Genomic DNA, 57,671 nt, shown 5'->3' with positions numbered 1-57,671 from the left:
CTCGACGTGGGCGTCGAACGCCTGCGGCGCTTTTTATCGGACCGAGGCGCGAAGTAAGGGCTAAGTGGGTGGTAAGCGAGTGCGAAGTGAGTCGAGCGGGGCGTAATCGATCACCTTTACGCCCCGGTTCTTTTTGCGTAATATGGCGCTCAGTCACGCGCTTTCGCCTAGGAAAGCGCCACCTCGTCCGGCTGGGATGGCCCGGCGATTCGCTCACCGATCGCCCATTGTCGCCTCTCCCCGGTGCGTGCTCCCAATCAATATGACCGATTACAATCGGGCGAGCGCGTCTTGAAACTCCGCGTCCAGCTTTATCGTGCGCACCGCTTCGGTGACGTTCGAACTCGCTCAGGCTCGTTTTGAACCGGATCATTGACCATTAAGGGTTGACCCAAGCTGCATGAATACCCAAGAGGCGAAAATCGTCCTCGAGACTGCTTTGATCTGCGCGCAGGAACCGCTGCGGGTGAGTGAATTGCGCAAGCTCTTCGCCGAGGACATTTCGGCCGATACGGTGCGCACGCTGCTCGAAGGACTACAGGCTGATTGGTCGGGGCGCGGCGTCGAGCTGGTGGCGCTTGCGTCGGGATGGCGCTTTCAGAGCAAGCCCGCCATGCGGACTTATCTCGACCGGCTCAATCCCGAAAAGCCGCCGAAATATTCGCGGGCGGTGCTTGAAACGCTCGCCATTATTGCTTATCGGCAGCCGGTCACGCGCGGCGATATCGAAGAGATTCGCGGCGTGACGGTGAATACGCAGGTGGTGAAGCAACTGGAAGATCGCGGGTGGATCGAGGTCATCGGACATCGCGACGTACCCGGCCGGCCCGCGCTGTACGCGACGACCAAGCAGTTTCTCGACGACCTCGGCCTGACCGCGCTCGACGAACTGCCGGCGCTGGACAATCCGTCGGCGCAGTTCGAGGCCTCGCTGCTCGCGCAGCATTCGATCGACTTTCCGGACGGCGCGGCCGCGCAGGCGTCTGCTGGCGAAAACACGGTGGACGACACGACGGCCGTCGCGGCTCCCGCAGAAGCGAACGTGGCGAACGATGCGCCCGAGGCCGAGATGCCTGCCGTCGCCGACACGCCGGACGCTTCGCCGAGCGAAGCATCGGAGGCCGGAACGCTTCGTGCGAGCGAAGACAAAGACGGGCCCGTATTGACCGAGGTCCGCCTGATGCCCGCGACCGATGCATCCGATTCAGACGAAACGCCTGCGTTGGCCGACGCAGGCGACGCTGGCACACATCGAGAACACGATGCGACCGACGCCCGCCTATCGAGCGGCGTCGAGCGGAACGACGCCGACCTTAACGACGGCGACTCCGACGAAGAACCGAAGGCGCGCCGCGCCTGACGCAATTGCATGGCCCCTGATTCAACCGGCTCTCGATAAAACATCACGTCGAAGACGACGAGCCGGACCGGTCAGCGGAAATTTTTGACGCGCCCGCCAGGGTGCGCAATTCGACATTTGAGGTTGTTTTGACACACTCCCACGACAGCGATTCGCCCGAATCCGCGCGCCCCGTGCATGGCGCGGACGCCCATGAGTCGGCCGATGCCGGCGAACGCACGCGCACCGACGAGAGCGCCGACGGTGACGATCGTCCGCGCCGCGGCCTGCGCCGCGGTCCGCGCAGTCTGATCGCACGCCGCCGGGCTGTCGCCAAGACCAAGGGCGCGGATGGCGCGCCGGACGCCGCGACCGACGCGCCGCCGCCGGAAGGCGCCGCCGCGCAGGCGCGTGCGCCGCGCAAGGAAGCGGGCGCGAAGGCGCCGCGAAAACCGGCAGCGAAGCGCGAGCCCAAGCGCGACACGGCGGAAGGCCAGCAGGACGCCGCGCGGCAAGGTGGCCGCAAGCGTGGGCGTCGCGATGACGGAGAAGTCGCCGTGGAAGCGTCGGGCGAAGTCGCAGCGTCCGCGCCGCGCGAGGGCGTGCAGCGCAAGAATCCGCCGGGAAAGCGTGAACGGCAGCCGCGCAACGCTAAGCGCAACGATGCAGGCCCGGCGACGGTCGAGAGCGCGGCGGCCGCCGCCGTCGACGACGTTTTCGCGTACGTCACGTCCCCGGCATTTGACGCGGACAACGGCTCGGCGGGCGTGCGCGCGCCGATGCTGCGCCGTGGCCGCAACGCGCCCCAGCAGAAGCGCGTGCTGGAACCGGACGACGACGCCCCCAAGCTGCATAAAGTGCTGGCCGACGCCGGCATGGGCTCGCGTCGCGACATGGAGGAATTGATCATCGCGGGGCGCGTGTCGGTGAACGGCGAGCCTGCGCACATCGGCCAGCGCATCATGCCGACCGACCAGGTGCGCATCAACGGCAAGCCGCTCAAGCGCAAGCTCGCGAGCAAGCCGCCGCGCATCCTGCTGTATCACAAGCCGACGGGCGAGATCGTCAGTCACGCGGATCCCGAAGGCCGTCCGTCGGTGTTCGACAAGCTCCCGTCGATGAAGACGGCGAAGTGGCTCGCGGTCGGCCGGCTCGACTTCAATACGGAAGGGCTCCTGCTGCTCACGACCTCCGGCGATCTGGCGAACCGGTTCATGCACCCGCGTTACAGCGTCGAGCGTGAATATGCGGTGCGCGTCGTCGGTCAGTTGTCCGAGGCGATGAAGCAGAAGCTGCTAAAAGGCGTGGAGCTCGACGACGGCCCCGCCAACTTCCTGCGCATTCAGGACGGCGGCGGCGAAGGCACGAACCATTGGTATCACGTCGCGCTGGCGGAAGGCCGCAATCGCGAAGTGCGCCGCATGTTCGAGGCGGCGGGGCTCATGGTCAGCCGCCTCATCCGCACGCGCCACGGTCCGATCGCGTTGCCGCGCGGGCTCAAGCGCGGTCGCTGGGAAGAACTCGAAGACAACCAGGTGCGCAGCCTGATGGCGGCGGTCGGCCTGAAGGCGCCGACGACCGAGAAGGGAGGACGCAGCGCCGCGCCGCGCGTTCAGCCCGATCCGATGCAGACGTCGATGGGCTTCATCACGCGCGAGCCGGTCCTGAGTTCGCACTTGCGCGCGGCGCAGACGCCGGCGCGCGGCGGTCGGCGCGGCGGCGCGGGCGGGCTTCCCGGCGCGTTCGGCGCGAGCGGCATGGGTGGCATGGGCGGCTTCGGCGGCAACATGGGCAATACCGGCAACGCTGGCGGCCCGGGCCGACGAGGCGGCCGTGAGCCGAACGGCAACCGCATCGGCAACGAGCCGAACGGCAATCGCGCGAACGGCGGCCGCTCGGGGCAGCGCAATGCGCGCGGACAGGGTCCGCAAGGCATGAGCGGGCCGGCCAAGCGTCCGGCGGGCGGCAACGGCCCGCGCGGCAATCGTCAGGGCGGCGGGCAGCAAGGCGCGGGGCAAGGCAAGGCCGGCGCCGGACGCGGCCCGCGCAACCGCACGCGCGGACGTTGAACGCGCGTTGACGAGCCGTTTCGGTCGGTCGCGGGTGCGCCTGCGGCCGATCTACCGAAATGGCGTCGCCGAGCCATCGGCATCAAGCAAAAAAGCATGCGAACTGGCACGAAACGGGTTCGATCGCGGGCTTTACGTTTGCGTTTATCCCGAAAAATGGCTAAAATCACGGAGTCGCTGGGCACATAGTTTTTTCGCTGCCCGGGTGCGACCTCGGTTGAAAAAGATGGGCGTTGCGCCCATTTTTTTTTGGCTTTTTGGTTCGGCATCTCGGGAGCAGGGGTGCGCCCAGTCAAGGCGCTCGCCCGCAGGTGTTTCGCGGCGCGGGCGCGAAACACCTTGGAGTTACTGTGCAACTGACGGAACTGATTGAAACCACGGTCTCGAGCCTGGGCTACGAGCTTGTCGATCTCGAACGTTCGGGAGGCGGCATGCTGCGTATTTATATCGACCAGCCGGCCGGTATCGCCATCGAAGACTGCGAGAAAGTCACGCGTCAGCTTCAGTATGTGCTCGAAGTCGAAAACGTCGATTACGACCGCCTCGAAGTGTCGTCGCCGGGGCTCGACCGCCCGCTCAAGAAGCTGGCCGACTTCGAGCGTTTCGCCGGCAACGAAGCCGTCATCACATTGAAAAAGCCGCTGGACGGGCGCAAGTCGTTCCGCGGCGTTCTGCACGCCCCCGAGGGCGACAAGATCGGTTTGGAATTCGAAGGGAAGGACGGCGCCGCGATGCTCGATTTCACGCTCGCGGACCTCGATAAAGCACGTCTCGTCCCCAAAGTTGACTTTAGGAGCCGCAAACAATGAGTCGCGAAGTTTTGATGCTGGCGGATGCGCTGGCGCGCGAAAAGAACGTCAACAAGGACGTGGTGTACGCAGCTCTGGAGGCTGCGCTTGCTTCGGCAACGAAAAAGCTGTTCGAGGAAGATGTCGATATTCGCGTCGCGATCGACCGTGAAAGCGGTGAGCATGAGACGTTCCGCCGCTGGCGCGTGGTGCCGGACGAGGCTGGCCTTCAGGAGCCCGACCAGGAAATCCTGCTGTTCGAAGCAAAGGAGCAAAAGCCCGACGCGCAAGTGGACGACTATATCGAGGAACCCATTCCGTCGATCGAATTCGGCCGCATCGGCGCGCAGGCTGCCAAGCAGGTCATTTTGCAGAAGGTGCGCGACGCCGAGCGCGAGCAGATCCTGAACGACTTCCTCGAGCGCGGCGAAAAGATCATGACCGGCTCGGTCAAGCGTCTGGACAAGGGCAACTTCATCGTCGAATCCGGCCGCGTGGAAGCGCTGCTGCGGCGCGACCAGCTGATTCCGAAGGAAAACCTGCGCGTGGGCGACCGCGTGCGCGCGTACATCGCGAAGGTGGACCGCACGGCGCGTGGTCCGCAGATCGAACTGTCGCGCACCGCGCCCGAGTTCCTGATGAAGCTCTTCGAACTCGAAGTGCCGGAAATCGAACAAGGGCTGCTGGAAATCAAGGCGGCCGCGCGCGATCCCGGCGTGCGTGCGAAAATCGGGGTGATCGCCTACGACAAGCGCATCGATCCGATCGGAACGTGCGTGGGCATCCGCGGTTCGCGCGTGCAGGCCGTGCGTAACGAGCTCGGTGGCGAGAACGTCGACATCGTGCTATGGTCGGAAGACCCCGCGCAGTTCGTGATCGGCGCCCTCGCGCCGGCAGCCGTTCAGTCGATCGTCGTCGATGAAGAAAAGCATTCGATGGACGTCGTCGTGGACGAGAGCGAGCTCGCGGTCGCCATCGGCCGCAGCGGCCAGAACGTTCGACTCGCCAGCGAGCTCACCGGCTGGCAGATCAATATCATGACGCCGGACGAATCGGCGCTGAAGCAGAACGAAGAGCGCGGCAAGTTGCGCAATCTGTTCATGGCGCGTCTGGATGTGGACGAGGAAGTCGCCGACATCCTGATCGACGAAGGCTTCACGAGCCTCGAAGAAATCGCCTATGTGCCGCTCAACGAGATGCTCGAAATCGAAGCGTTCGACGAAGACACCGTGCACGAGCTGCGCAACCGGTCGCGTGACGCGCTGCTTACGATGGCGATTGCAAACGAGGAGAAGGTCGAAGGCGTCGCGCTCGATCTGAAGAGCCTCGAAGGCATGGACAACGAGCTTCTCGCGAAGCTCGCGGAGCATCAGATTCAGACCCGCGACGACCTCGCGGAGCTGGCAGTAGATGAACTGGTCGAGATGACCGGGATGGAAGAGGATAACGCTCGCGCGTTGATCATGAAAGCACGTGAACACTGGTTCCAGTGAGAAATGACCATGGCGCACTGAAATATCGCGGCCGGTTCGGCCGCATGACCCGATCTAACCGCAAGGACTGATCCTTGCATCAAGAGGAATGAATGGCGAGTAACAACGTAGCCCAATTTGCCGCGGAACTCAAAATGCCTGCGGGCGTGCTGCTCGAGCAGTTGCAGGCGGCTGGCGTCCAGAAAGCGAGCGCGAACGACGACCTGTCCGAGACGGACAAGGCGCGTCTGCTCGATCATTTGCGCAAGTCGCACGGGTCCGCCGATGCCGACAAGCGCAAGATCACTCTGACCCGCCGGCATACGTCGGAAATCAAGCAATCCGACGCAACGGGTAAGGCTCGCACCATTCAGGTCGAGGTGCGCAAGAAGCGTGTGTTCGTGAAGCGCGACGAGGCAGGCATCGAGCAGCCGGCGGAGACGCCGAATCATGTCGAAGACGAAGTCGACGAGGCCGAACTCCAGCGCCGCGAGGAAGAAGCCCGCCGCGCCGCGGAGCAACTCGAGCGCGAAGAGCGCGAGTTGAAGGAGCGTCAGGCGCGTCTGGAACAGGAAGAAGCAGAGCGTCGCGCCCGCGAGGAAGCGGCCGAAGCCGAGCGTCGCCGCCAGGAAGCGGAAGCCGAGCGTCGTGCGCAAGCCGCCGCGCAGGCCGCCGAGATCTCGCGCGCCGCACAGGCAGCGCGTCAGGAAGCTCGTACGCCGGTCGCCGCCGAGGTGAAGGCCGAGGCCAAGCCGCCGAAGCAGGACGATACGGCCCAGCGCGAAGCCGCCGAAAAGGCAGCGGAAGAAAAGGCGGCGAGCGAACGCGCCGCCCAGCGCGAAGCCGCGAAGAAGGCGGAAGACGCCGCGCGCGAAGCCGCCGAAAAGGCGCGTCTCGAACAGGAAGCCATCGCCAAGCGCCGTGCGGCGGCGGAAGCCGAAGCACGCGCCATTCGCGAGATGATGAACACGCCGCGCAAGGCGCAGGTCAAGGCGCCGGAACCGGCGCCTGCGGCGAAGCCCGCCGAAGCGGCCAAGGCTGCCGAGGCGAAGGGCACGCTGCACAAGCCGGCGAAACCCGAAGGCGCGCAAGCCGCGCGTCCGGCAGCCGCGAAAAAGCCGGCGCCCGGCGCGGCAGCGCCCGCCACGACGGCGCCGACCGGCGACAAGAAGAAAGCCGGCGGCAAGGGCGGCTGGCAGCAGGACGACGCATCGAAGCGCCGCAGCATCAAGACGCGCGGCGACACGAGCGGCGGCGTCGATCGCGGCTGGCGCGGCGGTCCGAAGGGTCGCGGCAAGCATCAGGAACAGACGTCGTTCCAGGCGCCGACCGAGCCGATCGTCCGTGAAGTGCACGTGCCGGAAACCATCTCGGTGGCCGATCTCGCGCACAAGATGTCGGTGAAGGCTTCGGAAGTCATCAAGGTGATGATGAAGCTCGGCCAGATGGTCACGATCAACCAGGTGCTGGACCAGGAAACGGCGATGATCGTCGTCGAGGAACTGGGCCACCGCGCGGTCGCCGCGAAGCTGGACGATCCCGAGGCGCTCCTCATCGAAGGCGAAGCCGCCGAGGAAACGGCAGAACGTCTGCCGCGTCCGCCGGTCGTCACCGTCATGGGTCACGTCGACCACGGCAAGACCTCGCTGCTCGACTACATTCGTCGCGCGAAAGTGGCGGCGGGCGAAGCGGGCGGCATCACGCAGCATATCGGCGCGTATCACGTCGAAACGCCGCGCGGCGTCATCACCTTCCTGGATACGCCGGGTCACGAGGCCTTCACGGCCATGCGTGCGCGCGGCGCGAAGGCAACGGACATCGTCATTCTGGTGGTCGCGGCCGACGACGGCGTGATGCCGCAGACGAAGGAAGCAATCGCTCACGCGAAGGCGGGCGGCGTGCCTATCGTCGTGGCGATCAACAAGATCGACAAGCCGGAAGCGAACCCGGACCGCGTGAAGCAGGAACTGGTCGCGGAAGGCGTGGTGCCGGAAGAGTACGGCGGCGATTCGCCGTTCATCGAAGTGTCGGCGAAGACCGGTAAGGGCATCGACGATCTGCTGGAAAACGTGTCGCTGCAAGCCGAAGTGCTGGAATTGACCGCTCCGGTCGACGCCGGCGCGAAGGGCCTCGTGATCGAAGCGAAGCTCGACAAGGGCAAGGGCCCGGTCGCGACCATTCTGGTGCAGTCGGGCACGCTGAACCGCGGCGACGTGGTTCTGGCGGGCAGCGCCTACGGCCGCGTGCGCGCCATGCTGGACGAAACCGGCAAGCCGACGAAGTCCGCAGGTCCGTCGATTCCGGTGGAAATTCAGGGCCTGTCGGAAGTGCCGGCGGCGGGCGAAGAAGTCATCGTGTTGCCGGACGAGCGCAAGGCGCGCGAAATTGCGCTGTTCCGTCAAGGCAAGTTCCGCGACGTCAAGCTCGCCAAGCAGCAGGCCGCGAAGCTCGAGAACATGCTGGAACAGATGGGCGAAGGCGAAGTGCAGAACCTGCCGCTCATCGTCAAGGCGGACGTGCAGGGGTCGCAGGAAGCCCTCGTGCAATCGCTGCAGAAGCTCTCGACCGGCGAAGTGCGCGTGCAGATCGTGCACAGCGCGGTCGGCGCGATCAGCGAGTCGGACGTCAACCTGGCGACGGCGTCGAAGGCGGTCATCATCGGCTTCAACACGCGTGCGGATGCGCAAGCCCGCAAGCTGGCCGAATCGAACGGCATCGACATTCGCTACTACAACATCATCTACGACGCAGTGGATGAGGTGAAGGCGGCCATGTCCGGCATGCTCGCGCCGGAGAAGCGCGAGACGGTGACGGGCACGGTCGAGGTGCGCCAGGTCATTCGCGTGCCGAAGGTCGGTCTGATCGCGGGTTGTATGGTCACGGACGGCTTCGTGAAGCGCACGTCGTCGGTTCGCGTGATCCGCAACAACGTCGTGATCCACACCGGCGAACTGGATTCGCTGAAGCGCTTCAAGGACGACGTCAAGGAAGTGCGTCAGGGCTTCGAGTGCGGTATCTCGATCAAGAACTTCAACGACATCGTCGAAGGCGATCAGCTGGAAGTCTTCGAAGTGACGGAAGTGGCTCGCACGCTGTAATGCATTAGTACGCCGAGCTCGAGGCGGAGCGGGCCTGACGGCTCGCTCCGCCTTTTTCTTTGGCGCGGCGATAGAGAAGGGAAGGAACCAAGATCATGGCTAAAAGACGTACGTCCACGAATCGCAACGTGCAGATTGCGGACCAGATTCAGCGCGATCTCTCGGAACTGATGCGCGAGGTGAAGGACCCGCGTATCGGCCTCGTCACGATGCAGAGCGTCGAGCTGACGCCCGACTACGCGCACGCGAAGGTCTACTTCACGACGCTCACGGGCGATCCCAAGCAGACCGAAGAGGCGCTCAACCACGCAGCCGGTCATCTGCATAACCTGCTGTTCAAGCGACTGCACATTCATACGGTGCCGACGCTGCATTTCCACTACGACAAGACCATTGAGAAGGCCGTCGAGATGTCGCGCCTGATCGACGAAGCCAACGCGACGCGCGCCAAAGACGACGAAGAAGGTGCGTGAGTGAAAGGCGGTCCGAAGATCCCGCGCCGCGCGCTCGACGGCGTGTTGCTGCTGGACAAGCCGCTCGGTTTGTCGAGCAACGACGCGCTCATCAAGGCGAAGCGCCTTTATCTGGCGAAGAAGGCGGGTCACACGGGCACGCTCGATCCGCTTGCCACCGGCCTTTTGCCGCTGTGCTTCGGCGAGGCGACGAAGTTCTCGCAAGACTTGCTCGAAGCTGACAAGACGTACGAAGCGACGATGCGCCTCGGCATTCGCACGACGACGGGCGATGCCGAAGGCGAGGCGGTCGAGACGCGTGATGTCCTGTGCGACGAAGCGGCCGTCGAAGCGGCGATGCAGCGGTTTCTCGGCGACATCGTGCAAGTGCCGCCGATGTACTCGGCGCTCAAGCGCGACGGCAAGCCGCTCTACGAATACGCGCGCGCCGGGCAGACGGTCGAGCGCGAAGGCCGTCACGTCACGATTCACGCGTTGAGAATGATCGCCTGCGCGCTGCCGCTCGTGACGTTCCGCGTGACCTGCAGCAAGGGCACGTATGTGCGGACGCTGGCGGAAGATATCGGCGAGGCGTTGGGCTGCGGCGCGCATCTGACGGCGCTGCGTCGCACCCGAGTCGGCGCGCTGACGCTGGAAGGCGCGGTGACGCTGGATGCGTTAGCCGCTGCGGCCGAGCCGGAGCGCGATGGCTGGCTGCGTCCGGTCGATGCGCTGTTGTCGACGTTCCCGGCCGTGCATCTGCGCGACGACGCGACGCGGCGCTTCCGGCACGGTCAGCGGCTGCGTCTGGATGAACTGAGCGAACCGGCGTCCGTTTGGCAAGCTGAGGACACGCGAGTGCGCGTCTACGACGATGCGGGCAAGCTGCTCGGCGTCGCGCGAGCAGCGGAGGGCGTGCTCGCCCCTGAGCGGTTGGTGGTGAGCGGGTCTTGACTGACCGCCGCGAGCGCATCCACAAACAAAAAAGGAGAGGCCAGTGCCTCTCCTTTTTCATTTCCGTCGATGCATTCCGTTCAATGCGCCGCCGATGCCGCCGCTGCCGAATCGCCGCCGCCCGAGCGTTCGGGACGCGTGATCCAGATCAGCGCGATCAGCGCCACGAATATTCCGGCCGAGATATAGAACATGTCGTTCACGCCGAGCTGCGCGGCCTGCTGCGTCGCCATGCTGTTGAAGAGCCCGTAAGTCTGCTCCTTGGACATGCCGAGCGCGCTCATCTGCTGCATGGAATTGGCGAACGTCGGGTTGTACGAGTTCGCCTGTTCGACCAGTTGCGCGTGATGCACGATCGAGCGATGTTCCCACGCCGTCGAAAAGATCGACGTGCCGATGCCGCCGCACATGATCCGCACGAAGTTCGACAAGCCGGACGCAGCAGGGATGCGATGCCCCGGCAAGCCCGACAGCGTGATCGACACGAGCGGAATGAAGAAGCCCGCCATGCCGATGCCCTGAATGAGCGTCGGCAGCGTAAGCGTCCACGTATCGACGCCGGTCGTGTAGCGCGAACGCATCCAGAAGCAGAGCGCGAACACGAGGAACGCGGCCGTCGCGATGCGCCGCGGGTCCGTGCGCGGCAGGAACTTGCCCGTGATCGGCGAAAGCAGAATGGCGAACACGCCGACCGGCGCCATCACCAGCCCGGCGTTCGTCGCCGTGTAGCCGATGTCCGTTTGCAGCCACAGCGGCAGGAGCACGAGATTGCCGAAGTACAGCCCGTAGCCGATCGACAGCGCAATGGTGCCGCCCGTGAAGTTGCGCAGTTCGAAGAGCGACAGGTCGACGACCGGATGCTCCGCCGTCAGCTCCCACACGATGAAGAACGCGAACGAAATGACCGCGATCAGCGCCAGCACGACGATGGTCGTCGAGTTGAACCAGTCGAGGTCCTTGCCCTTGTCGAGCATGATCTGCAACGAGCCGACCCAGATCACGAGCAGCCCGAGGCCGACCGTGTCGATGGGCGCCTTGCGGATCGCGGAATCGCGGTCGCGGAAGATGGCGAACGTGGCGAGCGCCGCTGCGATCCCGACCGGAATGTTCACGTAGAAGATCCACGGCCACGAGATGTTGTCGGAGATCCACCCGCCGAGCACCGGCCCCGCGACCGGCGCGATGAGCGTGGTCATCGACCACATCGAGAGCGCCATCGGTGCCTTCTCGCGCGGATAGCTCGCGAGCAGCAGCGTCTGCGACAGCGGGATCATCGGGCCGGCGACCGCGCCTTGCAGGACGCGCGCGGCCAAGAGGAACGGCAGCGTCGGCGCGAGACCGCACAGCCACGACGCGAGCACGAACAGAATGATCGAGCCGAGGAACAGGCGCACCTGTCCGAACCGCTGCGTGAGCCAGCCCGTCAGCGGCACCGAAATGGCGTTGGCGACCGCGAAGGACGTGATGACCCACGTGCCCTGATCCGACGACACGCCGAGATCGCCGGAGATCGACGGAATCGAGACGTTTGCGATCGACGTGTCGAGCACGTTCATGAACACCGCGAGCGACACGGCGATCGTCCCGATGACGAGCTTGCCGCCCGAAAGCGGCGGATGGACGACGTTAGCTTGAGACATGTGTTGGTTCCGCGAAGCGGCCGCTTACATCAGCTTGGCGGCCGACGCGGACTTCGTCGCGTTGCCGCGCGCAGCCGCGGGCGAGCCCGTGCCTTGCGTGCCCGCGCCGCCGCCCGCGTTCTGCTGGATGATGCGCGCGATTTCCGCGTCGGCCTGGGCGCCGTACTTGTCGAACACGTTCGTCTGATAGACGGTGTTCGGCACGTTGCCCAGCTGGCCGCCTTGCTCGTCCTTGATGGTGACGTCGACGTTCATCGACAGGCCGATACGCAGCGGATGCTGTTCCAGTTCCTTCGGATCGAGTTCGATGCGCACCGGCAGGCGCTGCACGACCTTGATCCAGTTGCCGGTCGCGTTCTGCGCGGGCAGCAGCGAGAACGCCGAACCCGTGCCGGCCGAGAAGCCGATGACCTTGCCGTGGAACACGACGCCCGAGCCGTACAGATCGGCCGTCAGCTCGACCGGCTGGCCGATGCGCATGTGCTTGAGCTGCACTTCCTTGAAGTTCGCGTCGACCCACACGCCGTTGAGCGGCACGATGGCCATCAGCGGATTGCCCGGCGCGACGCGCTGGCCGACCTGCACCGAACGCTTCGCGACATAGCCCGTGACCGGCGCGGGCAACGTGTTGCGCGCGTAGTTGATATACGAGTCGCGCACCTTCGCGGCAGCGGCGAGTACGTTCGGGTGGTCCGCGATAGTCGTGTTCGCCGTCAGTGAGCGGTTCGAGGCCAGTTCCTGCTGCGCGGCGTCGAGCGCGGCCTGCGCGCTGCGCACGGCATCGCGTGCGTGCGAGATTTCTTCCTGCGAGACCGCGCCCGTTTGCGCAACCGTCAGGCGGCGGCGCAGGTCGTCTTGCGCGCGCGACAAGTCCGACTTGCGCAGCGCGACTTGCGCTTCGTACTGGTTGTTATTGACGAAGAACGTGCGAACCTGCCGCACCGTCTGCGCGAGATTCGCTTCCGCCTGATCGAGCGCGACTTTCGAGTCCGCCGGATCGAGCGCGACGAGCGGATCGCCGACCTTCACAGTCTGCGTGTCGTCGGCGTTCACCGATACGACCGTGCCGACCACTTGCGGCGTGATCTGCACGACGTTGCCGTTGACGTACGCGTCGTCCGTCGACTCGTGGAAGCGGGCGACGAGGAAGTAGTACAGGCCGTATGCGATCGCGGCGATGAGGATGACGAGAACGATCAGCGTCATCAGCATGCGGCGCTTGCCACTGCTCTGCTTCGGCGCAGGCGTAGCTGTAGGCGCAGCGGCGGTTTGTTGAGGGTCGCTCATGAAGGGCTCCGAAAATTCCGTTTTGGTCTTGATGCGTGTTCTTTTGAGTCGCTCAGTGCGACGGCGCGGCTTGGTCTGCAGCCTGCCGTTGCCCGCTGCCGTCGATGGCGAGATTCGTGCTCGTGGCGTCGAAACCGCCGCCGAGCGAACGAATCAGCGCGATCTGCAGGTCGGTGCGCTTCAGGCGCAGGTTCGTCACCGTCTGCTCGTTCGCGAGGCGGTTTTCGTCCGCCGTGAGCACTTGCAGTTGCGGCGATAGGCCGGCCTTGTAGCGGATCACCGCCAACTGATACGCGCTCGTCGCAGCAGCGAGCGCGCGTTGCGCGTCGGCCATCTGCCTGTCGAGCGAGCGGATCGCGGAGATGTTCGTCGCCACGTCGTTCAGCGCGTTCACGAGCGTCTGATTGTAGTTGGCGACGACATTGTCGAAATCGGCGTAACGGCCTTTCAGCTGCGCGCGCAGCGCGCCCGCGTCGAAGATCGGCAGGTGAATGGCCGGTCCAGCCTGAATCTGCCGGCTGCTCGCCATCAGGAAGCGGCTCCATCCGAACGCGTCGAAACCGAAGCTCGCCGCGAGATTGATGTCGGGAAAGAACTCGGCCTTCGCTTCCGCGATGTCATGCGTGGCCGCTTCGACCTGCCAGCGCGCCGCGACGATGTCCGGGCGGCGCGAGATGAGGTCGGCCGGCACGTTGTCCGGCAGCGTCACGTTGACGTTCGGATCGATCACCGGATTGGCGATCTGCAAGCCGCGGTCCGGGCCCTTGCCGAGCAGCGCCGCCAACTGATAGCGAACCGACTGGATCTGCCCGTCGAGTTCGCTCAGGTTCGTCTGGCTCGTCGCCACGTTGCCTTCGGCGGTGCGGCGTTCGACGTTCGTATCGAGGCCCGCGGTCACGCGTCCGCTCGTGATGCGGCCGACGTCCTGGCGATTGGCGATTTCGCGCTGCGTGACGTCGCGCAGCGCGTAGAGCAGGGCAAGCTGGTTATACGTGCGCGCCACCGACGCGGCGAGCGTCACGCGCGCCTGCTGCATGTCCGCCTCGGCCGCTTTCTGTTGCGAGACGGCCATGTTCAGGCGCGAGCGGTTCTTTCCCCACAGGTCCAGGTCCCACGACGCGCTGGCGAGCACGTTGTTCTCGCTGAACCACGTGCCACCGTACGGCGGCGGGAAAAGGGCGTTGGCCGAATAGAGCTCGCGCGTCCATGAATACTGCGCGTTCACGTGCGGGTAAAGCGTCGAGCGCGAGCTTTCGATATACGACGATGCCTTCGCGATGCGCGCCTGCGCCTGCGCGATGCTCGGATTGTCCGCGACGGCTTCGTCGATCAGTTGCGGCAACTGCGGGTCGCCGAACTGCTTCGCCCAGTCGAGGCTCGGCCACTGGCCGCCTTGCCCCGGCACGCTTTGCGTCGACTGCAAGGCGTCGGGCGTGGTGATCTGCTTGTCGCTCGAGATGCCCGCGTAATTCGCGCAGCCGGCGACCGCGAGCGCGGCCACGGCGGCCGCCACGGCGCTCTTCGCGCCGCGCAGGGCGCTTTTCGGCCTGCACGTGGACAAGGAAAGGTGTTTCATCGCTCGTCTCTTGAGATGAGTGTTAAAGATGGACGTTGCAACCAATTCTTGGGTGGTCAAGCTGGATTCCCCGGTCCATTTGCTTGTCAGCGCAATGGCATACCAGGCTTATCATTGCCGCCCGCAGGACACGCGGCAGGATCGCACGTGTTGGCGAGAATGCGGCGGAGCATGCTCTTCAGAAAGCCGACTTCCTCGGGGGTGAAGCCCGCGAGCAACGCATCCAGCACGCGCGTGAAGATGGCCGGCACCTTTTCCGCCATCGCGCGGCCGTCCGCTGTCAGCGCGAGACGCACGACGCGCCGGTCTTCCTCGCTGCGCACGCGCGAGAGCAGGCCGCGCTTTTCCAGACGGTCGATCAGGCGCGTGACCGCGCTCGCGTCGATGCCGTATTCCCGCGCTATATCCGCCGCCGTCAGGCACTTGCCGACCGCCAGCATGAAGACGATGCTGGCCTGCGTGCTCGTGATGCCGAGTTCGGACGTGGTGTGCTGCGTCACCATGTTCCACAGCGTCGAGCGCACGCGGCTCAGCAAATAGCCGACGCTTTCGCTCAACACGTAGTTGTCAATCGCCGTGGGTTTCGGAGCGTCGCTCATGGAAAATTTTGTGCGAGTGCAATAGTTGACTAGGCAGGATTATAGGGGCGTCAATCCGACGCTGCAACAGTCTTTTCTGAGAATGCTTAACAATCGGCGCGGGAGCGCAGTGCTTTGTAGACGCAGTTCGATGCTGACACGTCAGCGTGCTATAATTTTCGGTTCTCACCGCGCCGGGCCCGAAGAGTCATTCCAGGCAGTCACGAAGCAGTCACGCAAATCGAAAGCGTGACGTGACGCTTATCCGAGGGTCTGCCGAGCCATCAGCCATTGAGCGTTCTGCTTGGCGGCCCTCGCTCCGACGGCGCACAACCAAGATACTCTTATGACTCGCGCCCTCCGCAATATCGCCATCATTGCCCACGTCGACCACGGCAAGACCACGCTCGTCGACCAGTTGCTCCGTCAATCGGGCACGTTCCGGGAAAATCAACAAGTCGCCGAGCGCGTCATGGACTCGAACGACATCGAAAAGGAACGCGGCATCACGATTCTCGCGAAGAACTGCGCGGTCGAATACGAAGGCACGCACATCAATATCGTCGACACGCCGGGACACGCCGACTTCGGCGGCGAAGTGGAGCGCGTGCTGTCGATGGTCGATTCCGTGCTGCTGCTCGTCGATGCCGTCGAAGGCCCGATGCCGCAAACGCGCTTCGTCACGAAGAAAGCGCTGGCGCTCGGTCTTAAGCCGATCGTCGTCATCAACAAGGTGGACCGTCCGGGCGCGCGTATCGACTGGGTGATCAACCAGACGTTCGATCTGTTCGACAAGCTCGGCGCCACCGAAGAACAGCTCGATTTCCCGGTCGTCTACGCGTCGGGCCTGAACGGCTACGCGAGCCTCGATCCGGAAACGCGCGAAGGCACCATGCGTCCGCTCTTCGAAGCGATTCTCGAACACGTGCCGGTGCGCCCGGCCGATCCGGACGGCCCGCTGCAGCTTCAAATCACCTCGCTGGACTACAACACGTACGTCGGCCGTATCGGCGTGGGCCGCATCGCGCGCGGGCGTATTCGCCCCGGCATGCAGGTCGCGGTGCGCTCGGGTCCGGACGGCGCGATCCTTAATCGCAAGATCAATCAGGTGCTGTCGTTCCACGGCCTGGAGCGCGTGCAAGTCGAGGAAGCGCAGGCCGGCGATATCGTGCTGATCAACGGCATCGAGGAAATCGGCATCGGCGTGACGATCTGCTCGCCGGAGAATCCCGAGGCGCTGCCGATGATCACCGTCGACGAACCGACGCTCACGATGAACTTCCTCGTGAACTCGTCGCCGCTCGCGGGCAAGGAAGGCAAGTTCGTGACGAGCCGCCAGATTCGCGACCGTCTCACGAAGGAACTGAACCACAACGTCGCGCTGCGCGTGAAAGATACCGGCGACGAAACGACGTTCGAAGTCTCGGGCCGCGGCGAACTGCATCTGACGATTCTCGTCGAGAACATGCGCCGCGAAGGCTATGAGCTTGCCGTGTCGCGTCCGCGCGTTGTGCTGCAGGAAATCGACGGCGTGAAGTGCGAGCCGTATGAGAACCTGACGGTCGATATCGAAGACCAGCATCAGGGTGGCGTGATGGAAGAGCTCGGCCGCCGCAAGGGCGAAATGCTCGACATGACGTCCGACGGCCGCGGCCGCACGCGCCTCGAATACAAGATTTCGGCGCGCGGGCTGATCGGTTTCCAGAGCGAGTTCCTGACGCTCACGCGCGGCACGGGTCTGATGAGCCATACGTTCGATTCGTACGCGCCCGTCAAGGAAGGCTCGGTCGGCGAGCGCCGCAACGGCGTGCTGATCTCGCAGGACGACGGCGCGGCTGTCGCCTATGCGCTGTGGAAGCTGCAAGACCGCGGTCGCATGTTCGTGTCGCCGGGCGATGCGCTCTATGAAGGCATGATCATCGGCATTCATAGCCGCGACAACGACCTCGTCGTGAATCCGATCAAGGGCAAGCAGCTGACCAACGTGCGCGCCTCCGGCACCGACGAAGCCGTGCGCCTCGTGCCGCCGATCCAGCTTTCGCTCGAATACGCGGTCGAATTCATCGACGACGACGAACTCGTCGAAGTGACGCCGCAGTCTATTCGTCTGCGCAAGCGTCACCTGAAGGAACACGAGCGCCGTCGCGCGAGCCGCGAATCGGCGGAGTAAATCGTCTCCGACGTTGCAGTCCAAAAGCCGCCTTCGGGCGGCTTTTTGCATTCGATGCTTGCCTGCATGCATTAAAGAATCGCCAGCCGAGGCCGACAATCACGCATGGCCGGCGCTCTTGCATCGACCGCAAATGCCCGCACATGCCCGCACATGCCCGTTGCAGAGGGGCGAATGCCTGCGCAACGGTGCGACGTCCGGTCATATGACGAATGCATCTGTGCTATGCTATTCGGATTAGCTGTCGCTTTTTAGGTCCTTCCAAGCAGACTTGATTCGCGCAATCCGCTAAACGGTCAGGCCGTGTCGCGGAAGGTTTTGTAACCCGCACTTCCTCGAGAAACTCGAAGAAAGGTGAGCGTAAAATGATGAAGCAATTCCAGTCGAACTCCTATTTGTTCGGCGGTAATGCTCCGTACGTCGAAGAGTTGTACGAGGCATATCTCGATAATCCCGCGTCAGTGCCCGAGACCTGGCGAGCCTATTTCGACGCGTTGCAGAACGTGCCCGCGTCGGACGGCACGAATCACAACGACGTGGCCCACGGCCCGATCGTCGAGTCGTTTGCCCAGCGCGCGAAGTCCAACGGCTTCGTTCAGCGCGAAGGCGCCACCGAAGATCTCGCTACCGCGCGAAAGCAAGTCTACGTTCAGTCCCTCATCGGCGCGTATCGCTTCCTCGGCTCGCAATGGGCCAATCTCGATCCGCTCAAGCGCCGCGAGCGTCCGCATATCCCCGAACTCGAGCCTGCGTTCTACGACTTCACCGAAGCCGACATGGACCAGACGTACAGCGCCACGAACCTGTATTTCGGTTTCGAGCGCGCGACGCTGCGCGAGATCGTCAAGGCATTGCGTGACACGTACTGCGGCACGATCGGCGCCGAGTACATGTACATCAGCGATCCGGAACAAAAGCGCTGGTGGAAGGAGCGTCTCGAGTCCATCCGCTCGACGCCGAACTTCTCGAACGACAAGAAAAAGCACATCCTGAACCGCCTGACGGCCGCGGAAGGACTCGAGCGTTTCCTGCACACCAAGTACGTCGGCCAGAAGCGTTTCTCGCTGGAAGGCGGCGAAAGCTTCATCGCGTCGATGGACGAAGTCGTGCGTCACGCGGGCAAGAACGGCGTGCAGGAGATCGTCATCGGCATGGCGCACCGTGGCCGTCTGAACGTGCTGGTCAACACGCTCGGCAAGATGCCGGCGGACCTCTTCGCCGAATTCGAAGGCAAGCACGTGGACGACCTGCCGGCCGGCGACGTGAAGTACCACAAGGGTTTCTCGTCGGATGTCGCGACCGAAGGCGGCCCGGTGCACCTGTCGCTCGCGTTCAACCCGTCGCACCTCGAAATCGTCAACCCGGTGGTCGAAGGTTCGGCGAAGGCGCGCATGGATCGCCGCGGCGATGAAGAAGGCCTGCAAGTCCTGCCGGTGCAGATCCACGGCGACGCGGCCTTCGCGGGCCAGGGCGTCGTGATGGAAACGCTGAACCTCGCGCAAACGCGCGGCTACGGCACGCACGGCACGCTGCATATCGTCATCAACAACCAGATCGGTTTCACGACGTCGGACCCGCGCGATTCGCGCTCGACGCTGTATTGCTCGGACGTCGTCAAGATGATCGAAGCGCCGGTGCTGCACGTGAACGGCGACGATCCCGAAGCGGTCGTGCTCGCCACGCAGCTCGCGATCGACTTCCGCATGAAGTTCCACAAGGACGTGGTGGTGGACATCGTCTGCTTCCGCAAGCTCGGCCACAACGAGCAGGACACGCCGGCGGTCACGCAGCCGCTGATGTACAAGACCATCGCGAAGCATCCCGGCACGCGCGCGCTGTACGCGGAGAAGCTGGTGCAGCAAGGCGTGATCACGGCCGAAGACGCCGACAACTACGTGAAGGCGTACCGTCAGGCGATGGACGAAGGCCATCACACCATCGACCCGGTGCTCTCGAACTACAAGAGCAAGTACGCGGTCGACTGGGTGCCGTTCCTGAACCGCAAGTGGACCGACGCCGCCGACACCGCCGTGCCGCTCGCCGAACTGAAGCGTCTCGCCGAGCGCATCACGACGATTCCGGAGAACTTCAAGCTGCATCCGCTCGTCGAGCGCGTGATCAACGATCGCCGCGCGATGGGCCGTGGCGAAGCGAAGCTCGACTGGGGCATGGGCGAGCATCTCGCGTTCGCGTCGCTGGTGGCATCGGGCTATGCCGTGCGTCTGACGGGCCAGGACTCGGGCCGCGGCACGTTCACGCACCGCCACGCGGTGCTGCACGACCAGAACCGCGAGCGCTGGAACGACGGCACGTACATTCCGCTGCAGAACATCGCGGACAACCAGGCGAAGTTCACGGTCATCGACTCGGTGCTGTCGGAAGAAGCGGTGCTCGGCTTCGAGTACGGCTATTCGACCGCCGAACCGAACACGTTCGTCGCGTGGGAAGCGCAGTTCGGCGACTTCGTGAACGGCGCGCAAGTGGTGATCGACCAGTTCATCTCGTCGGGCGAAGTGAAGTGGGGCCGCGTCTCCGGCCTCACGATGATGCTGCCGCACGGCTACGAAGGCCAGGGTCCGGAGCACTCGTCGGCGCGTATCGAGCGTTTCCTGCAACTTTGCGCGGACCACAACATGCAAGTGGTTCAGCCGACGACGCCGGCGCAGATCTTCCATCTGCTGCGCCGTCAGATGATCCGCCTGTTCCGCAAGCCGCTCATCATTGCCACGCCGAAGTCGCTGCTGCGTCACAAGGAAGCGGTGTCGGACTTGTCGGAGCTGGCGAAGGGCTCGTTCCAGCCGGTCATCGGCGAAGTGGACGAAAGCATCGACGCGAAGAAGGTCAAGCGCGTGATCTGCTGCTCGGGCCGCGTGTACTACGACCTCGTCGCGCATCGCCGCGAAGCGAAGGCGAACGACATCGCCATCGTGCGTATCGAGCAGTTGTATCCGTTCGCGCACAAGCAGTTCGACGCGGAACTCAAGAAGTACGAAAACGCGACCGAAGTGGTCTGGGTGCAGGACGAGCCGCAGAACCAGGGTGCCTGGTTCTACATCGAGCACCATCTGCGTGAAGGCATGAAGGAAGGGATGAAGCTGGCGTACAGCGGCCGTCCCGCTTCCGCCTCGCCCGCGGTCGGCTACTACGCGAAGCACTACGAGCAGCAGAAGGCGCTGGTTGAAGGCGCGTTCGGCCGCCTGAAGGGTGCGCAGACCATCGCGAAGTAATCGTTGCCTGATCGGACCGGCGTGCGGCAAGCGCGCCGGTTCCGACGCTCGTACACACAGAACGCATTAGGACAATACAGAAATGGCTATCGTAGAAGTCAAGGTTCCCCAGCTTTCCGAGTCGGTCTCGGAAGCCACCATGCTGCAATGGAAGAAGAAGCCGGGCGAGGCAGTCGCCCAGGACGAAATCCTGATCGAAATCGAAACCGACAAGGTGGTGCTCGAAGTGCCGGCGCCGTCGGCTGGCGTGCTCGCGCAAGTCATCAAGCATGACGGCGATATCGTCACCGCTGACGAGATCATCGCGAAGATCGACACCGAAGCGAAGGCAGGCGAAGCGCCCGCAGCCGCCGCCGCTGGCGACGCCGAAGTGAAGCCCGCGCCGCAAGCCGAGCCGGCCGTGGCGTCGTCGTCGGCGACCGCGCAAGCGACCGCCTCCGCGACGGGCGGCTCGGTCGCGGGCGGCGCGGCATCGCCCGCCGCGACGAAGATTCTGGCCGAGAAGGGCGTGTCCGCCGACCAGGTGTCGGGCTCGGGCCGCGACGGCCGCATCACGAAGGGCGACGCGCTCGCCGCGCAAGCCGGCGCACCCGCCGCCGCCAAGGCACCGGCTCCGGCCGCTGCGCCCGCGAAGGCCGCGAAGCCTTCGCTGCCGCAAGTCAACGCGCCCGCATCGGCGGATCAGTGGCTGAAGGATCGCCCGGAACAGCGCGTGCCGATGTCGCGTCTGCGCGCGCGTATCGCCGAGCGTCTGCTCGAATCGCAGCAAACCAACGCCATTCTGACGACGTTCAACGAAGTCAACATGGCGCCGGTCATGGACCTGCGCAACAAGTACAAGGACCGCTTCGAGAAGGAACACGGCGTGAAGCTCGGCTTCATGTCGTTCTTCGTGAAGGCCGCCGTCCACGCGCTGAAGAAGTTCCCGCTCGTGAACGCATCTATCGACGGTAACGACATCGTTTATCACGGCTACTTCGACATCGGTATCGCGGTCGGTTCGCCGCGCGGTCTGGTCGTGCCGATCCTGCGCAACGCGGATCAGATGAGCCTCGCCGACATCGAGAAGAAGATCGCCGAATTCGGCGCGAAGGCGCGCGACGGCAAGCTGTCGATCGAAGAAATGACCGGCGGCACGTTCTCCATCTCGAATGGCGGCGTGTTCGGCTCCATGCTCTCGACGCCGATCATCAACCCGCCGCAGTCCGCCATTCTCGGCGTGCACGCGACGAAGGAACGCGCTGTGGTCGAGAACGGCCAGATTGTGATCCGTCCGATGAACTACCTCGCGCTGTCGTACGACCACCGCATCATCGACGGCCGCGAAGCCGTGCTGTCGCTCGTCGCCATGAAGGACGCGCTGGAAGATCCGGCCCGTCTGCTGCTGGACCTGTAAGAACAAAGTGCCTTCGGTGCGCGCGATAGGCTCGCGCGCACCGCTCGAAGGCGTCTCCGCAAGAGCGGGGTCTACTCAAGGAAAGTCATGTCCAAGGAATTTGATGTCGTCGTGATCGGCGCGGGCCCGGGCGGCTATATCGCGGCGATTCGCGCAGCGCAACTCGGCAAGACGGTTGCGTGTATCGAGAAGTGGAAGAACCCGGCCGGCGCGCTGAAGCTCGGCGGCACCTGCCTGAACGTGGGCTGCATTCCGTCGAAGGCGCTGCTCGCGTCCTCCGAAGAATTCGAAAATACGTCGAAGCATCTGGCGGATCACGGCATCAGCGTGTCGGACGTGAAACTCGATGTGTCGAAGATGCTCGCGCGTAAAGACGGCATTGTCGAAAAGATGACGAAGGGCATCGAGTTCCTGTTCCGCAAGAACAAGATCACGTGGCTCAAGGGTCACGGCAAGTTCACCGGCAAGAACGCTGCCGGCGTGCAGATCGAAGTGTCGGGCGAGGGCGAAACGGAAACCGTCACGGCGAAGAACGTGATCATCGCGACGGGTTCGAAGGCGCGTCATCTGCCGGGCATTCCGGTCGACAACAAGCTGATCGCCGACAACGAAGGCGCGCTCTCGTTCGACTCGGTGCCGAAGAAGCTCGCCGTGATCGGCGCGGGCGTGATCGGTCTTGAACTCGGCTCGGTGTGGCGTCGTCTGGGTGCCGAAGTGACGGTGCTCGAAGCGCTGCCGCAATTCCTCGCCGCAGCGGATGATTCGCTCGCGAAGGAAGCCGCCAAGCAGTTCAAGAAGCAAGGTCTCGACATTCACCTCGGCGTGAAGATCGGCGAAGTAAAGACGACCGGCAACGGCGTGTCGATCGCGTACACGGACAATCAGGGTAACGCGCAAACGCTGGAAGCGGACCGCCTGATCGTCTCCGTCGGACGCGTGCCGAACACGGACAACCTCGGTCTGGAAAGCATCGGCCTGAAGGCGAACGAGCGCGGCTTCATCGACGTGGACGATCACTGCGCGACGAGCGTGCCGGGCGTGTACGCTATCGGCGACGTCGTGCGCGGCCCGATGCTCGCGCACAAGGCGGAAGACGAAGGCGTGGCGGTGGCGGAAATCATCGACGGGCAAAAGCCGCATATCGACTACAACTGCGTGCCGTGGGTCATCTACACGGAACCGGAGATCGCGTGGGTCGGCAAGACCGAGCAGCAACTCAAGGCCGAAGGCCGCGAGATCAAGACCGGCCAGTTCCCGATGATGGCCAATGGCCGCGCGCTGGGCATCGGCCGGGCGGAAGGCTTCGTCAAGATGATCGCGGACGCGAAGACCGACGAGATTCTCGGCGTGCATATCATCGCAGCGGACGCGTCGGATCTGATCGCGGAAGCAGTGGTCGCGATGGAGTTCAAGGCGGCGTCGGAAGACATCGGCCGCATTTGCCATCCGCATCCGTCGCTGTCTGAAGTGATGCGCGAAGCGGCGCTCGCGGTCGACAAGCGCGCGTTGAACATGTAATTCGGCTCGACTTCGGGCAACAAGCAGGGCATCGCACACGAAGGCGAGCGGATCAAACCGCTCGCCTTCGTCACATCGAACGGCAGAAGATGAACGTCACCGAATACTACGAAAACGAACTGCGCACGCGGGGCTACCAGTCCGACGAAGCGCAGCTGGCGGCGGTCGCTCGCCTGCAACGCTGCTACGAAGAATGGGTGGCGTACAAGGCGCGACGCTCGAACGCGATCCGGAAGTTTCTGGTGCATCCGGAACTGCCGCGCGGTGTGTACATGTGGGGCGGCGTCGGGCGCGGCAAAAGTTTTCTGATGGACAGCTTCTACGCCGTCGTGCCGGTGCAGCGCAAGACGCGCCTGCACTTTCACGAGTTCATGCGCGAAGTGCATCGGGAACTGGAGGAGCTGAAGGGGCAAGCCGATCCGCTCGATGAACTGGCGCGGCGCATCGCGAAGCGTTATCGGCTGATCTGCTTCGACGAATTTCACGTGTCGGATATCGCCGACGCGATGATCCTGTATCGCCTGCTGGACCGCCTGTTCAACAACGGTGTGCAGTTCGTGATGACGTCCAATTACGAACCGGACACGCTGTATCCGGAGGGCTTGCACCGCGACCGACTGCTGCCGGCCATCGAGTTGCTCAAGAAGAATCTCGACGTCCTGAATGTCGACGCGGGCACCGATTATCGCAAGCGCACGCTGTTGCAAGTGCAGGCGTATCACACGCCGCTCGGCGCGGCGGCGGACAAGGCGCTGCGCGCGGATTACGCGAAGCTCGCCGCCGTTCCTGACGAAAGCCCGATCCTGCATATCGAAAAGCGCGAGATCAAGGCGCTGCGCAAAGCGGATGGCGTAGTGTGGTTCGACTTCGCGACGCTCTGCGGCGGTCCGCGCTCGCAGAACGACTATCTGGAGATCGCGAACCGCTTCCACGCGGTCATCCTGTCGGACGTGCCGCAGATGTCGCCGCGCATGGCGTCGGAAGCGCGCCGCTTCACGTGGCTCATCGACGTCTTCTACGACCACAAGGTCAAGCTGCTGATGTCGGCGGCGGTGCCGGCAGAGGACTTGTACGTTGAAGGGCCGATGGCGAACGAGTTCGCGCGCACGGTGTCTCGCATCGTCGAAATGCAGTCGCAAGAGTATTTGGAGGCGCCGCGGCGGCTCGCGAACATTTCGCTCAAGTGAGCTAATACGAGAATCAAAAACAGGCGTCTAGCCAAATGGCACAAGGCTTTCGCCGGGTTTTCAAGATTAGGACCTCTCTGATTTGCCGGTTGAAGGGCACTCGGTATCGTTCTGGCCAGTTAATCAGCAGTTAATTGGAGAGAATGCCGTGAAACCCTACCGCGATATGTCCGACGAAGAATGGCAGATGGTCGCGCCGCTGCTTCCGGAATTGCGTCCGCGCTCGGAGTTGCGCGGCCGTCCTCTGGCCAACACGCGCGCCGTGCTGAACGGCGTGCTGTGGGTCATGTATAGCGGCGCGTCGTGGTCCACGCTGCCGCGCAAATACCCGTCGTATCAGACGTGCCATCGGCGCTTCAAGGCGTGGCATGAATCGGGCGTGTTGCTGCGCGTGATGACGCAGCTCTTCGGCCCCGCCGGTGAATCGTTATACGGGCTCATGACTTCGCGCATGCGCGTGCCGGCCGAATTGCCGGTTGCGACACCGGAAGCCTTGGAGCCGATGCGCGCCATTGCGGCGACGCGCTCGCCGCAGGACGACGAGCCGGTTCGTCACGCAGCCTGACCTGCACGCTGAACAAATAAATACGGGCGGAAGACACGCAGTCTTCCGCCCGTATTTATTTGCGAAGCAGGAAGTGCTACTGCTGCCGCACCCAAGTTTGTGAGCGCCCGAGCAGCGACACGCCGATATAACCGCGCACCACCAGCTTCTGCCCGCCGTCTTCCAGCTTCATCTTGCACTTGTACAGCTTGCCGTTTTCCGGGTCCAGAATCTGGCCGCCTTCCCACGTATCGCCGTTCTGCTTCATGCCCGTGATGATGGTCATGCCTTTGACCAGTTCATCCTTCCGGTCGTCGGTGCACGCGGTGCAGCGCCGCTCCGGGTGATCGAATTCGCCGATGCCGCGCACCACCTTGCCGGAGAGCTGTCCGCTACCGTCGTCGATGATCTGGATGATCGCCTTCGGCTTGCCGGTGGCATCATCGATGGTTTGCCAGGTGCCTGCGGGCGACGACGTCTGCGCGAACGCGCCCGCCGCCGACACGGCGATAAGCGCGCCAGCCGCGATGCGGACCAGGTGCTTCATAGTGCCTCCTTGTTTTTGTGATCGTGGCGCCCGGAGCCCTTGCCGGACGCGTTGCCGACGCAGCATACGAGAAACCGTCCGTCGCGTCTGGGAGGAAAGGCTCTAGGCTCACGCGCCGCCGCGCAGACCGGCTTCGAGCGTGGCGAACGTGCGCGAATCGGTGCGATCGAAATGCAGCGGCGTCACCGAGATGCGCTTGCTCGCGACCACGGCGGTCTCGCTGTCGGGCGCGTTCTCGCGCTGACCGCGCTGGAATCTCAGCCAAAAGTAGTCGATGCCGCGCGGATCGGTCTCATCGACCACGTCGATGCCTTCCACGAGCCCGACGCCCTGTCGCGTCACGGTGAGGGGACCGGCCGCGGACGCATCGCAGTCCGGGAAGTTGACGTTGAGACAGGTCGGCGCGTCGTGCGAGATGGCCAGCAATTGACGGATCACGCTGGGCGCGAGCGCGCGCGCCGTATCCCAGCGCACGCTCTCACGGTCGGAGAACGTCTGACTGAGCGCAATGGAGGGAAGGCCGAGCAGAAGGCCCGTCATCGCCGCGCCGACGGTGCCCGAGAACATCGTCTCGACGCCGAGGTTCGCGCCGCGATTGATGCCCGACAGCACGAGCGTCGGCGGCGCGTCTTTCATGAGATGGCGCGCGGCCATCACGACGCAATCGCCGGGCGTGCCCTGAACGCCGAAGCGCCGCTCGCCCTGACGCGAGATGCGCAGCGGCGAATGCAGGCTGATGGAGTGCGAAGTACCGCTCTGATCGTGCTCGGGCGCGACGACCCAGACTTCGTGCGCGAGCTCTGCGGCGACGGCTTCGAGCACGGCCAGGCCGGGCGCGTCGATGCCGTCGTCGTTGGTCAGCAGCACACGTTGAACGATGGGTTCCATGGCGGGCATCGCGAATCACTCCTCGGTCGGTTAGGAAGGTCGACCGATTATTACAGAGATCGCGACGGGAAGAAGGGCGCTTACCTGACGCCCAAGCCGCGCAGCACGGCGTTGCCGTCTTCGGTGAGGCGCACCTTGGGACCGTCCGCGCCGGGCGAGACAATTTCCACGTAGCCGTATTCCTGCAGCGAGGTCACATCGGGCGGCGCGGCCATCGCGTCGATCGGCGCGTGCATCAGCAAGAGCAGCGTGGCGATCTCGTGATGACTCAAGAGCCGTTTGATGGCTCGCACGGGAGCCGAAGCAGAGCGGAGGTTCATGCGAACTCCTTGGTTTACATGACGATTCGCGCCGCGGACAAAGCGGCGTCGTGGATGTCGATGATGAAGTGCGGCAAGCGTATCGGCCGAAACTTAGGCGAGACTTAAACGCTGCACGTCGGCTGGGATGCGCGTGTTACAGCGTGTGTCACGCAGTCAGCGCGCGCTTCAGAAGCGATAGTCGGGGTTGCGCGGATCGAAGGTCAGGCCGTCGAACGGCTTTGGCTCGATGTGCTCGAAGACGACGCTTTCGAACACTTTGCCTTCGTTGTCGAACGATTCGACCGCGCGGATGAGCGGCGCTCCGAGATCGAGGTCGATCACTTCGCGCTTCGCATAGAAGTCGGGCTGCCCGGCCGGCGCGACATACGTCAACGCGACGACGCGCACGCCATTGACGGTCGCCACCGCGATATCCGACGGCTGCGTGATGTCGGCGTCGGCGAACTTCTTGCCTTCGTCGATAAACCGCTGCGTCACGGCATCGATGCCGAGTTCGCGGATCGAATGGTTCGATTGCGCGCGGGCGAGCGGTCCGTTCAGCGATGTCCACATCGACACCACACCGAGCAAGCCGCCGGCATGGCCGTAGAGTTCGCCCGGGCGCTTGGACTCGTCGTAGATGACTTCCTGGCCCGCATGGGCGCCATCGGGCAGCCATCTGGCGTAGATGCGCAGCGGCTCGCGCGTGACGCGCACGAGCATGTGGTCGGGCCGCTTCGGCCATTTTCCGCCGATGCGCTCGCGTCGGAGGATCGTGAATTCGCACGACGCATAGCGGACCAAGCCGTCGCGCAGATAGCGCGGCAGCGTCGCGGGATCGAGCGCGCGGAAGAGGGCGACGAGTTCGTCGTCGCTGAGGCGCGCGAGCGTGCCGTCGGCGGCGGCGCGTGCGAGCCATTGGGCTTGTTGGTCGGCAGTCTGGGTGGCGATTTCGTTGACCGCCGGCTGCGGAGTCGCTCGGGCGGGGGCCGGGCTAGCGGTAATCGCCGCTGATAGCGCGCACGCGAGCGTCGAGTAGAGGAGGCGACGGACGTGCGCTTGCGTCATGACTTGTCTTCCCGTTTGACGGTGCCGAAGTGGTCAGGTGTAAACGAGAGACGCGGATTGTTCTTCCATCTTGCGAAGCGATGTCGTTGGGCGCAGTGGGTAGGTTCGATCAGGACCGCGACTCGCTCGACGAGGCGAGGCTGGGTGGGACGCCCCTTGGCACGGTGCAAGCCGACGCCCTATTTAGTATCTGAGCCGCGTCCCGGAGGACTGGTGAACCGCAGTCAACTATCCATCGCGAGACGAACCGACGACTCTTAGTGAAAATAGGAGTAATCGTATGGGCTAAATGTCACGCGGCCAGTTAAAAATGAGGTTGCTGTCGACTTTCGCGCGGCGCAAAGCCGGCAGCAGAGAAAAAACGAATTACCTGTAGCAGTATGTATGAATGGGCGCTGTGGTTGGGTCGGCCGATGACCCCCGCAGCGCGAATCGCAACCTCCGGCTCCTGGGTAGCAATTCGCTACCGCCACTTTGGTAGGACAGGAGCATATCGAATGCGCAAAAAGAATGAACAACCGACTAAGCTAAACCTTCATTGTCATTTTGGAGAAGCTGGTTTCAGAGATCACGTTCTCTTTGAGTCGACGCTTTACACATTTCTGGACACTGGTGGGAGGCACTGTTATAAAACCAAGAGGCTTACTTCGCGAGAACGGGCAATTCTTGCCAACGCGATCATTTCGAGCTCCGGCCGGGTCATCAAAGATTCTGACGGCCGTCTTCGTTCTTTCGTTAGATTTCAGATATTAATCTTGACCCACGGCGGAGCATCCGCAAGCAAAGTAGCTCAGCTTTTCGATGTCTCAGAAACGTCAGTTCGAACGCTCGTTAAGAAGTTGAGCATAATTGGGGGGAAACGCAGCGTTCGAGTCCCGGTTGACGTTTTCCGCTTTCTAGCTCGCTAGCTTCTGCGCGACGACCAAGCCGAAGTGCATCTTCTTGCGCTTCGGCTTGGAACGGGTCAATCCGAAGGGGCCTCATGCATGCGCGGGGTTCCGCACGCCCCAAGCCCTATCCCGTCGCCCCTACTTCCTCCGCCGACCGCGTCATATCGATCCCCCTGCGCTCCCGGCTAAAGAAAATCAACGCCGCAATGACCACCGCAACCGTACCCGCGACGATCGCCATCGCCATGCCGTAGTTGTTTCCATGCGAAGTGGCAATCGACGCCTGCATCGTCGCATTGATTGCGGCCAACAGATTGCCGAGTTGATACACGAGCCCAGGAAAAGTGGCGCGAATCTCATCGGGCGATATCTCGTTCAAATGCACCGGAATAACGCCCCACGCGCCTTGCACTGAGATCTGCATCAGAAACGCGCCGATCGCCAGCGCAACGGGAGTCACCGAAAACGCCCACAGATAAAGCACCGGCAACGCAATCAGTGCAGCGATAAAAATGGTCACGCGCCGCCCGATTCGCTCCGACAACGACCCGAAAAACAATCCGCCGACAATCGCGCCGATATTCAGCACGATGGTAATGATGGACACCGTATGCGGATCGAAGTGATGCTGTTCGCGTAGAAACGTCGGATAAAGATCCTGTGTGCCGTGCGAAAAGAAATTGAATGCGGTCATCAGAACGATCGCATAGAGGGAGAGCGTCCAGTTCTGTTTGAGCGTCGCGAGCAGGCCGGGACGCTTGCGCTTTTCCATCGCTCGCCATGCGGGAGATTCGGGCACATGCGCGCGAACGTAAAGCACGAGCAGCGCAGGCGCCACGCCGACGAAAAACATGCCGCGCCAGCCGACGAACTGATACAGCACGCCGAATACGATCGACGCGAGCAGATAACCGCTCGGATAGCCGGCTTGCAGCAAGCCGGAAACGAAGCCGCGCGCCTTGGGCGGCACGGTTTCCATCGTCAGCGCAGAGCCGACGCCCCATTCACCGCCCATCGCGATGCCGAAAAGCGAGCGCAAGATGAGAAGCGTCGTCAGGTTGGGCGAGAGGCCGGAGAGCAATTCCAGCAACGAATAACACGCGATATTGACCATCAGCGTCGGACGGCGGCCGAACTTGTCCGCGAGCCGGCCGAAAATCAGCGCGCCGATAGGGCGCATGGCGAGCGTGAGCGTAATGGCAAAGGCGACTTCGGGAATCTTCGTGTTGAATTCCGCGGCAATATCCTTCAGGACGAAGACCATCAGGAAGAAATCGAATGCGTCCAGCGTCCAGCCGAGATAAGCGGCAATCGTTACGTTTCTTTGTTCTCGCGTCCAACTCATCGCCTCGGTCTCCGAATCAGTATTGATCGATTGATATGCAATGCGATTGCACGCGGCGGTCATGAGGCCACGCGGGCAGGACGAGTGTACGCCGCCGTTCAAGAGCGTGCTGATCGTTACTGATGGAGAAAAGACGATAACGCGGCCGATCCATTCATTTCGCTTTAATCCGAGTCAGACGTCGAATAAAAACGAAAGCAAAGCGAAGACGCTCATAAGCAGAAAAATGGCGCGCGGAAAACAAAAAGCCCCACGTGCATATGCGTGGGGCTCTTCGCGAGAAAGGGACCTTGGTGCCCAGGAGAGGACTCGAACCTCCACGGTGTTGCCACCGCTAGGACCTGAACCTAGTGCGTCTACCAATTCCGCCACCTGGGCCAAGGGGTACAGCGAGCCCGCTATTTTAGCGGGAAGCCGAGCCGTGTCAACTGCGCTTCACGACCGGCAGGAGCCGAAAAGCACGGTCTCCGCATAAAAAGAAAACGCCACCCGAAGGTGGCGTTTCCTGACATCTGGTGCCCAAGAGAGGACTCGAACCTCCACGGTGTTGCCACCGCTAGGACCTGAACCTAGTGCGTCTACCAATTCCGCCACCTGGGCAAGGGTGCGTTGCTGCGTATTTCTTTGTCTGCGTCAGCAGCAAAGAACGCCATTATAGCGACTCGTGAGCCGCTGTCAAGCGTTTCATCGCCGGTCGCGGCGGGGCCAGCGTTTGCTGCACTGGCAACGAGCAAGCGCCGGCCGGGCGGTCAGTGCGCACAATAGGCAGTGTTAGAATGATTTCAACGATTGCCGCTCGACTAACGGCAAAACACGGCGAAAGTCCAGTCCAACGAGAAGAACTCTATTAAGCCCTTGAGCAAATATCCGTATCCGATTCCCAGCCGCGAAGAGATTCTCGGCGTGCTGCGCACGAGCGAAACGCCTCACTCCGCGAACGACATCGCCGAGGCCCTGTCGATCAAGCGCCAGGAGCGCGAAGGATTTTTCAAGCGACTGGCGGCCATGGAACGCGACGGGCAAATCCGGCTCGACAAGCGCGGCCATTATCAGCTCACGCATCCGTCGAACTTCGTCGCGGGGCGCGTGCAGGGTCATCGCGACGGCTTCGGTTTTCTGATCCGCGATGACGGCCAGGACGATCTCTTCCTGCCCAACGGCGAAATGCAGAAGGTCATGCACAACGACCGCGTGCTCGCGCGCATCGTCGGCTATGACCGGCGCGGGCGGCCCGAAGGCCATATCGTCGAAGTCACCGACCGCGCGAACAAGCGCATCATCGGGCGGCTCGTGAATGAAAACGGCGCGCTGATTCTCGTGCCGGAAGACAAGCGCATCGGCCACGACATTCTCATCACGCAGAACCCGAAGAAGGCGAAAGTCGGGCAGGTCGTGTCCGTCGATCTGACGGACTTTCCGAGCCGCCATTCGCAGCCGCTCGGACGCGTGGTGGAAGTCATCGGCGATATTGACGATCCCGGCATGGAAATCGAGATCGCGGTGCGCAAGTACGGCGTGCCGCATCAGTTCAGCGACGCCGCGCTCGCCGCAGCCGCCAAGCTGCCCGACGAAGTGCGGCCGGTGGACATCCGGCATCGCGTGGATTTGCGCGACGTGCCGCTCGTCACGATCGACGGCGAAGACGCCCGCGACTTCGACGACGCCGTGTATTGCGAGCCCGTCGCCGTCGGCCGCGGACAAGGCTTCCGCCTGCTCGTGGCGATCGCCGACGTGTCGCATTACGTGCGTCCGAACGAGCCGCTCGACGTCGACGCGCTGGACCGGAGCACGTCGGTGTACTTCCCGCGGCGCGTGATCCCGATGCTGCCCGAGAAGCTCTCGAACGGGCTGTGCTCGCTGAATCCGGACGTCGACCGCTGCGTGCTCGTGTGCGACATGGTCATCACCGCGCGCGGCGAGATCAAGGCGTACCAGTTCTATCCGGGCGTGATGCACTCGGCGGCGCGGCTCACCTACACCGAAGTCGCGGCGGTGCTCGCGAACACCAAGGGCCCGGAAGCCGCGCGGCGCGCGGAACTGGTGCCGCAGTTGCAGAACCTTTACGGCGTCTTCAAGGCGCTGCACGCGGCGCGCCAGAAGCGCGGCGCGATCGACTTCGACACGACGGAGACGTATATCGTCGTGAACTCGCAGGGCAAGATCGAGCAGATTCTGCCGCGGCATCGCAACGACGCGCATCGGCTGATCGAAGAGTGCATGCTCGCGGCCAACGTCTGCGCGGCGGACTTTTTGAAGCGCAACAAGCATCCGGGCCTGTACCGCGTGCACGCGGGGCCGACCGAGGAAAAGCTCGAGAATCTTCGGCAGTTTCTGCGCGGCGTCGGCCTGACGCTGACGGGCGGCGACAAGCCGCACGCGAGCGACTACGCGGCGCTGATCGCGCAGATCCGCGACCGGCCGGATGCGCAGATGCTTCAGTCGATGGTCCTGCGCTCGATGCAGCAGGCCGTCTACAGCCCGGACAACATCGGTCACTTCGGGCTCGCGTATGAGGCGTACGCGCATTTCACGAGCCCGATTCGCCGCTACCCCGACCTGCTCACGCATCGCGCCATTTACGCGATTCTGCAGGGCAAGAAATACGTGCCGGATATCGGCCATGACGTTTCGCTGAGCACGGGCTTGACGAAAGCCGCGCGCGAAATGCAACTGGCCGACGACAGCGCGCGCAGCCGGTCGCGCAACAGCGTCGCGGTGTGGGAAGAACTCGGCCTGCATTGCTCGTCGAACGAGCGTCGCGCCGACGAAGCGTCACGCGACGTCGAAGCCTGGCTCAAGTGCTATTTCATGCGCGACAAGCTCGGCGAGGAATACGGCGGCATGGTGAACGGCGTGACGTCGTTCGGCATCTTCGTGCAGCTGGATTCGCTCTTTATCGAAGGGCTCGTGCATGTGACGGAACTCGGCTCGGACTACTTCCAGTACGACGAGATCAAGAACGAGCTGCGCGGCGAGCGCACCGGCATCCGCTACCGGATGACCGACCGCGTGCGCGTGCAGGTGGGCCGCGTGGATCTCGATGCGCGCAAGATCGACTTCCGTCTGGTGCGCGACACGCCGGTGAAGCCGTCGCCGCGTTCGTCGTCGGGCACGGCCGATCACAGCGCCTCGGGCGCGAATGGCGCAACGGGTCCGCGCATTCGTCCGCTGAACGACGATGCGCCAAGCACGCGTCAGCGCGGCGGCACGAAGAAGGGCGCGTCGCCGGCGGCGCGCGGCGGCGCGGCGAAGAAACGCGGAGGGACGTCCAACTCGGCGTCGAAGTCGTCGGCGCAGGGGCGGCCGGCGCGCAAGAAACGCTAGCCGGCGCTCATCGCGTCAACGAATACGCGCGGTCCGGTGCGCTTTGCGCCGGGCCGCGTCGTGCTTTTCATGGTTATCACGAAGGTCGAATCAGTCATGTCACGTCTCAAGGTTCTTTACGGTTTCCACGCGGTGACGGCGCGCGTGCGGGCGGATGCCTCGTCTATCGAGGAAGTGTTGTACGACCCCACGCGCAAGGACCGGCGCATGCAGGACTTTCTGCGTGCCGCGAAGGACGCGGGCGTGCGCCTGATCGCCGCTGACGAAGGGCGTTTGTGGGGCCTCGCGGGCAATATCCAGCATCAGGGCGTCGTGGCCCGCGCGCACGACTTGCCGCTCGCGCAGAACCTCGCCGAACTGCTCGATGGCATTTCGGGAACGCCGTTGCTGCTCGTGCTCGATGGCGTCACCGACCCGCATAATCTCGGCGCATGCCTGCGCGTTGCGGACGCGGCGGGCGCGCATGCGGTCATCGCGCCGCGCGATCGTTCGGCGGGCCTCAACGCGACCGCCGCGAAAGTGGCGAGCGGCGCGGCCGAAAGCGTGCCGTACATCACGGTGACGAACCTGGCGCGCGCCCTGCGCGAACTGAAGGATGCCGGCGTCTGGGTGATCGGCACGGCGGGCGAAGCGACGGCGAGCGTCTACGAGACGAAGCTCGACGGCCCGGTGGCCATCGTCGTGGGCGCGGAAGGCGAGGGCATGCGCCGCCTCACGCGCGAGACGTGCGACGAGATCATGCATATTCCGATGGCGGGTGCGGTGGAGAGCCTCAATGTGTCGGTGGCGAGCGGGGTGTGCCTGTTCGAGGCCGTGCGGCAAAGGATGGTGAAGAAGTAAGGTGTTTCGCATGCTTCGCCTCGTCTGTCTCGCGCTCGCCTGCGCTCTCGTCACCGCCTGCACCCCCACCATGCAAAACCGCGGCACCTACATCGCCGACACGCAACACCACGCGAAAAACGCCGATTCGCGCGTACGTTTCCTCGTCATGCACTACACGGAAATCGACGAAGCGCGCTCGCTCGCCGTCCTCACGGGCGATGAGGTCAGCGTCCACTACGTCGTGCCGGACGCGCCGCGCATCGAGAACGGCGAGCCGGTCGTCTACCAGCTCGTGCCCGAGGACAAGCGCGCGTGGCATGCCGGCCAGAGCTACTGGCAGGGCGCGACGGAGCTGAACGCGTCGTCGATCGGCATCGAGAACGTCAACCTCGGACCGATCGATACCCCGGCCGGCCGAACCTGGCAGCCGTATCCTCCTGCGCAGGTCGATGCGCTCGTGAAGCTCTCGCGCGACATCGTCGAGCGTTACGGCATTCCGCCGACGCGCGTGGTCGGCCATAGCGACATCGCTCCGCAGCGCAAGATTGACCCCGGTCCGCTCTTTCCGTGGCGCACGCTGTACGAGGCGGGCATCGGCGCATGGCCCGACGACGCGACCGTGGCCGCGCATCTCGCCGGCCGCGATCCCAAGGCGCCGTGCGACGTGCGCGCGTTGCAGGAAAAGCTGAAGCGCTACGGCTACGACGTCGCCACCGACGGCGTGCTCGACGAGAGGACGCGCCGCGTCTTCGGCGCGTTCCAGATGCACTTCCGGCCGTCGGACTACGCGGGCGATGCCGATGCGCAAACAGACGCCATCGCGCAAGCCTTGCTGGACAAGTACTTCCCCTGACCGTTGCGTTAGACAAAAGAAGAAATGGGCGACTACTTCCTGCCGCTACGCGCGCTCCACATGACGTGCGCGGGCCTGAGCATCGCGGGCTTCGTCGTGCGCTGGATCTGGATGCTGACGGACTCGCGCTTACTCGCCGCCCGTGCGAGCAAGATCGTGCCGCATATCGTCGATACGCTCCTGCTCGCGAGCGCGATTGCGCTCGTCGCGATCATCGGCTTTGGGCCGAACGCGGCGTGGCTGGGCGCGAAGATCGCGGGCCTCGTCGTCTACATCGTGCTCGGCACCTTCGCCCTCAAGCGCGGCCGGACGAAGGGCGCACGCGCCGTCTTCGGCGTGCTGGCGATCATCGTGTTCGCGTTTATCGCGTCCGTCGCGCGCACGCACGATCCGCTCGGATTCCTGCGCAGCATCCTCTGACCCCACGCGCAAAAAGCGCGGGAAGGCGGCGCGCGCTCCGATAAAATCGCGTTTTCCCCTCACGCGCAGCACCATTTCCATGACTCAGGACGAACTCAAGCAGCGCGTCGGCCAGGCCGCGGCCGACTATGTGAACGCGCACGTGCCCGAAGGCTCGATCATCGGCGTCGGCACCGGATCGACGGCCAATTGCTTCATCGACGCGCTGGCCGCCTCGAAAGGCCGTTATCGCGGCGCCGTATCGAGTTCGCTCGCGACGACGGCGCGGCTCGAATCGCACGGCTTCAAGGTGTTCGACCTGAACGACGTGGACACGCTGCCGGTGTATGTCGACGGCGCCGACGAGATCGACGCGAGCGGCGCGATGATCAAAGGCGGCGGCGGGGCGCTCACGCGCGAGAAGATCGTGGCGTCGGTGGCGGAGGTGTTCGTCTGTATCGCGGATGCGAGCAAGCGCGTCGACGTGATGGGCACGTTCCCGCTGCCCATCGAAGTCGTGCCGATGGCGCGCACCGCGATCGGCCGCAAGGTCACCGCGCTCGGCGGCGTGCCGATCGTGCGCGTGACGCAGGACGGCATGCCGTTCATCACGGACAACGGCAACGAAATCATCGACGTGAAGGGGCTCTCCATCACGGACCCGCGCGGACTCGAAGCGCAGATCAACGCGTGGCCGGGCGTGGTGACGGTGGGTCTTTTCGCGGCGCGCGGCGCGGACCTGTGCCTGCTCGGCACGGAGCAGGGCGTCGAGCGCATCGACTACTGAAGCGCCTCGCCACAAGCACAATGGGCCCGGCAAACGGAGTCGCCGGGCCCGTTTTCGTTGCATGCAGCGCTCAACGCTTAGTATGCGTTTCGTCCGATGAAGCCCTTGAACAGCGTCATCGCGACGATCTTGATGTCGAACCAGAACGACCAGTTGTGAATGTAGAACAGGTCGAATTTCACGCGGTTCTGCATCTTCTCGACCTTCTCGGTCGCGCCGCGATAGCCGTTCACCTGCGCCCAGCCGGTAATGCCCGGCTTGATGCGATAGCGGAACATGTAGCCGTAGACGAGATCCTTGTACAGATCGTCGTGTTCGATCGCATGCGGACGCGGCCCGACCACCGACATGTCGCCGAACAGCACGTTGATGAACTGCGGCAGTTCGTCGAGGCTCGTGCGGCGCAGGAACGCGCCGATCTTCGTCACGCGCGGGTCGTTGCGCGTCGCCTGGGTCACGTGACCCTTGGTCTCGCGGTGCACGGCCATCGAACGGAACTTGTAGATCTTGAACGGCCGTCCGTCCGCGCCCTTGCGGTTCTGCGTGAAGAAGACCGGCCCTTCCGATGTCGCCTTGATCGCGATCGCAATGGAAATCATGATCGGCGAAAGCGCGAGCAGCGCGGCCGCGGCAAAGCAGCGGTCGAACAGCAGCTTCGGCCACATCTGCAAGGTGCTGACAGGCGAGGTCGTCAGGTTGATGGTCGCGAGCCCCGCGACGTCGGTCATCGAATGATTGAAGAGCGAGATGCTGCGCGTGTCCGGAATCAGCCGCAGATTCACGAAGTCGTGCCGCAGCGCATGCACGAAGCGATAGATCGTGTGTTCCTGCGAAAGCGGCAGCGCGAGCCACACTTCGTTGATGTCCTCGGCGCGCACTTTCTCGACGAGTTCGTCGAAGTCGTTGAGCACCGGCAGGCGCATGGACGCGCCGGGCCGGCTGCCGACGCCGCTCGCATGCAGCTCTTCGTCGCCCGTCGTGTCGAGCAGACATACGGGCGTGAAGCCTTGCTCGGGCGTGCTCGACAGATGGGCGAGCAGCGTGCGCGCGAAGCCCTGCGCGCCGACGATCGCCACCGTGCGCTGATTGAAGCCGCGGCCGCGCATGATTCGCAGGCTCGCGTACACCACGCATTTCGCGAGCACGATGAGCGCGCCGGAGATGAGCGTCGAATACGCGAACCAGAGCCGCGACACGGCGTCCATGCGATGCAGCGTGAAGGCAAGCAGAAGCGCCGCAGCGGCCACCGTCATCCAGGCGAGCGTGACGCGCGCCAGCATCATCGGAAGCGGCTTGCCGCGCCAGGCTTCGTACACCCCGAACGTCGGAAACAACAGCAATGCCAGCACGCTATTGAATGCGATCAGGAGCTTCTCGATATCGCTGAATTCGAGCGAGGAAAAGCGCATGGAATGCGCGATCACCCCGCCCGCGATAACGAAGAACACGTCCAGACAGCGCGCCGTCCAGCCGAACATATCGTGACTTTTATTGTGCATCCGCATCTCAGACACTGGAGGCCGAAGCCGTCTCCTGCGCGCGCAGACGCGGCAGCAGGCGGTCGAACTCACGTTTGACGAGGCCGTAGCATTCGCACGCGCGCGCTTCCAGCCCTTCGCGATCCACCACCTTGATGCAGCCGCGGCTATGGTGGATGAGGCCCGCATCGTGCAGCTTGCCGGCCGCTTCGGTCACGCCTTCGCGACGCACGCCCAGCATGTCGGCGATCAGTTGCTGCGTGACTTGCAGTTCGTTCGACGCGGTGCGGTCGATTTCGATCAGGAGCCAACGGCACAGCTGCTTGTTGAGCGAATGATGACGATTACACGCTGCGGTCTGCGCGACTTGCGTGAGCAGGGCCTGCATGTACAGGAGCATCAGGCGGCGCAGAAAGTCCGAACGTCCGAACTGTTCGCGCAATGCCTGCGCGCTCATGCGATACGCGAATCCCGGGCACTGCACCTGGACACGCGTGGGCATGGTTTCGCCGCCGGTCAGGACCGGCACGCCCGTCATGCCTTCACGGCCGACTGCGGCGATTTCGACCGAACCGCCGTCTTCCATCGTATGCAGCAAGGAGATGATGGCGGTCGTCGGGAAGTACACGTGATGAATACGTTGGCCCGAATCGCAGAGCAGTTGCTCGGTGCGGAGTTGAACCAGTTCGAGATGCGGAGTCAGAGCTTGCCACTCATGTGCCGGAAGGGCGCCGAGGAGGTGGTTGCCGTGCAGGTCGGACTGAAGGGTCAGCATGTTTGTTCTCTCGTAACTTCGCGCGTTGCGCTTCACTTTTTTCTTTACTGGTGTGATCGTTCTCGGTCGCGTCTTTCGCGGCTGTGAAAACGTCTCACACCAGCCCCGTTAGCAGCCCGTGCTCGCTTGAGTTGATTTAGTAGATCGCGTCGCTTCGGGTTGCGCGACTCTTTTAGCGAGGACTGTGCCAATGCGGCGAACGTCAATGCTGGTGGGGCCTCACTGCTCGGACCCCTGCTGTGATGCGGCGCAGCGTCGCTATTTTGTTTCAGTCTTGAACATTGCTGGTCTTAGGAATCCCCATACGCCCGGAGGGGTATCGTCAGCGCAAACGGCTCGCGGACGGGGCCGAGCTTCGACGATCACCGTGCGATAAGCCTCAGAGGCCCGCGTCCCACTGCGAGAACCCCTCCTTTTGTAGGGACATTGAAAATTGATTCATCTGTGTTCCATCATGTTCGTGGCCTAACGAACGTGCTGCCGGCGCGGGCCCTCTTGCTTCCCGCCAAAGCCTTGCTGCACAAGGCTTTGCTCGGAGTGAAGAATGTGTTCCATGGCAATTTCGCAAACTGCTAAACGTTGCGCCTGCTGCACGAAACGGCTCGTCTGTGGGCCATGCCGCGCCCGAATGCGTGAATCGTGCCTGCAAGAGGGCGTGAGTTCGCCCACATAGCGCATGGAAGCGACCGGCTTTTCCCTCGAAAACCGCTATTCGCGTGTCAAACGTTTGCGAAAGCTGCAGTGGTTCCGAGGATCGACCCGACATCCGGATGTGCGCGCCGAACGTCTGGAACGCGCCATTACGCGGCGCGGAAATGTTTCATCGGGGACAACATGGGTCTTGGCGCACGTCGCATCTCACCATGCGAGCGTGAAATGCGCATGACGCGACGGAAGATCATCGCGATGTCATAAGCATGTGCGTGACGCGCGGCTCCCGCGCGTAAGGCGAACGATCAGCGAACGATCAGCAGACAATAGCCGCGAGCGTGGGCACCACGCGCTCATACGCGGCTTCCATGATGTCGAACGAGGCGTCGCAGAGATCCGCCTGCCAGTTTGCGAGCGCCCGCGCGAGCCGGCATTGCAGCGCCTTCGCTTCGCTTGCGATCGCGCGAGCGGCAACGTGGGTCGTCACCGGAATGTCGAAGCCCTGTTCGCGCATCCATTCGAGGTAATGCGCGAGCAGCTCGAAGTTGCCGCCGAGCTGACGCATCACGTGAGACGCATAGGGCCGCGCATACGTTTCTCCGCGCTCGAGCATCGTATCGACATGCGCTGGAAACGCGCTGCGCCAGCGCGATATCGGGTTATACATGGGACGGCGCAGCAGGTGCGCGCACAACAGGTCTGCCGATGCTTCCGCAAGCGCTGTCCCGCCGAGCGATTCGCGCGCGCGTTTGATGAACTCGACATGCGGGAACAGGGCTTGCCCACGCGCTGTGCCCGCTGCACCGGTTGAAGCCGTATCGTGCGCAGCGCTGGTTCCGAGCACGCCGTCGTAGTCGTCGCCGTGAAGCAGGTGATAACCGCTGTGATGGAAGTAACCGAGCCGTCGTGCGTTGGCGTCGATCACGTCGATGGCGATAGTCGTCTTCACATGCTCGCGCCGATAGAAAAGCGCGCGCATGTCGGGCAGAAAGAAGGCATCGACCTCGACGAGCACCGTATTGCCGCGGCGCGTTTGCACGAGCGCGCGTTCTTCGAGCGAGCCGAACACGGCGAGTTCCTGCACCTGCAGGCCGTAGAGCTTTTCGATGTCTTCATGAGGCGGACGGCCGAGCGTGAACTGGTCGTCCTCGAAGTCCTGCGTGACCGTGTAGGCCAGCATGGCATGCGGTTCGAGCTGGTTGCCGTGCAAGAGCTCGATCCACAGATCGACGGGGTCCGCGCCATCGCGCCAGATGCGTTCGGCACGATGCAGCGCATGCGCGCGATGGCGTTTTGCGCGCATGCGCAAGGGATCGAGTGAAACGACGCGTGAACGACTGACGCCGGAACTCGTCATACCGCTGGTATGAAACGCGCTCATGGGCTTACCTCGGGCCTGAAAAGCCGGCAACCGATACCGCGTGCGCGCCGAAGCATTCGTTGTTTTTACCTGCGCTTTTATCGCTTTGGTTTTTATCGCTTGCGCTGTGTTCGCTTTTTTCGCTTTCTAAGGCGCCGCGTTCAATGGCGGGTTGCATTGTGATTTTCCCATGAAGGTGCGCAACGACGCGAGTGCTATCGCGACACGCGCACGAGCCTTCCGCGCGTGGCGCGGAACTCGATGACATGTCGCGATGGATCTCGTGAAGGCGTCCTTTTCCCCGAAGACGCCCTCTTGTGTGGTTGACCTTATTTGACGGGGCCGCAAGCCCTGGAGTCGGTGCGCCCCCGCACTGAAAGCTTGTTTCGCGGGACGTAACGTTCAATCGTCGCAACGCCGGTGAGAAACCGGCAGCAAGGAGAACAACCAATGAATTGGAAGACCCTGGATTTCGAACAGCTCACTGCGCGCGAGCTTTATCTGATTCTGCGTGCGCGCAGTGCGGTGTTCGTCGTCGAGCAATCGCATGTGCATCTCGATGCGGACGGCCGCGATGAAACCGGCGTGCACGTCTTCGCCACGGACGACATGACGCGCCCGATGCCGGTGCTCGCTTACGCCCGCATTCACGAAGGCGATATGGAAGATCCCGAAGTCGTCGTGGACAAGATCCTGACGAGTCCGCTGCGCCGTGGCGATGGCACCGCGCACGCGCTCATCGAACGCGTGCTCAACGTGTGCGCCGAACGTTGGCCGGGCCGCGCGGTGCGGCTCACGGCGCCCGTGAGTCTGCGCGCGTTCTACGAAGCGTTCGGCTTTCGCAAGACCGAAGGACCGTTCCTCGAACACGGCATGCCCTATATCGGTCTGACAAGAAAAGGCCGCACGACGCGCGAAACGAGCGCCAGCAAGTCGCAGCAAGCGGGCGCCAACGCGTTCGCCAATACGTACGAACTGCTCTGAAGCCCGACGCGCGCCGCTTGTCTTCGGCGCGCGCGTGTTCGCGGTACCTGTAGCTCTTCTTCAAAACGATAACGAACCGCGCGGCCGGCGTCTTCACGTGTGCCGGCACGCGCGCAACCGGCACCCTCATGCGAATAGTCCATCTCGCCAACCACGCGCAGATCATCGGCAACGGCACCGTCAACATGATGGTCGATCTCGCATGCATGGAGGCGCGCATGGGACACGACGTGGTCGTCGCATCGTCGGGCGGCGGCTTCGAGCCGCTGTTGCGGCGTCATGGCATCACGCATATTCCATTGCAGCAGTCGCGACAGCCCTGGCGCGTGCCGTCGATGATCGCGGGCTTCAATCGTCTCATCGATCGCTTCGATCCCGACATCGTTCACGCGCACATGATGACGGGCGCGCTCATCTCGCGTTTCGGCAGCATGCGACGCCGCTTCGCGCTCGTGACCACCGTGCATCACGAACTGCAGAAGAGCGCGTCGCTCGTGCGCGCGGGCGATCGCATGGTCGCCGTGAGCGATGCCGTCGCTCGCACGCTGGAGGAGCGCGGCATCGGACGCGAACGCGTGTCGGTCGTGCTCAATGGCGCCGTCGGCGCGCCGCGCCTCACGTGTCGTCCCGCGGCGCGTCCGGTGCACATGAAGCGGCCGAGCGTCGTCTGCGTCGCGGGGATGTATCGGAGGAAAGGCATCGCGGATCTCTTGAAAGCCTTCGCGATGGTGCGCGAACAAACGGCGCATCAGCGGGACTTCATCGCGGAGCCGCACTTGTATCTGATCGGCGATGGTCCCGAACGCGAGTCGATGGAAGCGCTCGCCGCCGAACTCGGCCTGCAATCGGCTGTTCATTTCACGGGCTTCGTGACCGACCCGCGCCCTTATCTCGCGAACGCCGATGTCTTTGCGCTCCTGTCGCATCAGGACCCGTGTCCGCTCGTGATCGCCGAGGCGCGCGAAGCGGGCTGCGCCATTCTCGCGACGCGCGTGGGCGGCATTCCCGAATTGCTCGATGGCGGCGGCGCGGGCGTGCTAGTGCCACCGGGCGATCCGGCGCAGGCCGCCGTGAAGCTGCGCTGGCTGCTGCTCGATTCGCAAGCCCGCGGGCAGTATGCGTCGCGCGCGCGGGAAGACATTCAGCGGCTTTCAGTCGAAAGAGTCGGCAGCGAATACGTGGCCATCTATCAGCAGACGCTTGCCGAGCGCGAGTCGCTGCAACGTCGCGATCAACGCATGCACGCGAGGCGTCCGCGCGCCTCCGACGGCGCCATGTAAGCGCCCCCATACGCCGCGCAAGACGATGCGACGGCGTTTCAAAGCGGCATTCTCATGAACTAAGCACTGCATGAGAATTTCGGTAATCGCGTCATACAATAGCCGCCCCCGCGCGAGCGAGCGTTCGCGTTCGCACAGAAAGCCTACGAGATGCTTGCTCAAATGAGTGCATGAACGGCTGACGTTTTCTAGCCGAAAAAAAAACACAAAAAACGCCGCGCTGCGACGCCGTCATTCATCAGTTTCCCTGAGGAATGACGGCGCCCGCGCGGCGCGAGCACAGGAAATTGAGCGTACGAATACCGCAGCGAATGCGGCATACGCGTGCGCAACGACTAGGAACGGCGGCAAGCGTAGGCGCCTTGGCGCGGCGATCAGAGGGAATACCCTGTCAGGAAATTCCGCACTGGTTTTCGACGCGACGAAGACGCAACGTGTAGTGCGACGAATGGATGTTCGGAAATTCGTCGCCTTGGCCGCCACGGGACGCGTGAGAGCGACGCGCACAGACACACATGGGCTACGGACAGGCGGATAGGGGAGAAGTGTGATGGATGAAAACAAAGAGCGGTCGCTGGTGGCGAAGGTCATGGACGGGCTCGTCTCGGGGATCGTCGAGCAGAAATACGGCGCGATACTGCCGCCGCAAGACATCCTTTCGAAAGAGTTCGACGTGAGCCGCACCGTCATGCGCGAAGCGCTCTCGATGCTGCTCGCCCGTCACATGCTGGACGTGCGGCCGAAAACCGGCACGCGCATCCGGCCGATGAGCGACTGGCGTCTCATCGACGAAGACGTGGTGTCGTGGCGTTTTCGCGCGAAGCCGGATCAGACTTTCTTGCGGGATGTAATCGAATTCCGCATGCTGATCGAGCCGCGCGCCGCCGCGCTCGCCGCCGCGCGCGCGACGCCCGACGAGATCGCCGGCATCCGCGACGCGTTCGAGGCGCTTTCGCGCCTTCAGGTCGGCGAGCCCGAGTATCAGGCCGCGGACGAAGTGCTGCATACGCGCATCGTGGCCGCGAGCGGCAACCAGTTCTTCCGGCAAATGACGGCCATCGTGCGCGGCGCGCTCGTGACGGTGAATCCGATCGTGGACGGCATCGAGTCCGTGCGCGAGGCGACGCTCGCGGCGCAGCGCAGCGTCGTCGAGGCGATCGAGGCGAAAGACCCGGCAGCCGCCGAACGCGCGACGCGCTCGCTCGTCGATCTCGCGGCGGAGGAAGTGGGGCGCGCCTTCTCGCTCGAACGCATGAGTCAGCCGAGCCAGCCGGTGTCGCCGCCGGACGTGAACGCGTCGGCCGGAGCCTGAGCGGGTTCGAGCTCGCTGGCGCTGTCGGCGCGAAGGCGCCAAGCAATCGCATCGTCCGATGAAAGCCGGGCCTCGTGCCCGGCTTTGTCGTTTTCGCGCGGCGCGATCAGGCACAATCCCCGCAAGTTCATATATCCGGAGGCAACCTGCATGGAATCGATACGCTGGGGCATCGTCGGCGCGGGCCGCATCGCGCGGCGCTTCGCCGAGAGCCTGCAACACGTCGAGGGCGCGACGCTCGCGGGCGTGACGTCGCGGCGGCCCGAGTCGGCGCGCGCGCTCGCCGAGCCGTTCGGCGCGACCGCATTCGATGACTTCGATACCTTGCTCGCGAACATCGACGCGCTCTACGTCGCGACGATGCAGGACAGCCATCCGCACTATGCGTTGCGCGCGTTCGCCGCGGGCAAGCCCGTGTTATGCGAGAAGCCCGCGGCCGTGAACGCGCGCATCTTGCAGCAGATGATCGACGCGGCGCGTGGCGCGAAGGTCCTCTTCATGGAGGCGATGAAGCCGCCGTTCTACCCGCTGTATCGGCGCTTGCGCGATCATCTGCAGGCCGATTCGATCGGCGATATCGGCCTCTTGCGCGCGGGCTGCTCGATGGCGAACGTGCCGGCCGATCATCCATCCTTTTCACTCGAAGCGGGCGGCGGCGCGTTGCTCGATATCGGCATCTACGAAGCGTTTCTCGCCGTCGACTGGCTCGGCGAGGCGCTCGACGTGCAGACGATCGGTCGCGTCGGCGCGACGGGCGTCGATGTCTTCGCGAGTCTGAACGTGCGGCACGAGCGCGGCATCGCGCAGCTTTTCTGCGGAATGGACCTGCAAGGACGCGGCGACGCGCTCGTCGGCGGCACGAAAGGCACCGTGGTGATTCACGAGAACTGGTGGAACCCATCTCGCGCGACCATCGCCTATACGGACGGTCGCAAGGTGGAGCTCGACGAGCCGTTTTCAGGCGGCGGCCTCAACTACGAGACCGCGCACTTCTGCGAGCTGCTGCGCGCGGGTGTAACCGAAAGTCCGGTGATGCCGCATGTCATGTCCATGCGCATGATGGCGATCATGGATGCCGCGCGGCGCGATCTGGGCGTGCACTTCCCGTTCGAGGAAGACTGAACGAGGCCGCGCGTGTATCAATGCCGCCCGGGCAGCGCGAGCCGCCGCTCGAACACGCGCTGCACGACTTCCAGCACGCTGCACAGCAGCCAGTACACGAAGGCCGCCGCCAGATAGAGCGGCAGCGGCTGATAAGTCGCCGCGATCACTTCCTGCGCGCTGCGCAATAGCTCGGTCACGGTGATGACCGACACGAGCGACGTGTCCTTGATGAGACTGATGAGGCTGTTCGAAAGACTCGGCACCGCGATGCGCAGCGCCTGCGGCCCGATCACGTAGCGCAGCGTCTGCGTGCGTGACAGGCCGAGACTGTACGCCGCGAGCCATTGCCCGCTGTGAATGCCGAGAATCGCGCCGCGCATGCTTTCCGACAGATACGCCGCGACGTTGGCCGATAGCGCGATGACGCCCGCCGGCGTCGGTTCGAGCGAGATGCCGAGGCTCGGCAAGCCGTAATAGATCACGAAGATTTGCACGAGGAGCGGCGTGCCGCGCATCACGCTGACGTACACGCGCCCGATGCCGACGAGCGCGCGATTGCGGCTGATGCCCATCAGCGCCAGCACCGTGGCCGCGATGAGGCCGAAGAACATCGAGTACAGCGCGAACTTGATCGTCAGCAGCGCGCCTTGCGCCAGCACCGGCGCCGATTGAACCAGCAGGGAAGTGGTCGACATGAACGGGAAAACGTAAGCGGAAAGCGCGCGGATCGAAACGAAAAGCCGGGCGGCGCGCGAAAGCGCACATCATAAACCGGGCGCGAAAAAGAGAAGGGCGGCACCGTGAGACGATGCCGCCCGATCATGCGTGCGCTCGCGTGTCTGCGTGCTTACTTCGCCGGCTTCGTCACGTCGATGCCGAACCACTTGTCGGAGATCTTCGCGAACGTGCCGTCCTGTTCGAGCTGGGTCATCGCGTCGTCGATCGCCTTCGCGAACTTCGGATTGCCCTTCTTGAACGGGATGCCCGACGGATTGCCCGCGCCGACGTTCGCGCCCGTGCGCAGCGGCAATTGCGAGTTCTTGAGCAAGTACGCGAGCATCAGGCGGTCGTTGAGCGCGGCGTCCAGACGGCCCGCGGCCAGATCGCGCAGATATTCGGGCGCGCCCGGGTACGTCTTCACGTCGATGCCCGGCACCGACTTCGCCATGTCCATGTAGTTCGTGCCGAGGCCGACGCCGAGCTTCTTGCCCTTCAGATCTTCGAGCGACTTGAAGTCACGCTTGTCGTCGGCGCGCTGGATCAGCTGCGCGTTCGAGTACGTGTACGCCGGCGAGAAGTCGAGCGTTTCCTTGCGCTTGTCGGTGATGCCGACCTGGTTCACGATCACGTCGAACTTGCCTGCCTGCAGGCCCGCGATGATGCCGCTCCACTCCGTCGTGACGAACTCGGGCTTCACGCCGAGCTTGGCGGCGACGGCTTTCGCGATGTCCACGTCGAAGCCGACGAGCTCGCCCGACGGCGCCTTCGAGTTGAACGGCGGGAACGTGCCTTCCAGACCGACGCGCAGCGTGCCGCGCTGCTTGACCTGATCGAGCAGGTCTTCTGCGTGCGCCGTGGCCGTGACCGCGGTGAACGCCGCGCCGATCAGGCTGGCGGCGACGAGCTTCTTGAGCGTGGACAGGTTCATCGTGTTGTTCTCCTCGTGTTGGCAAAGTGGCGCGCCGCTTGTTCCAGCGCCGCGCCCGTTAGGTGCGGCATCATAGAGAAACTGCAACCGGCGCGTAAGATCGTTTGCTTATGTCTATATTCCCTGCGCGAGCGACTCGACGCATTCGGTGACGAGCGCCGGCCCGCGATAAATCAGCCCCGTGTAAATCTGCACGAGCGATGCGCCCGCCGCGAGCTTCGCGCGCGCATCCGCGCCGGAGAAGATGCCGCCCACGCCGATGATCGGCACTTCCGTGCCCACTTCCGCGCGCAGTTTGCGGATCACTTCGTTTGATGCATCGAACACCGGACGCCCCGACAGGCCGCCCGCTTCGTCGCCGTGCTTCATGCCGGCGACGGCGGTGCGCGAAAGCGTCGTGTTGGTGGCGATCACGCCGTCGATGCGATGCGCGAGCAGCGTGCCCGCGATCGACTTGATCTGCTCGTCGTCGAGATCGGGCGCGATCTTCAGCGCGAGCGGCACGAGCTTGCCGTGCAGGTCCGACAAACGCTGCTGCTTGTCCTTCAGCGCGCCGAGCAGCGCGTCGAGCTCGCCCGCGCCCTGAAGTTGCCGCAGGTTCTTCGTGTTCGGCGACGAGATGTTGATCGTCACGTAGCTCGCGAACGGATACACGCGTTCGAGACAGTACAGATAGTCTTCGGCGGCGCGCTCCATCGGCGTATCCGCGTTCTTGCCGATGTTGAGCCCGAGCACGCCGCGATAACGCGCGGCCTGCACGTTCGCGACGAACTGATCGACACCGCCGTTGTTGAAGCCCATCCGGTTGATGAGCGCGCCCGCCTCAGGCAAGCGGAAGATGCGCGGGCGCGGGTTGCCCGGCTGCGCGCGCGGCGTCACGGTGCCCACTTCGATGAAGCCGAAGCCCAGCGCGGCGAGCCCGTCGATGCACGCGCCGTCCTTGTCCAGTCCCGCCGCGAGGCCGACCGGATTCCGGAACGTGAGGCCCATCACGGTGCGCGGCGAATCGGGGCCGCGCTTGCCGAGCACGCCGGCCAGTCCGGTGCGGCCGGCCGCGCGGAGCATGCGCAAGGTCAGGTGATGCGCGTCTTCCGCGTCCATGCGAAAAAGGCGCGAACGCGCGAGCGGGTAGAGAGAACTGAGCACGGATGAGCGCCGGCGACGGCGAATTTTTTTAAGACCGCTATTTTAGCGGCTTTGTCGCGCGCGCCCGGAGCCGGATGACATGGCGCGTGGACGCCGTTATTTCGGCTGGCCCGGCCCGGTGCTGCGGCCCGGCATCGGCAGGGCGCCGGCCGAGTGCGTCGTCGCGGGATCGAGCACCGACCAGCGCCCATCGACGAGCCCTTCCAGCGGCCGGAAATTGGCCTTGTAGGCCATCTTTTCGCTCTCGCGAATCCAGTAGCCGAGATAGACGTGCGGCAAGTCCAGGCTTCTTGCCTGCTCGATTTGCCAGAGGATGTTGAAAGTGCCGTAGCTCGTCTTCGGCAGATTGGGCTCGAAGAACGTGTACACGGACGAGAGCCCGTCGCCGAGAATGTCGATCATGCTGATCATGCGCAGCGCGCCGGGCGCGTCGGGCGTGTCGGGCGACGCAGGCTCGCGGAACTCGACGAGCCGCGAGTTGATCCGGCTTTGCAGCAGGAACTGCTCGTACTGATCGCGGCTGTCGCGGTCCATGCCGCCGCCCGCGTGCCGCGCCGACTGATAGCGCATGTAGAGCGCGTAGTGTTCCTCGTCGTAATGCAACGGCGCGACGCTCGCGATCAGATTGCCGTGCTGCTTCCACACGCGCCGCTGCGCGCGGTTCGGCGCGAAGCGCGCGACGGGCACGCGCACCGGCACGCAAGCGCGGCAGCCGTCGCAGTACGGGCGATACGTGAACACGCCCGAGCGCCGGAAGCCCGCCTTGACGAGTTCCGTGTAGACGTCCGAGTTGATCAGGTGGCTGGGCGTCGCGACTTGCGAGCGCGCCACGCGCCCTTCCAGATAACTGCAAGGGTAGGGCGCTGTTGCATAGAATTGCAGCGCGGAAAGCGGTGACAGTGGCAGCTCGTTCGGATGTGTCACTTTGGCGGCTCTCGCAGGCGTCGTCTCTTCATTGCCGCGTGCGCTTCGCGACTGGCGAAGGCGTGCGCGGCGGATCGTGCGTGTCTGAGTACTCGTGTCGCAAACGGTGCGCCCGGCGCGGGCTCAGGATGATCGGGGCGCGGCCGTGCCGGTGAGGTCGGTCAGCACGGACTTGTCGAAGCGCCACGGGATCGGCGCTTCGGCGACCGCGCGGCGCAGATGCGCGACGAACGCGCGGCGGGGGATCTCGCGGCCGCCCAGCGACGCCAGATGCGACGTGTTCTGCTGGCAGTCTATCATCTCTATTTTGTGGCGGCGCAAGTGTCCGACGAGTGCCGCGAGCGCGATTTTCGAGGCATCCGTTTCGTGCGCGAACATGGATTCGCCGAAGAACATGCGCCCGAACGACACGCCATACAGCCCGCCCACGCGCACGCCGTCGCGCCAGGTTTCGATGCTGTGCGCCTCGCCCGCGCGATGCAGCGACGTATAAGCCTCCACGATATCCGCCGTGATCCACGTGCCGCGCTGGCCTTCGCGCGGCGTGTCGGCGCAGGCGCGCATCACGGCGGGAAAGTCGTGATCGACGCGCACTTCCCACGCGTCGTCGCGAACAATCCGCTTCAACGTCTTGCGCAGCGAATGCGACACCTTGAACTCGGCGGGCACGAGCACCATGCGCGGATCGGGGCTCCACCACAGCACGGGCTGTCCGTCCGAATACCACGGGAAGATGCCGCGCCGGTAGGCGTCGACGAGCCGCGAGGGCAGAAGATCGGCGCTCGCGGCGAGCAAGCCCGGCGCGCCGCTCGATGCGCCGAGCGCGCGCTCGACCGGCGGGAACGGATCGTCGTGGGCGAGCCAGGGAACCATGATCGTCGTGCGCCGTTCAACCTTCGCGCAGCGTGCGGAAAATGTCGCCGGTATGCAGCGTGAAGTTGCCGGCGGCGCGGTCGGCGAAGAAAAAGCGCAGCGTCTGGCCGACGGTCGGGAACGCGATCTCGTCCCACGGAATTTCGCTCTCCTCAAAGAGCCGCACTTCCAGACTTTCTTCGCCGGGGTCCAGCTCGATATCGAGCAGCCGCGCGAGATAGAACAGATGCACCTGATGCACGTGCGGCACGTTCAGCAGCGTGAACAGGCTCTGGATTTCGACGCGCGCGCCGGCTTCTTCCAGCGTTTCGCGGGCGGCGCCTTCGCTCGTCGTCTCTTCCATTTCCATGAAGCCGGCGGGCAGCGTCCAGTAGCCGTAGCGTGGCTCGATCGCGCGGCGGCACAGAAGCACCTTGTCGTCCCACACGGGCACGGTGCCGACGACGTTGCGCGGGTTCTGATAGTGCACGGTGCCGCAGTTGTTGCAGACGAATCGCTCGCGGTTGTCGCCGGGCGGAATGCTCAGGCCGACCTCGTGGCCGCAGACGGAACAGAATTTCATGGAAATGGACGCTGGAAGTGTGCTGCGAGTGTATCACTGGGGCGGGGCAGCTTTCGCGCGCGGCGCGGGCGTCGGGTGCCGCGCGATGAGTCGCTACAATAGTTGCCGATCGCCTCATTTTTCCATTCCTTCAGCGCGCCGCGCTCCAGCGAAGCCATGTCCTCTCCGTCAGCCGGTTCATCTCGTCCTCCGATGCTCGCCACAGCCGATGCCCTCGGTCGTCTGCTCGACGCCGCGCGCCCGGTGACGGACACCGAGCGTATCGACACGCTCGACGCGCTCGGGCGCGTGCTCGCCGCCGACGTGACCTCACCGCTCGACGTCCCGCCGATGCACACCAGCGCGATGGACGGCTACGCGGTTCGCGCCGCCGATCTCGCCGCCGCCAGCGACGCCGCGCCGGTCGCGCTGCGCGTCTCCCAGCGCATCCCGGCCGGTCAAGCGGCCGAGCCGCTCGCGGCAGGCACGGCGGCGCGCATTTTCACGGGCGCGACGGTGCCGCCGGGCGCGGATGCCGTCGTGATGCAGGAAATGGCGCAGGCGTCGGACGATGGCACCGTGGCATTCACGCAGCCGCCCGCTGCCGGCGAATGGATCACGCGGCAGGGCGCGGACATCGAGCGCGGCTCGGTCATTCTGCGCGCGGGCACGCGGCTGACGCCGCAGGCGCTCGGTCTCGCGGCGTCGGTCGGCTGCGCGGCGCTCGATGTAACGCGGCGCGTGCGCGTCGCGATTTTCTTCACCGGCGACGAACTGCGCATGCCCGGCGAGCCGCTCGCGCCTGGCGCCATCTACAACTCGAACCGCTTCACGCTGCGCGCGCTGCTCGCGAAGCTCGGCTGCGACGTGACGGACTTCGGCATCGTGGCCGACCGGCTCGACGCCACGCGCGACACGCTGCGCCGCGCCGCGCTCGACCACGATCTGATTCTGACGTGCGGCGGCGTTTCCGTCGGCGAGGAAGATCATGTGAAGCCGGCGGTCGAAGCAGAAGGGCGCATCGCGATGTGGCAGATCGCGATGAAGCCGGGCAAGCCGCTCGCGTTCGGCGCGGTCCGTCGCGGCGAAGGCGGGCAGGAGGCGTTCTTCATCGGCTTGCCGGGCAATCCTGTTTCGAGCTTCTGCACGTTCTTGCTGTTCGTGCGGCCGTTCGTGCTGCGCCTCGCGGGCGTCGAGGATGTCGCGCCGCGCGTCTACTCCATGCGCGCCGACTTCACGCAGAGGAAGGGCGATCGGCGCAACGAGTTCCTGCGCGCGCGCGTGAACGACGGCGGCGGCCTCGATCTCTTCCCGAACCAGAGTTCGGCGGTGCTCACGTCCACCGTCTGGGGCGACGGCCTCATCGACAATCCGCCGAATCACGCGATCAGCGCGGGCGAGACGGTGCGGTTCATTCCCTTTTCAGAGTTGATGCGGTAAGGAACGAAGTCCCATGAAAGTCGAACTGAGATTTTTTGCGAGCGTGCGCGAGGCGCTGGGCGTCGCGAACGAGACGGTGAGCGTGCCGGATACGGTCGTCAACGTCGGCGACGTGCGCGCCTGGCTGCGCATGCGCGGCGGCGTGTGGGCCGAGACGCTCGCGGAAGGCCGCGCATTGCGCATGGCCTGCAATCACGTGATGACGAATGCCTCGCAGCGCATCACCGATGGCTGCGAAGTCGCGTTCTTCCCGCCGGTCACGGGTGGCTGACATGGGAACGCATGCGAAAGTCCGCGTGCAGGAAGCCGACTTCGACATCAGCGCCGAAGTGGCCGCGCTGCGCGCCGACAATCCGAAGGTCGGCGCGGTCGCGTGTTTCGTCGGCACGGTGCGGGATCTGAACGAAGGCAGCGCCGTCGAGACGATGGAACTGGAGCACTATCCGGGCATGACCGAGAAGTCGCTCGAAGCGATTGCCGATCAGGCGCGCGAACGGTGGCGCGGCTCGGATGTGCTCATCGTGCATCGCGTCGGCAAGCTGAAGCCGCTCGATCAGATCGTGCTCGTCGCGACGACCGCGATGCATCGCGCGGAAGCGTTCGAATCGTGCGCGTTCGTGATGGATTACCTGAAGACGCAGGCGCCGTTCTGGAAGAAGGAAAAGACGGAGCAGGGCGAGCGCTGGGTCGACGCCCGCGAATCCGACGACGCGGCACTTGCGCGCTGGACGCGGCCTGCGGGTTGACCAGCGGCAGTGGTTCTAGTCGTCGCGCTTGTTCACGGCGCTGCTTTGGCAGCCGGACGCCGCCGCGCCGCTTATACGCGCGTCAGTCTTCGTCGGCCGGCTTGCCGACGAACTTCGTCGGGAACGGCTCGCCTGCCGGGCGCTCGGGGAAACGCGGCTCATCCCGGCCGCCGGTGCGTTGGCGCTTGAGCGCCGCGAGCAGGGCTTCCTGCGCCTCGGGAATCCGGTAGTCCCAGCCGAACTTGCTCAACTGGAGACTTTGCGCGATGCGCAGCGCCGGCTCCATGAACTGCACCGCCGCGCCGGGCTCATAGCGCGCTTCGACGGTGTTCAGAAACAGCGACAGCCAGCGCGCGAAGTGCTGCGGCTCGATGCCCTCCAGCGGCCGATGCGCCTCCTGCACGTTCCCCCGATATTGCTTCGAGCCGAGCACGAGGCTCGACCAGAACGTCGTCATCTTCGCGAGATGCTCGTCCCAACGGCCGGTCAGTTGCCGCGCGAAGATCGGGCCGAGCAGCGGATCGTCGTCCACGCGGCGATAGAACGCCTCGACCAGCGCGCGGATGTTGCTTTCCGTGGGCTCGCGCTCGCGGGTGAGGGCGTGACTCGTTTCGTCTCGGTTCATGGCTGAAGACTTCATGGCTGCAAACGGTAAGTCTCACGTCAGCGGCGGAATCATCGCGAATCTGGCTGACGCAAAGCACCCAAGTGGCGCAGAATGTTGAGCAGTGCTCTGGCGCGTGACGGTTTTGTCGCGACTGCCGCGAGCGGATATTAGACCCTGTGACGCTCGCGCGGGCGATGGCCCCGGCCGCCGCGCGGATTTGTCCGGCCTCGTTCGCCCGTCAGTCGATTCACGCAACCTCGGCTTTTTTCCACTCCGCCGTCCGACGCACCGAGGCCATGCGACTGACCGACTACACCGATTATGCGCTGCGTGTCCTGCTGTATCTGTCGGTGCGACCGGCGCGGCTCTCGACCATCCGCGAGATCTCCGACGCCTACGGCATCTCCAAGAATCACCTGATGAAGATCGTCCAGCAACTCGGAGACCTCGGGTGGGTGGAAACCGTGCGCGGACGTCACGGCGGTCTGCGGCTCGCGGCGCGCTCGCGCGGGCTGACCATCGGCGACATCGTCAGGGAAACCGAGAGCGACTTCGCGCTCGTCGGCTGCTTCGGTGCGCAGACGGACGGCCGCCATTGCGCGATTCAGCCGGCTTGCCGCCTGCGCGGCGTGCTGGCGGCGGCGCGCGATGCCTTCCTCGCCGAACTCGACAAGCACACGGTCGGCGAGTTGTCCGAGCCCGCGAGCGAGCTCGCGCGGCTGCTCGGCATCGCGCCCGTCGATGCTCCGTACGCCACTGCGCTCGTCCCGCGCGCCGCTTCGTCCTGACCGGCCCATCCGCACGATCACGCGGCACTGAACGAAACCTGCACAGCGCGGTCTTTCGAAAGCGCCGCGGCGCGTTTCGGACGCGGCCAATCTTGCAAAAAACCCACGGAATGAGCGGTTTGCGCGCTTGAAACCGCCCGAAAGCGCCTCATTTTGGTTGTATTCGAATTGGAGCTCACCAAAAATGAGAATCGACAAACTCACTACCAAATTTCAGGAAGCACTGTCGGACGCGCAAAGTCTGGCTGTCGGCAACGACAACCAGTACATCGAGCCCGTGCATCTGCTTTCCGCGTTGATCGCGCAACGCGACGGCTCCGCGCGCTCGCTGCTTTCGCATGCCGGCGTGCAGGTTCAGGCGTTGCAGGCCGCGCTCAACGAAGCCATCAGCCGCCTGCCGCAAGTTCAGGGCACGGACGGAAACGTTCAAGTGAGCCGCGACCTCGCCGGTCTTCTGAACAACGCCGACAAGGAAGCGCAAAAGCTCAACGACACCTACATCGCGAGCGAGATGTTCCTGCTCGCCGTGGCGGACGACAAGGGCGAAGCCGGGCGTATCGCCAAGCAGCACGGGCTCACGCGGCGCGCGCTTGAAGCGGCCATCAATGCCGTGCGCGGCGGCGCGCAGGTGAACAGCCAGGACGCCGAGAGCCAGCGCGAGGCGCTGAAGAAGTACACCGTCGATCTGACCGAGCGCGCCCGCGCCGGCAAGCTTGACCCGGTGATCGGCCGCGACGACGAAATCCGCCGCTCGATCCAGATCCTCCAGCGCCGCACGAAGAACAATCCGGTGCTGATCGGCGAGCCGGGCGTCGGCAAGACGGCCATCGTCGAGGGCCTCGCGCAGCGCATCGTCAACGGCGAGGTGCCGGAAACGCTCAAGGGCAAGCGCGTGCTGTCGCTCGACATGGCGGCGCTGCTCGCGGGCGCGAAGTATCGCGGCGAGTTCGAGGAGCGTCTGAAGGCCGTGCTTAACGACATCGCGAAGGACGAAGGGCAGACCATCGTCTTTATCGACGAAATCCACACGATGGTCGGCGCAGGCAAGGCCGAAGGCGCGATGGACGCGGGCAACATGCTGAAGCCGGCGCTCTCGCGCGGCGAGCTGCACTGCATCGGCGCGACTACGCTGGATGAATACCGCAAGTACATCGAGAAGGACGCGGCGCTGGAACGGCGCTTCCAGAAAGTGCTGGTTGATGAACCGTCGGTGGAAGCGACTATCGCGATCCTGCGCGGCTTGCAGGAGAAGTACGAGCTGCACCACGGCGTCGAGATCACCGACCCGGCTATCGTCGCGGCGGCGGAACTGTCGCATCGCTATATTACGGACCGCTTCTTGCCGGACAAGGCCATCGACCTGATCGACGAAGCTGCGTCGCGCATCAAGATGGAAATCGATTCGAAGCCCGAAGAGATGGACAAGCTGGACCGCCGTCTCATTCAGCTGAAGATCGAGCGCGAGGCCGTGAAGAAGGAGAAGGACGAAGCATCGCAGAAGCGCCTGCAACTGATCGAAGAGGAAATCGACCGGCTGAATCGCGAATATTCGGACCTCGAAGAGATCTGGACCGCTGAGAAGGCGGCGGTGCAGGGCAGCGCGCAACTGAAGGAAGAGATCGAGAAGGTGCGCGCCGACATCGCGCGTTTGCAGCGCGAGGGCAAGCTCGAAAAGGTCGCCGAGTTGCAGTACGGCAAGCTGCCCGAACTCGAAGCGCGGCTGAAGCAGGTCACGCAGGCGGAATCGGAGGAGCAGAACAACCCGACGCGCCCGCGGCTGCTGCGCACACAGGTCGGCGCGGAGGAAATCGCGGAAGTGGTTTCGCGTTCCACCGGCATTCCGGTGTCGCGCATGATGCAGGGCGAGCGCGAGAAGCTCTTGCAGATCGAGAGCAAGCTGCACGAGCGCGTCGTCGGTCAGGACGAGGCGATCGGCGCGGTCGCGGATGCCATTCGCCGTTCGCGCGCCGGTTTGTCGGACCCGAACCGTCCGTATGGATCGTTCCTGTTCCTCGGGCCGACGGGCGTCGGCAAGACCGAGCTGTGCAAGGCGCTCGCGGCGTTCCTGTTCGATTCGGAAGATCATCTGATCCGCATCGACATGAGCGAGTTCATGGAAAAGCACAGCGTCGCGCGGCTGATCGGCGCGCCGCCGGGGTACGTCGGCTACGAGGAAGGCGGCTATCTGACCGAAGCCGTGCGCCGCAAGCCGTATAGCGTGATCCTGCTCGATGAAATCGAGAAGGCGCATCCGGACGTGTTCAATGTGCTCTTGCAAGTGCTCGACGACGGCCGCATGACCGACGGTCAGGGCCGCACCGTGGACTTCAAGAACACCGTAATCGTGATGACCTCGAACCTCGGCTCGCAGGTGATTCAGGGCATGGTCGGCGAGCCGCAGGAAGCCGTGAAGGACGCGGTCTGGGAAGAAGTGAAGCTGCATTTCCGGCCCGAGTTCCTGAACCGTATCGACGACGTCGTCGTGTTCCACTCGCTGGATCGCGCGAATATCGAGTCGATCGCGAAGATTCAGTTGCAGCGTCTGCACGACCGGCTGGCGAAGCTCGACATGCAGCTGGACGTGTCAGATGCCGCGCTGGAGCAGGTCGGCAAGGTGGGCTACGACCCGGTGTTCGGCGCGCGGCCGCTGAAGCGCGCGATTCAGCAGGAGATCGAGAACCCGGTCGCCAAGCTGATTCTCGCCGGGCGCTTCGGACCGAAGGACGTCATTCCGGTCGACGTCCGGGACGGCGAGTTCGTGTTCGATCGAGTGGTGCATTAAGGCCCACTAGAGCTCAATTTCTTTCGAAGGCAACGAAGCGATTCGTTGCCTTTTTTTTGCCTGCGATGTGCGAGCGGCTGCTTCGTAAGCAAAAGCAAAAAGCAAAGGCCCCGCGCCGGCGCGAGCCGGGCGCGGGGCCAAGCGTGCGACCGGACGATCGCGCTTATCCTTGCTTCGGCTCCTCGCTCTTGCCGAACAGGCCTGCGAGACCGCCCAGCGAGCCGAGCACGCCCGTCAGGTCGAGCTTGCCTTCGGGCGGGACTTCGCCGTTGGGCGTCGCGCGATCGACGATATGCGGCAGCACCGCCGCAAGCATGCCGGAGAGCTGATCGCCCGACACGCCCGCCTTTTGCGCGAGCGCGCCGACGTTGTCCGCGCCGAGCACGTTGGTCAGGAGGCCCGGGCTGATGGGCTTGTTCTCGCCGTTGCCGATCCACGACGAGACGATATCGCCCGCGCCGTTCTGATGGAAACGCTGAATCAGCCCCATGATGCCGCCGGGCTGGTGGTTCACGAATTCGAGCGCCGCCGCGATCAGCGCGGCCTGGCCGGATTGACCCGGCTGACCAGTCTGGCCGCCTTGTTGCGACGAATTGCCGAGGGAAGAGGCGAGGATATCGAGTAGGCTCATGGCAGTCTCAGTACTAAAGGTTGCAGATGAATTACAGGCTGGCAGCCGACGCGCTCGCCGCCTTGTCTTTCTTTCGCTTCG

50 protein-coding genes and 2 tRNA genes (2 of these 52 only partly in view) are annotated in these 57,671 nt (G+C 64.1%); 28 read left to right on the top strand and 24 right to left on the bottom strand.

Annotated elements, in window-relative coordinates:
• The 8 genes from NCR34_RS08455 to truB all read left to right on the top strand — a co-directional run.
• Window positions 1–57, top strand: the 3' portion of a protein-coding gene (locus NCR34_RS08455; RefSeq protein ID WP_250499577.1) for a pyridoxal phosphate-dependent aminotransferase. Its footprint begins 1,182 nt before the window's first position; only the last 57 of its 1,239 coding nucleotides appear in the window; the start codon falls outside the window, past its left edge; it ends in the stop codon at window positions 55–57.
• A gap of 343 nt (window positions 58–400) precedes the next feature.
• On the top strand, window positions 401–1,360 hold the full coding sequence (scpB, locus tag NCR34_RS08450) for an SMC-Scp complex subunit ScpB (RefSeq protein ID WP_250499576.1): 960 nt from the start codon (window positions 401–403) through the stop codon (window positions 1,358–1,360).
• Window positions 1,361–1,488: 128 nt separating this feature from the next.
• Window positions 1,489–3,408 carry a 23S rRNA pseudouridine(2605) synthase RluB gene (gene rluB, locus NCR34_RS08445; RefSeq protein ID WP_250499575.1) on the top strand — a complete coding sequence of 640 codons (1,920 nt, stop codon included), beginning with the start codon at window positions 1,489–1,491 and terminating at the stop codon, window positions 3,406–3,408.
• Window positions 3,409–3,758: 350 nt separating this feature from the next.
• Window positions 3,759–4,217, top strand: a complete 459-nt coding sequence (gene rimP, locus NCR34_RS08440; protein WP_175940666.1) for a ribosome maturation factor RimP — start codon at window positions 3,759–3,761, stop codon at window positions 4,215–4,217.
• Window positions 4,214–5,689: a transcription termination factor NusA gene (gene nusA, locus NCR34_RS08435; protein ID WP_175940503.1), complete on the top strand. Its 1,476-nt coding sequence runs from the start codon at window positions 4,214–4,216 to the stop codon at window positions 5,687–5,689. Before rimP ends, nusA begins: the two co-directional genes overlap by 4 nt.
• A gap of 92 nt (window positions 5,690–5,781) precedes the next feature.
• A complete protein-coding gene (gene infB, locus NCR34_RS08430; protein ID WP_248319992.1) occupies window positions 5,782–8,766 on the top strand; it encodes a translation initiation factor IF-2 in 2,985 nt (994 codons plus the stop codon).
• A gap of 95 nt (window positions 8,767–8,861) precedes the next feature.
• Window positions 8,862–9,239: a 30S ribosome-binding factor RbfA gene (gene rbfA, locus NCR34_RS08425; protein ID WP_175940501.1), complete on the top strand. Its 378-nt coding sequence runs from the start codon at window positions 8,862–8,864 to the stop codon at window positions 9,237–9,239.
• Complete coding sequence (truB, locus tag NCR34_RS08420) at window positions 9,240–10,172, top strand: tRNA pseudouridine(55) synthase TruB (RefSeq protein ID WP_250499574.1); 933 nt, start codon at window positions 9,240–9,242, stop codon at window positions 10,170–10,172.
• An 80-nt stretch (window positions 10,173–10,252) separates the two neighbouring features.
• On the opposite strand, the gene NCR34_RS08415 is transcribed toward truB, so the two are convergent.
• The 4 genes from NCR34_RS08415 to NCR34_RS08400 form a co-directional block, all read right to left on the bottom strand.
• The gene (locus NCR34_RS08415) at window positions 10,253–11,812 is read right to left on the bottom strand and encodes a DHA2 family efflux MFS transporter permease subunit (RefSeq protein ID WP_248319990.1); all 1,560 of its coding nucleotides are present in this window, start codon (window positions 11,810–11,812) and stop codon (window positions 10,253–10,255) included.
• Between the two features lie 24 nt (window positions 11,813–11,836).
• Window positions 11,837–13,099, bottom strand: coding sequence for an HlyD family secretion protein (locus tag NCR34_RS08410; RefSeq protein ID WP_250499573.1), 1,263 nt, complete (start codon window positions 13,097–13,099; stop codon window positions 11,837–11,839).
• 52 nt (window positions 13,100–13,151) lie between these two features.
• Complete coding sequence (locus NCR34_RS08405; protein ID WP_250499572.1) at window positions 13,152–14,675, bottom strand: efflux transporter outer membrane subunit; 1,524 nt, start codon at window positions 14,673–14,675, stop codon at window positions 13,152–13,154.
• An 86-nt stretch (window positions 14,676–14,761) separates the two neighbouring features.
• Entirely contained in the window at window positions 14,762–15,274 is a 513-nt protein-coding gene (locus NCR34_RS08400; RefSeq protein ID WP_175940496.1) for a MarR family winged helix-turn-helix transcriptional regulator, read from the bottom strand.
• A 325-nt stretch (window positions 15,275–15,599) separates the two neighbouring features.
• On the opposite strand from NCR34_RS08400, the gene typA reads away from it, so the two are divergent.
• From typA to NCR34_RS08370, 6 genes are all read left to right on the top strand, one after another.
• The gene (gene typA, locus NCR34_RS08395) at window positions 15,600–17,423 is read left to right on the top strand and encodes a translational GTPase TypA (RefSeq protein ID WP_248319987.1); all 1,824 of its coding nucleotides are present in this window, start codon (window positions 15,600–15,602) and stop codon (window positions 17,421–17,423) included.
• A 365-nt stretch (window positions 17,424–17,788) separates the two neighbouring features.
• A complete protein-coding gene (locus NCR34_RS08390) occupies window positions 17,789–20,650 on the top strand; it encodes a 2-oxoglutarate dehydrogenase E1 component (protein ID WP_250499571.1) in 2,862 nt (953 codons plus the stop codon).
• Window positions 20,651–20,732: 82 nt separating this feature from the next.
• Complete coding sequence (gene odhB, locus NCR34_RS08385) at window positions 20,733–22,046, top strand: 2-oxoglutarate dehydrogenase complex dihydrolipoyllysine-residue succinyltransferase (protein WP_250499570.1); 1,314 nt, start codon at window positions 20,733–20,735, stop codon at window positions 22,044–22,046.
• A gap of 87 nt (window positions 22,047–22,133) precedes the next feature.
• On the top strand, window positions 22,134–23,564 hold the full coding sequence (gene lpdA / locus NCR34_RS08380) for a dihydrolipoyl dehydrogenase (protein WP_250499569.1): 1,431 nt from the start codon (window positions 22,134–22,136) through the stop codon (window positions 23,562–23,564).
• A gap of 89 nt (window positions 23,565–23,653) precedes the next feature.
• A complete protein-coding gene (gene zapE, locus NCR34_RS08375; protein WP_250499568.1) occupies window positions 23,654–24,751 on the top strand; it encodes a cell division protein ZapE in 1,098 nt (365 codons plus the stop codon).
• A 148-nt stretch (window positions 24,752–24,899) separates the two neighbouring features.
• Window positions 24,900–25,316, top strand: coding sequence for a transposase (locus NCR34_RS08370; RefSeq protein ID WP_250499567.1), 417 nt, complete (start codon window positions 24,900–24,902; stop codon window positions 25,314–25,316).
• A gap of 76 nt (window positions 25,317–25,392) precedes the next feature.
• Here NCR34_RS08370 and NCR34_RS08365 read toward each other — a convergent pair whose 3' ends face one another.
• The 7 genes from NCR34_RS08365 to NCR34_RS08335 all read right to left on the bottom strand — a co-directional run bounded on the left by NCR34_RS08365 (window position 25,393) and on the right by NCR34_RS08335 (window position 30,935).
• Entirely contained in the window at window positions 25,393–25,842 is a 450-nt protein-coding gene (locus tag NCR34_RS08365) for a DUF2147 domain-containing protein (RefSeq protein ID WP_250499566.1), read from the bottom strand.
• Between the two features lie 108 nt (window positions 25,843–25,950).
• Window positions 25,951–26,739 carry a 5'/3'-nucleotidase SurE gene (gene surE / locus NCR34_RS08360; protein ID WP_250499565.1) on the bottom strand — a complete coding sequence of 263 codons (789 nt, stop codon included), beginning with the start codon at window positions 26,737–26,739 and terminating at the stop codon, window positions 25,951–25,953.
• Window positions 26,740–26,810: 71 nt separating this feature from the next.
• The gene (locus NCR34_RS08355) at window positions 26,811–27,050 is read right to left on the bottom strand and encodes a hypothetical protein (RefSeq protein WP_175940487.1); all 240 of its coding nucleotides are present in this window, start codon (window positions 27,048–27,050) and stop codon (window positions 26,811–26,813) included.
• A 168-nt stretch (window positions 27,051–27,218) separates the two neighbouring features.
• Window positions 27,219–28,100: a DUF1571 domain-containing protein gene (locus NCR34_RS08350; protein WP_250499564.1), complete on the bottom strand. Its 882-nt coding sequence runs from the start codon at window positions 28,098–28,100 to the stop codon at window positions 27,219–27,221.
• A 1,014-nt stretch (window positions 28,101–29,114) separates the two neighbouring features.
• Complete coding sequence (locus tag NCR34_RS08345; RefSeq protein WP_248319978.1) at window positions 29,115–30,335, bottom strand: MFS transporter; 1,221 nt, start codon at window positions 30,333–30,335, stop codon at window positions 29,115–29,117.
• 291 nt (window positions 30,336–30,626) lie between these two features.
• A tRNA-Leu gene (locus NCR34_RS08340) sits at window positions 30,627–30,713 on the bottom strand.
• 135 nt (window positions 30,714–30,848) lie between these two features.
• Window positions 30,849–30,935 (bottom strand) — tRNA-Leu (locus NCR34_RS08335).
• Between the two features lie 255 nt (window positions 30,936–31,190).
• Between NCR34_RS08335 and rnr the strand changes: the two genes are divergently transcribed.
• The 5 genes from rnr (at window position 31,191) to rpiA (ending at window position 36,520) form a co-directional block, all read left to right on the top strand.
• A complete protein-coding gene (gene rnr, locus NCR34_RS08330) occupies window positions 31,191–33,659 on the top strand; it encodes a ribonuclease R (protein WP_250499563.1) in 2,469 nt (822 codons plus the stop codon).
• A 96-nt stretch (window positions 33,660–33,755) separates the two neighbouring features.
• Window positions 33,756–34,499 carry a 23S rRNA (guanosine(2251)-2'-O)-methyltransferase RlmB gene (rlmB, locus tag NCR34_RS08325; RefSeq protein WP_175940483.1) on the top strand — a complete coding sequence of 248 codons (744 nt, stop codon included), beginning with the start codon at window positions 33,756–33,758 and terminating at the stop codon, window positions 34,497–34,499.
• Window positions 34,500–34,509: 10 nt separating this feature from the next.
• Entirely contained in the window at window positions 34,510–35,334 is an 825-nt protein-coding gene (locus NCR34_RS08320) for an N-acetylmuramoyl-L-alanine amidase (protein ID WP_250499562.1), read from the top strand.
• A 24-nt stretch (window positions 35,335–35,358) separates the two neighbouring features.
• A complete protein-coding gene (locus NCR34_RS08315; RefSeq protein ID WP_250499561.1) occupies window positions 35,359–35,754 on the top strand; it encodes a SirB2 family protein in 396 nt (131 codons plus the stop codon).
• 79 nt (window positions 35,755–35,833) lie between these two features.
• Entirely contained in the window at window positions 35,834–36,520 is a 687-nt protein-coding gene (gene rpiA, locus NCR34_RS08310; RefSeq protein ID WP_248319974.1) for a ribose-5-phosphate isomerase RpiA, read from the top strand.
• Between the two features lie 77 nt (window positions 36,521–36,597).
• On the opposite strand, the gene NCR34_RS08305 is transcribed toward rpiA, so the two are convergent.
• From NCR34_RS08305 to NCR34_RS08290, 4 genes are all read right to left on the bottom strand, one after another.
• Window positions 36,598–37,998, bottom strand: coding sequence for an undecaprenyl-phosphate glucose phosphotransferase (locus NCR34_RS08305; protein ID WP_250499590.1), 1,401 nt, complete (start codon window positions 37,996–37,998; stop codon window positions 36,598–36,600).
• A 28-nt stretch (window positions 37,999–38,026) separates the two neighbouring features.
• Window positions 38,027–38,773: a Crp/Fnr family transcriptional regulator gene (locus tag NCR34_RS08300; RefSeq protein WP_159836384.1), complete on the bottom strand. Its 747-nt coding sequence runs from the start codon at window positions 38,771–38,773 to the stop codon at window positions 38,027–38,029.
• A gap of 967 nt (window positions 38,774–39,740) precedes the next feature.
• Entirely contained in the window at window positions 39,741–40,727 is a 987-nt protein-coding gene (locus NCR34_RS08295; protein ID WP_250499560.1) for a DUF1839 family protein, read from the bottom strand.
• A gap of 82 nt (window positions 40,728–40,809) precedes the next feature.
• Entirely contained in the window at window positions 40,810–40,962 is a 153-nt protein-coding gene (locus NCR34_RS08290) for a hypothetical protein (RefSeq protein WP_250499559.1), read from the bottom strand.
• A 272-nt stretch (window positions 40,963–41,234) separates the two neighbouring features.
• On the opposite strand from NCR34_RS08290, the gene NCR34_RS08285 reads away from it, so the two are divergent.
• From NCR34_RS08285 to NCR34_RS08270, 4 genes are all read left to right on the top strand, one after another.
• Window positions 41,235–41,768, top strand: coding sequence for a GNAT family N-acetyltransferase (locus tag NCR34_RS08285; RefSeq protein WP_250499558.1), 534 nt, complete (start codon window positions 41,235–41,237; stop codon window positions 41,766–41,768).
• Between the two features lie 128 nt (window positions 41,769–41,896).
• Complete coding sequence (locus NCR34_RS08280; RefSeq protein ID WP_250499557.1) at window positions 41,897–43,048, top strand: glycosyltransferase family 4 protein; 1,152 nt, start codon at window positions 41,897–41,899, stop codon at window positions 43,046–43,048.
• 550 nt (window positions 43,049–43,598) lie between these two features.
• Window positions 43,599–44,360 (top strand): FadR/GntR family transcriptional regulator, encoded by a 762-nt coding sequence (locus NCR34_RS08275; protein WP_250499556.1) that lies wholly within the window; start codon window positions 43,599–43,601, stop codon window positions 44,358–44,360.
• Between the two features lie 150 nt (window positions 44,361–44,510).
• On the top strand, window positions 44,511–45,482 hold the full coding sequence (locus NCR34_RS08270; RefSeq protein ID WP_250499555.1) for a Gfo/Idh/MocA family protein: 972 nt from the start codon (window positions 44,511–44,513) through the stop codon (window positions 45,480–45,482).
• Window positions 45,483–45,499: 17 nt separating this feature from the next.
• Here the strand turns inward: NCR34_RS08270 and NCR34_RS08265 are convergent, their stop codons facing one another.
• The 6 genes from NCR34_RS08265 to NCR34_RS08240 all read right to left on the bottom strand — a co-directional run bounded on the left by NCR34_RS08265 (window position 45,500) and on the right by NCR34_RS08240 (window position 50,617).
• Window positions 45,500–46,159, bottom strand: a complete 660-nt coding sequence (locus tag NCR34_RS08265) for an amino acid ABC transporter permease (RefSeq protein ID WP_175940475.1) — start codon at window positions 46,157–46,159, stop codon at window positions 45,500–45,502.
• 152 nt (window positions 46,160–46,311) lie between these two features.
• Complete coding sequence (locus tag NCR34_RS08260) at window positions 46,312–47,112, bottom strand: cystine ABC transporter substrate-binding protein (RefSeq protein ID WP_175940474.1); 801 nt, start codon at window positions 47,110–47,112, stop codon at window positions 46,312–46,314.
• A gap of 114 nt (window positions 47,113–47,226) precedes the next feature.
• On the bottom strand, window positions 47,227–48,258 hold the full coding sequence (locus NCR34_RS08255) for a quinone-dependent dihydroorotate dehydrogenase (RefSeq protein WP_248319968.1): 1,032 nt from the start codon (window positions 48,256–48,258) through the stop codon (window positions 47,227–47,229).
• A 96-nt stretch (window positions 48,259–48,354) separates the two neighbouring features.
• On the bottom strand, window positions 48,355–49,182 hold the full coding sequence (locus NCR34_RS08250; RefSeq protein ID WP_248319967.1) for an arginyltransferase: 828 nt from the start codon (window positions 49,180–49,182) through the stop codon (window positions 48,355–48,357).
• 123 nt (window positions 49,183–49,305) lie between these two features.
• A complete protein-coding gene (gene aat, locus NCR34_RS08245; protein WP_250499554.1) occupies window positions 49,306–50,055 on the bottom strand; it encodes a leucyl/phenylalanyl-tRNA--protein transferase in 750 nt (249 codons plus the stop codon).
• Between the two features lie 16 nt (window positions 50,056–50,071).
• Window positions 50,072–50,617, bottom strand: coding sequence for an NUDIX hydrolase (locus NCR34_RS08240; protein WP_175940470.1), 546 nt, complete (start codon window positions 50,615–50,617; stop codon window positions 50,072–50,074).
• A 192-nt stretch (window positions 50,618–50,809) separates the two neighbouring features.
• Here NCR34_RS08240 and NCR34_RS08235 point away from each other — a divergent pair, with 192 nt between their 5' ends.
• From NCR34_RS08235 to moaE, 3 genes are read left to right on the top strand one after another with little or no spacing between them, the layout of a single operon-like run.
• Entirely contained in the window at window positions 50,810–52,036 is a 1,227-nt protein-coding gene (locus tag NCR34_RS08235; RefSeq protein ID WP_350029426.1) for a molybdopterin molybdotransferase MoeA, read from the top strand.
• 13 nt (window positions 52,037–52,049) lie between these two features.
• Window positions 52,050–52,307: a molybdopterin converting factor subunit 1 gene (gene moaD, locus NCR34_RS08230; RefSeq protein ID WP_035970519.1), complete on the top strand. Its 258-nt coding sequence runs from the start codon at window positions 52,050–52,052 to the stop codon at window positions 52,305–52,307.
• A gap of 1 nt (window position 52,308) precedes the next feature.
• Window positions 52,309–52,782, top strand: a complete 474-nt coding sequence (moaE, locus tag NCR34_RS08225) for a molybdopterin synthase catalytic subunit MoaE (RefSeq protein ID WP_250499552.1) — start codon at window positions 52,309–52,311, stop codon at window positions 52,780–52,782.
• Window positions 52,783–52,864: 82 nt separating this feature from the next.
• Here the strand turns inward: moaE and NCR34_RS08220 are convergent, their stop codons facing one another.
• Window positions 52,865–53,407: a group III truncated hemoglobin gene (locus NCR34_RS08220; RefSeq protein WP_250499551.1), complete on the bottom strand. Its 543-nt coding sequence runs from the start codon at window positions 53,405–53,407 to the stop codon at window positions 52,865–52,867.
• A 278-nt stretch (window positions 53,408–53,685) separates the two neighbouring features.
• On the opposite strand from NCR34_RS08220, the gene NCR34_RS08215 reads away from it, so the two are divergent.
• Entirely contained in the window at window positions 53,686–54,177 is a 492-nt protein-coding gene (locus NCR34_RS08215; protein ID WP_248319963.1) for an Rrf2 family transcriptional regulator, read from the top strand.
• A 184-nt stretch (window positions 54,178–54,361) separates the two neighbouring features.
• Window positions 54,362–56,959 carry an ATP-dependent chaperone ClpB gene (gene clpB / locus NCR34_RS08210; RefSeq protein ID WP_248319962.1) on the top strand — a complete coding sequence of 866 codons (2,598 nt, stop codon included), beginning with the start codon at window positions 54,362–54,364 and terminating at the stop codon, window positions 56,957–56,959.
• Between the two features lie 163 nt (window positions 56,960–57,122).
• Here the strand turns inward: clpB and NCR34_RS08205 are convergent, their stop codons facing one another.
• The gene (locus NCR34_RS08205) at window positions 57,123–57,590 is read right to left on the bottom strand and encodes a YidB family protein (protein WP_250499550.1); all 468 of its coding nucleotides are present in this window, start codon (window positions 57,588–57,590) and stop codon (window positions 57,123–57,125) included.
• Between the two features lie 31 nt (window positions 57,591–57,621).
• Window positions 57,622–57,671 carry the 3' portion of a ComEA family DNA-binding protein gene (locus tag NCR34_RS08200; protein WP_250499549.1) on the bottom strand. 514 nt of this gene lie beyond the right edge of the window, so 50 of the gene's 564 nt are visible here — the last part of the coding sequence; its start codon lies off the right edge, out of view; its stop codon occupies window positions 57,622–57,624.

The organism is Caballeronia sp. GAWG1-5s-s (assembly GCF_023631445.1).
Classification (GTDB): Bacteria; Pseudomonadota; Gammaproteobacteria; order Burkholderiales; family Burkholderiaceae; genus Caballeronia.
This window is presented reverse-complemented; position numbering and strand designations above follow the sequence as displayed.

What these genes read in the sequence shown, in the direction of transcription:
- scpB (WP_250499576.1), top strand. Translation starts at nt 401, where the DNA reads ATGAATACCCAAGAGGCGAAAATCGTCCTCGAGACTGCTTTGATCTGC.
- nusA (WP_175940503.1), top strand. Translation starts at nt 4,214, where the DNA reads ATGAGTCGCGAAGTTTTGATGCTGGCGGATGCGCTGGCGCGCGAAAAG.
- infB (WP_248319992.1), top strand. Translation starts at nt 5,782, where the DNA reads ATGGCGAGTAACAACGTAGCCCAATTTGCCGCGGAACTCAAAATGCCT.
- rbfA (WP_175940501.1), top strand. Translation starts at nt 8,862, where the DNA reads ATGGCTAAAAGACGTACGTCCACGAATCGCAACGTGCAGATTGCGGAC.
- NCR34_RS08415 (WP_248319990.1), bottom strand. Translation starts at nt 11,812, where the DNA reads ATGTCTCAAGCTAACGTCGTCCATCCGCCGCTTTCGGGCGGCAAGCTC.
- NCR34_RS08410 (WP_250499573.1), bottom strand. Translation starts at nt 13,099, where the DNA reads ATGAGCGACCCTCAACAAACCGCCGCTGCGCCTACAGCTACGCCTGCG.
- NCR34_RS08405 (WP_250499572.1), bottom strand. Translation starts at nt 14,675, where the DNA reads ATGAAACACCTTTCCTTGTCCACGTGCAGGCCGAAAAGCGCCCTGCGC.
- NCR34_RS08400 (WP_175940496.1), bottom strand. Translation starts at nt 15,274, where the DNA reads ATGAGCGACGCTCCGAAACCCACGGCGATTGACAACTACGTGTTGAGC.
- typA (WP_248319987.1), top strand. Translation starts at nt 15,600, where the DNA reads ATGACTCGCGCCCTCCGCAATATCGCCATCATTGCCCACGTCGACCAC.
- NCR34_RS08390 (WP_250499571.1), top strand. Translation starts at nt 17,789, where the DNA reads ATGATGAAGCAATTCCAGTCGAACTCCTATTTGTTCGGCGGTAATGCT.
- odhB (WP_250499570.1), top strand. Translation starts at nt 20,733, where the DNA reads ATGGCTATCGTAGAAGTCAAGGTTCCCCAGCTTTCCGAGTCGGTCTCG.
- lpdA (WP_250499569.1), top strand. Translation starts at nt 22,134, where the DNA reads ATGTCCAAGGAATTTGATGTCGTCGTGATCGGCGCGGGCCCGGGCGGC.
- zapE (WP_250499568.1), top strand. Translation starts at nt 23,654, where the DNA reads ATGAACGTCACCGAATACTACGAAAACGAACTGCGCACGCGGGGCTAC.
- NCR34_RS08365 (WP_250499566.1), bottom strand. Translation starts at nt 25,842, where the DNA reads ATGAAGCACCTGGTCCGCATCGCGGCTGGCGCGCTTATCGCCGTGTCG.
- surE (WP_250499565.1), bottom strand. Translation starts at nt 26,739, where the DNA reads ATGCCCGCCATGGAACCCATCGTTCAACGTGTGCTGCTGACCAACGAC.
- NCR34_RS08355 (WP_175940487.1), bottom strand. Translation starts at nt 27,050, where the DNA reads ATGAACCTCCGCTCTGCTTCGGCTCCCGTGCGAGCCATCAAACGGCTC.
- NCR34_RS08350 (WP_250499564.1), bottom strand. Translation starts at nt 28,100, where the DNA reads ATGACGCAAGCGCACGTCCGTCGCCTCCTCTACTCGACGCTCGCGTGC.
- NCR34_RS08345 (WP_248319978.1), bottom strand. Translation starts at nt 30,335, where the DNA reads ATGAGTTGGACGCGAGAACAAAGAAACGTAACGATTGCCGCTTATCTC.
- rlmB (WP_175940483.1), top strand. Translation starts at nt 33,756, where the DNA reads ATGTCACGTCTCAAGGTTCTTTACGGTTTCCACGCGGTGACGGCGCGC.
- NCR34_RS08320 (WP_250499562.1), top strand. Translation starts at nt 34,510, where the DNA reads ATGCTTCGCCTCGTCTGTCTCGCGCTCGCCTGCGCTCTCGTCACCGCC.
- NCR34_RS08315 (WP_250499561.1), top strand. Translation starts at nt 35,359, where the DNA reads ATGGGCGACTACTTCCTGCCGCTACGCGCGCTCCACATGACGTGCGCG.
- rpiA (WP_248319974.1), top strand. Translation starts at nt 35,834, where the DNA reads ATGACTCAGGACGAACTCAAGCAGCGCGTCGGCCAGGCCGCGGCCGAC.
- NCR34_RS08305 (WP_250499590.1), bottom strand. Translation starts at nt 37,998, where the DNA reads ATGTTCGGCTGGACGGCGCGCTGTCTGGACGTGTTCTTCGTTATCGCG.
- NCR34_RS08300 (WP_159836384.1), bottom strand. Translation starts at nt 38,773, where the DNA reads ATGCTGACCCTTCAGTCCGACCTGCACGGCAACCACCTCCTCGGCGCC.
- NCR34_RS08295 (WP_250499560.1), bottom strand. Translation starts at nt 40,727, where the DNA reads ATGCGCGCAAAACGCCATCGCGCGCATGCGCTGCATCGTGCCGAACGC.
- NCR34_RS08290 (WP_250499559.1), bottom strand. Translation starts at nt 40,962, where the DNA reads ATGCAACCCGCCATTGAACGCGGCGCCTTAGAAAGCGAAAAAAGCGAA.
- NCR34_RS08285 (WP_250499558.1), top strand. Translation starts at nt 41,235, where the DNA reads ATGAATTGGAAGACCCTGGATTTCGAACAGCTCACTGCGCGCGAGCTT.
- NCR34_RS08280 (WP_250499557.1), top strand. Translation starts at nt 41,897, where the DNA reads ATGCGAATAGTCCATCTCGCCAACCACGCGCAGATCATCGGCAACGGC.
- NCR34_RS08275 (WP_250499556.1), top strand. Translation starts at nt 43,599, where the DNA reads ATGGATGAAAACAAAGAGCGGTCGCTGGTGGCGAAGGTCATGGACGGG.
- NCR34_RS08270 (WP_250499555.1), top strand. Translation starts at nt 44,511, where the DNA reads ATGGAATCGATACGCTGGGGCATCGTCGGCGCGGGCCGCATCGCGCGG.
- NCR34_RS08265 (WP_175940475.1), bottom strand. Translation starts at nt 46,159, where the DNA reads ATGTCGACCACTTCCCTGCTGGTTCAATCGGCGCCGGTGCTGGCGCAA.
- NCR34_RS08260 (WP_175940474.1), bottom strand. Translation starts at nt 47,112, where the DNA reads ATGAACCTGTCCACGCTCAAGAAGCTCGTCGCCGCCAGCCTGATCGGC.
- aat (WP_250499554.1), bottom strand. Translation starts at nt 50,055, where the DNA reads ATGGTTCCCTGGCTCGCCCACGACGATCCGTTCCCGCCGGTCGAGCGC.
- NCR34_RS08240 (WP_175940470.1), bottom strand. Translation starts at nt 50,617, where the DNA reads ATGAAATTCTGTTCCGTCTGCGGCCACGAGGTCGGCCTGAGCATTCCG.
- NCR34_RS08235 (WP_350029426.1), top strand. Translation starts at nt 50,810, where the DNA reads ATGCTCGCCACAGCCGATGCCCTCGGTCGTCTGCTCGACGCCGCGCGC.
- moaD (WP_035970519.1), top strand. Translation starts at nt 52,050, where the DNA reads ATGAAAGTCGAACTGAGATTTTTTGCGAGCGTGCGCGAGGCGCTGGGC.
- moaE (WP_250499552.1), top strand. Translation starts at nt 52,309, where the DNA reads ATGGGAACGCATGCGAAAGTCCGCGTGCAGGAAGCCGACTTCGACATC.
- NCR34_RS08220 (WP_250499551.1), bottom strand. Translation starts at nt 53,407, where the DNA reads ATGAACCGAGACGAAACGAGTCACGCCCTCACCCGCGAGCGCGAGCCC.
- NCR34_RS08215 (WP_248319963.1), top strand. Translation starts at nt 53,686, where the DNA reads ATGCGACTGACCGACTACACCGATTATGCGCTGCGTGTCCTGCTGTAT.
- clpB (WP_248319962.1), top strand. Translation starts at nt 54,362, where the DNA reads ATGAGAATCGACAAACTCACTACCAAATTTCAGGAAGCACTGTCGGAC.
- NCR34_RS08205 (WP_250499550.1), bottom strand. Translation starts at nt 57,590, where the DNA reads ATGAGCCTACTCGATATCCTCGCCTCTTCCCTCGGCAATTCGTCGCAA.